This is a genomic window from Candidatus Methanoperedens nitratireducens, assembly GCF_000685155.1.
In the GTDB taxonomy this organism is placed as follows: domain Archaea; phylum Halobacteriota; class Methanosarcinia; order Methanosarcinales; family Methanoperedenaceae; genus Methanoperedens; species Methanoperedens nitratireducens.
In genome coordinates this window covers 542,402-600,072 of the sequence record NZ_JMIY01000001.1, presented here as the reverse complement: position 1 = coordinate 600,072, position 57,671 = coordinate 542,402, and the positions used below count along the sequence as shown (strand labels likewise).

The 57,671-nt window shown below is 43.5% G+C and carries 58 protein-coding genes and 1 tRNA gene (1 of these 59 cut by a window edge); 28 read left to right on the top strand and 31 right to left on the bottom strand.

The genetic code is table 11. The annotated features are described in order from the left end of the window. Positions 1-1,547, bottom strand: partial view of a COG1470 family protein gene (locus ANME2D_RS03135; RefSeq protein ID WP_157833927.1) — the 5' portion only. Its footprint begins 13 nt before the window's first position; 1,547 of the gene's 1,560 nt are visible here — the first part of the coding sequence; its start codon is at positions 1,545-1,547; its stop codon lies off the left edge, out of view. Positions 1,548-1,801: 254 nt separating this feature from the next. Between ANME2D_RS03135 and ANME2D_RS03130 the strand changes: the two genes are divergently transcribed. The 10 genes from ANME2D_RS03130 to ANME2D_RS03085 all read left to right on the top strand — a co-directional run bounded on the left by ANME2D_RS03130 (position 1,802) and on the right by ANME2D_RS03085 (position 16,494). Next, the gene (locus ANME2D_RS03130; RefSeq protein ID WP_048089069.1) at positions 1,802-2,614 is read left to right on the top strand and encodes a helix-turn-helix transcriptional regulator; all 813 of its coding nucleotides are present in this window, start codon (positions 1,802-1,804) and stop codon (positions 2,612-2,614) included. 294 nt (positions 2,615-2,908) lie between these two features. After that, on the top strand, positions 2,909-7,966 hold the full coding sequence (locus tag ANME2D_RS03125) for a cupredoxin domain-containing protein (protein WP_241763295.1): 5,058 nt from the start codon (positions 2,909-2,911) through the stop codon (positions 7,964-7,966). Positions 7,967-8,033: 67 nt separating this feature from the next. Continuing rightward, the gene (locus tag ANME2D_RS03120; RefSeq protein ID WP_157833926.1) at positions 8,034-9,911 is read left to right on the top strand and encodes a YncE family protein; all 1,878 of its coding nucleotides are present in this window, start codon (positions 8,034-8,036) and stop codon (positions 9,909-9,911) included. Between the two features lie 346 nt (positions 9,912-10,257). After that, the gene (locus ANME2D_RS03115; protein ID WP_048089067.1) at positions 10,258-11,325 is read left to right on the top strand and encodes a hypothetical protein; all 1,068 of its coding nucleotides are present in this window, start codon (positions 10,258-10,260) and stop codon (positions 11,323-11,325) included. Continuing rightward, positions 11,286-11,987, top strand: a complete 702-nt coding sequence (locus ANME2D_RS03110) for a poly(R)-hydroxyalkanoic acid synthase subunit PhaE (protein ID WP_157833925.1) — start codon at positions 11,286-11,288, stop codon at positions 11,985-11,987. The genes ANME2D_RS03115 and ANME2D_RS03110 overlap by 40 nt, the downstream gene beginning before the upstream one ends. After that, positions 11,984-13,159 carry a class III poly(R)-hydroxyalkanoic acid synthase subunit PhaC gene (gene phaC, locus ANME2D_RS03105; protein WP_081810097.1) on the top strand — a complete coding sequence of 392 codons (1,176 nt, stop codon included), beginning with the start codon at positions 11,984-11,986 and terminating at the stop codon, positions 13,157-13,159. The genes ANME2D_RS03110 and phaC overlap by 4 nt, the downstream gene beginning before the upstream one ends. Then, a complete protein-coding gene (locus ANME2D_RS03100; RefSeq protein WP_198527346.1) occupies positions 13,138-13,896 on the top strand; it encodes a 3-oxoacyl-ACP reductase FabG in 759 nt (252 codons plus the stop codon). Before phaC ends, ANME2D_RS03100 begins: the two co-directional genes overlap by 22 nt. 57 nt (positions 13,897-13,953) lie before the next feature. Then, a complete protein-coding gene (locus tag ANME2D_RS03095) occupies positions 13,954-15,132 on the top strand; it encodes an acetyl-CoA C-acetyltransferase (RefSeq protein ID WP_048089064.1) in 1,179 nt (392 codons plus the stop codon). A gap of 5 nt (positions 15,133-15,137) precedes the next feature. Next, a complete protein-coding gene (locus ANME2D_RS03090; protein WP_048089063.1) occupies positions 15,138-15,989 on the top strand; it encodes a beta-ketoacyl-ACP reductase in 852 nt (283 codons plus the stop codon). A 271-nt stretch (positions 15,990-16,260) separates the two neighbouring features. Beyond that, on the top strand, positions 16,261-16,494 hold the full coding sequence (locus tag ANME2D_RS03085) for an Lrp/AsnC ligand binding domain-containing protein (RefSeq protein ID WP_048089062.1): 234 nt from the start codon (positions 16,261-16,263) through the stop codon (positions 16,492-16,494). A gap of 7 nt (positions 16,495-16,501) precedes the next feature. On the opposite strand, the gene cas4 is transcribed toward ANME2D_RS03085, so the two are convergent. The 4 genes from cas4 to ANME2D_RS03065 all read right to left on the bottom strand — a co-directional run bounded on the left by cas4 (position 16,502) and on the right by ANME2D_RS03065 (position 19,280). Continuing rightward, positions 16,502-17,269 carry a CRISPR-associated protein Cas4 gene (gene cas4, locus ANME2D_RS16695; protein ID WP_081810096.1) on the bottom strand — a complete coding sequence of 256 codons (768 nt, stop codon included), beginning with the start codon at positions 17,267-17,269 and terminating at the stop codon, positions 16,502-16,504. 13 nt (positions 17,270-17,282) lie between these two features. Then, positions 17,283-18,176 carry a formylmethanofuran--tetrahydromethanopterin N-formyltransferase gene (fhcD, locus tag ANME2D_RS03075; RefSeq protein ID WP_048089270.1) on the bottom strand — a complete coding sequence of 298 codons (894 nt, stop codon included), beginning with the start codon at positions 18,174-18,176 and terminating at the stop codon, positions 17,283-17,285. Positions 18,177-18,318: 142 nt separating this feature from the next. Continuing rightward, the gene (locus ANME2D_RS03070; RefSeq protein WP_320408795.1) at positions 18,319-18,579 is read right to left on the bottom strand and encodes a UPF0058 family protein; all 261 of its coding nucleotides are present in this window, start codon (positions 18,577-18,579) and stop codon (positions 18,319-18,321) included. Between the two features lie 188 nt (positions 18,580-18,767). After that, positions 18,768-19,280, bottom strand: a complete 513-nt coding sequence (locus ANME2D_RS03065; RefSeq protein ID WP_157833924.1) for a cupredoxin domain-containing protein — start codon at positions 19,278-19,280, stop codon at positions 18,768-18,770. Positions 19,281-19,384: 104 nt separating this feature from the next. Here ANME2D_RS03065 and ANME2D_RS03060 point away from each other — a divergent pair, with 104 nt between their 5' ends. From ANME2D_RS03060 to ANME2D_RS03050, 3 genes are read left to right on the top strand one after another with little or no spacing between them, the layout of a single operon-like run. After that, positions 19,385-20,608: a pyridoxamine 5'-phosphate oxidase family protein gene (locus ANME2D_RS03060; protein WP_048089059.1), complete on the top strand. Its 1,224-nt coding sequence runs from the start codon at positions 19,385-19,387 to the stop codon at positions 20,606-20,608. A 6-nt stretch (positions 20,609-20,614) separates the two neighbouring features. Beyond that, entirely contained in the window at positions 20,615-21,100 is a 486-nt protein-coding gene (locus ANME2D_RS16690; RefSeq protein ID WP_052368532.1) for a pyridoxamine 5'-phosphate oxidase family protein, read from the top strand. 3 nt (positions 21,101-21,103) lie between these two features. Beyond that, positions 21,104-21,730 carry a class I SAM-dependent methyltransferase gene (locus ANME2D_RS03050; protein ID WP_048089058.1) on the top strand — a complete coding sequence of 209 codons (627 nt, stop codon included), beginning with the start codon at positions 21,104-21,106 and terminating at the stop codon, positions 21,728-21,730. Here the strand turns inward: ANME2D_RS03050 and pdo are convergent. From pdo to ANME2D_RS03030, 4 genes are all read right to left on the bottom strand, one after another. After that, positions 21,727-22,389 carry a protein disulfide oxidoreductase gene (pdo, locus tag ANME2D_RS03045; RefSeq protein WP_048089057.1) on the bottom strand — a complete coding sequence of 221 codons (663 nt, stop codon included), beginning with the start codon at positions 22,387-22,389 and terminating at the stop codon, positions 21,727-21,729. The two genes, ANME2D_RS03050 and pdo, sit on opposite strands and share 4 nt — an antisense overlap. 5 nt (positions 22,390-22,394) lie before the next feature. Beyond that, on the bottom strand, positions 22,395-22,574 hold the full coding sequence (locus ANME2D_RS03040; protein WP_048089056.1) for a hypothetical protein: 180 nt from the start codon (positions 22,572-22,574) through the stop codon (positions 22,395-22,397). An 11-nt stretch (positions 22,575-22,585) separates the two neighbouring features. Continuing rightward, entirely contained in the window at positions 22,586-22,873 is a 288-nt protein-coding gene (locus tag ANME2D_RS03035; protein WP_048089055.1) for an ArsR/SmtB family transcription factor, read from the bottom strand. 65 nt (positions 22,874-22,938) lie between these two features. Next, positions 22,939-23,766: a PepSY domain-containing protein gene (locus ANME2D_RS03030; RefSeq protein ID WP_052368531.1), complete on the bottom strand. Its 828-nt coding sequence runs from the start codon at positions 23,764-23,766 to the stop codon at positions 22,939-22,941. 285 nt (positions 23,767-24,051) lie between these two features. Here ANME2D_RS03030 and ANME2D_RS03025 point away from each other — a divergent pair, with 285 nt between their 5' ends. From ANME2D_RS03025 to prf1, 3 genes are all read left to right on the top strand, one after another. Next, on the top strand, positions 24,052-25,038 hold the full coding sequence (locus ANME2D_RS03025; protein WP_048089054.1) for an AAA family ATPase: 987 nt from the start codon (positions 24,052-24,054) through the stop codon (positions 25,036-25,038). A gap of 17 nt (positions 25,039-25,055) precedes the next feature. After that, entirely contained in the window at positions 25,056-25,943 is an 888-nt protein-coding gene (locus tag ANME2D_RS03020; RefSeq protein WP_198527336.1) for a DUF58 domain-containing protein, read from the top strand. 95 nt (positions 25,944-26,038) lie between these two features. Beyond that, on the top strand, positions 26,039-27,286 hold the full coding sequence (gene prf1 / locus ANME2D_RS03015) for a peptide chain release factor aRF-1 (protein WP_048089052.1): 1,248 nt from the start codon (positions 26,039-26,041) through the stop codon (positions 27,284-27,286). 64 nt (positions 27,287-27,350) lie between these two features. Here the strand turns inward: prf1 and ANME2D_RS03010 are convergent, their stop codons facing one another. The 4 genes from ANME2D_RS03010 to ANME2D_RS02995 form a co-directional block, all read right to left on the bottom strand. Continuing rightward, on the bottom strand, positions 27,351-27,545 hold the full coding sequence (locus ANME2D_RS03010; RefSeq protein ID WP_048089051.1) for a hypothetical protein: 195 nt from the start codon (positions 27,543-27,545) through the stop codon (positions 27,351-27,353). Between the two features lie 273 nt (positions 27,546-27,818). Beyond that, positions 27,819-32,144, bottom strand: coding sequence for an IPT/TIG domain-containing protein (locus tag ANME2D_RS03005; RefSeq protein WP_048089050.1), 4,326 nt, complete (start codon positions 32,142-32,144; stop codon positions 27,819-27,821). A 245-nt stretch (positions 32,145-32,389) separates the two neighbouring features. Further along, positions 32,390-32,737: an ArsR family transcriptional regulator gene (locus ANME2D_RS16685; protein ID WP_052368530.1), complete on the bottom strand. Its 348-nt coding sequence runs from the start codon at positions 32,735-32,737 to the stop codon at positions 32,390-32,392. Positions 32,738-32,767: 30 nt separating this feature from the next. Continuing rightward, complete coding sequence (locus ANME2D_RS02995; RefSeq protein WP_048089049.1) at positions 32,768-33,019, bottom strand: hypothetical protein; 252 nt, start codon at positions 33,017-33,019, stop codon at positions 32,768-32,770. Between the two features lie 157 nt (positions 33,020-33,176). Here ANME2D_RS02995 and ANME2D_RS02990 point away from each other — a divergent pair, with 157 nt between their 5' ends. Continuing rightward, the gene (locus tag ANME2D_RS02990; protein ID WP_157833923.1) at positions 33,177-35,234 is read left to right on the top strand and encodes a DNRLRE domain-containing protein; all 2,058 of its coding nucleotides are present in this window, start codon (positions 33,177-33,179) and stop codon (positions 35,232-35,234) included. Positions 35,235-35,281: 47 nt separating this feature from the next. Here ANME2D_RS02990 and ANME2D_RS02985 read toward each other — a convergent pair. After that, positions 35,282-35,354, bottom strand: a tRNA-Gln gene (locus ANME2D_RS02985). Between the two features lie 119 nt (positions 35,355-35,473). Between ANME2D_RS02985 and ANME2D_RS02980 the strand changes: the two genes are divergently transcribed. Next, positions 35,474-37,330 (top strand): PINc/VapC family ATPase, encoded by a 1,857-nt coding sequence (locus tag ANME2D_RS02980; RefSeq protein WP_048089047.1) that lies wholly within the window; start codon positions 35,474-35,476, stop codon positions 37,328-37,330. On the opposite strand, the gene ANME2D_RS02975 is transcribed toward ANME2D_RS02980, so the two are convergent. The 7 genes from ANME2D_RS02975 to ANME2D_RS18535 all read right to left on the bottom strand — a co-directional run bounded on the left by ANME2D_RS02975 (position 37,327) and on the right by ANME2D_RS18535 (position 41,672). Further along, positions 37,327-38,151: an energy-coupling factor ABC transporter ATP-binding protein gene (locus tag ANME2D_RS02975; protein WP_048089046.1), complete on the bottom strand. Its 825-nt coding sequence runs from the start codon at positions 38,149-38,151 to the stop codon at positions 37,327-37,329. The genes ANME2D_RS02980 and ANME2D_RS02975 overlap by 4 nt on opposite strands. A gap of 6 nt (positions 38,152-38,157) precedes the next feature. Beyond that, positions 38,158-39,096 carry a cobalt ECF transporter T component CbiQ gene (gene cbiQ / locus ANME2D_RS02970; RefSeq protein WP_048089045.1) on the bottom strand — a complete coding sequence of 313 codons (939 nt, stop codon included), beginning with the start codon at positions 39,094-39,096 and terminating at the stop codon, positions 38,158-38,160. Beyond that, complete coding sequence (locus ANME2D_RS02965; protein WP_198527335.1) at positions 39,083-39,427, bottom strand: PDGLE domain-containing protein; 345 nt, start codon at positions 39,425-39,427, stop codon at positions 39,083-39,085. The genes cbiQ and ANME2D_RS02965 overlap by 14 nt, the downstream gene beginning before the upstream one ends. Continuing rightward, on the bottom strand, positions 39,424-40,140 hold the full coding sequence (gene cbiM / locus ANME2D_RS02960; RefSeq protein WP_048089044.1) for a cobalt transporter CbiM: 717 nt from the start codon (positions 40,138-40,140) through the stop codon (positions 39,424-39,426). The genes ANME2D_RS02965 and cbiM overlap by 4 nt, the downstream gene beginning before the upstream one ends. 156 nt (positions 40,141-40,296) lie before the next feature. Continuing rightward, complete coding sequence (nikR, locus tag ANME2D_RS02955) at positions 40,297-40,719, bottom strand: nickel-responsive transcriptional regulator NikR (RefSeq protein WP_048089043.1); 423 nt, start codon at positions 40,717-40,719, stop codon at positions 40,297-40,299. A 188-nt stretch (positions 40,720-40,907) separates the two neighbouring features. After that, positions 40,908-41,486 (bottom strand): XTP/dITP diphosphatase, encoded by a 579-nt coding sequence (locus ANME2D_RS02950; protein ID WP_048089042.1) that lies wholly within the window; start codon positions 41,484-41,486, stop codon positions 40,908-40,910. A gap of 6 nt (positions 41,487-41,492) precedes the next feature. After that, positions 41,493-41,672 (bottom strand): hypothetical protein, encoded by a 180-nt coding sequence (locus tag ANME2D_RS18535; RefSeq protein WP_048089041.1) that lies wholly within the window; start codon positions 41,670-41,672, stop codon positions 41,493-41,495. Positions 41,673-41,821: 149 nt separating this feature from the next. Between ANME2D_RS18535 and ANME2D_RS02940 the strand changes: the two genes are divergently transcribed. Continuing rightward, positions 41,822-42,274 (top strand): hypothetical protein, encoded by a 453-nt coding sequence (locus tag ANME2D_RS02940; RefSeq protein WP_048089040.1) that lies wholly within the window; start codon positions 41,822-41,824, stop codon positions 42,272-42,274. On the opposite strand, the gene ANME2D_RS02935 is transcribed toward ANME2D_RS02940, so the two are convergent. Continuing rightward, positions 42,245-42,439, bottom strand: coding sequence for a hypothetical protein (locus tag ANME2D_RS02935; RefSeq protein ID WP_048089039.1), 195 nt, complete (start codon positions 42,437-42,439; stop codon positions 42,245-42,247). The two genes, ANME2D_RS02940 and ANME2D_RS02935, sit on opposite strands and share 30 nt — an antisense overlap. A 125-nt stretch (positions 42,440-42,564) precedes the next feature. Continuing rightward, positions 42,565-43,509 (bottom strand): three-Cys-motif partner protein TcmP, encoded by a 945-nt coding sequence (gene tcmP / locus ANME2D_RS02930; RefSeq protein WP_048089038.1) that lies wholly within the window; start codon positions 43,507-43,509, stop codon positions 42,565-42,567. 136 nt (positions 43,510-43,645) lie between these two features. Here tcmP and ANME2D_RS02925 point away from each other — a divergent pair, with 136 nt between their 5' ends. The 5 genes from ANME2D_RS02925 (at position 43,646) to ANME2D_RS02905 (ending at position 47,358) form a co-directional block, all read left to right on the top strand. Next, positions 43,646-44,350: a DUF5131 family protein gene (locus ANME2D_RS02925; RefSeq protein ID WP_048089037.1), complete on the top strand. Its 705-nt coding sequence runs from the start codon at positions 43,646-43,648 to the stop codon at positions 44,348-44,350. 119 nt (positions 44,351-44,469) lie between these two features. Continuing rightward, positions 44,470-45,060 carry a hypothetical protein gene (locus tag ANME2D_RS02920; RefSeq protein ID WP_048089036.1) on the top strand — a complete coding sequence of 197 codons (591 nt, stop codon included), beginning with the start codon at positions 44,470-44,472 and terminating at the stop codon, positions 45,058-45,060. Positions 45,061-45,569: 509 nt separating this feature from the next. After that, on the top strand, positions 45,570-45,749 hold the full coding sequence (locus tag ANME2D_RS02915; RefSeq protein WP_052368529.1) for an adenosine-specific kinase: 180 nt from the start codon (positions 45,570-45,572) through the stop codon (positions 45,747-45,749). Next, a complete protein-coding gene (locus tag ANME2D_RS02910; RefSeq protein ID WP_048089035.1) occupies positions 45,740-46,633 on the top strand; it encodes a homoserine kinase in 894 nt (297 codons plus the stop codon). Before ANME2D_RS02915 ends, ANME2D_RS02910 begins: the two co-directional genes overlap by 10 nt. A gap of 35 nt (positions 46,634-46,668) precedes the next feature. Continuing rightward, positions 46,669-47,358 carry a zinc metalloprotease gene (locus ANME2D_RS02905; protein WP_052368528.1) on the top strand — a complete coding sequence of 230 codons (690 nt, stop codon included), beginning with the start codon at positions 46,669-46,671 and terminating at the stop codon, positions 47,356-47,358. Between the two features lie 37 nt (positions 47,359-47,395). Here ANME2D_RS02905 and ANME2D_RS02900 read toward each other — a convergent pair whose 3' ends face one another. The 8 genes from ANME2D_RS02900 to ANME2D_RS02865 all read right to left on the bottom strand — a co-directional run bounded on the left by ANME2D_RS02900 (position 47,396) and on the right by ANME2D_RS02865 (position 54,313). Further along, a complete protein-coding gene (locus ANME2D_RS02900) occupies positions 47,396-48,013 on the bottom strand; it encodes an RNA 2'-phosphotransferase (protein WP_048089034.1) in 618 nt (205 codons plus the stop codon). A gap of 60 nt (positions 48,014-48,073) precedes the next feature. Then, positions 48,074-48,655: a HemK2/MTQ2 family protein methyltransferase gene (locus ANME2D_RS02895; protein ID WP_048089033.1), complete on the bottom strand. Its 582-nt coding sequence runs from the start codon at positions 48,653-48,655 to the stop codon at positions 48,074-48,076. A 13-nt stretch (positions 48,656-48,668) separates the two neighbouring features. Beyond that, positions 48,669-49,757, bottom strand: a complete 1,089-nt coding sequence (locus tag ANME2D_RS02890) for a cytochrome c3 family protein (RefSeq protein ID WP_048089032.1) — start codon at positions 49,755-49,757, stop codon at positions 48,669-48,671. 8 nt (positions 49,758-49,765) lie between these two features. Beyond that, a complete protein-coding gene (locus ANME2D_RS02885) occupies positions 49,766-50,743 on the bottom strand; it encodes a cytochrome c3 family protein (protein ID WP_048089031.1) in 978 nt (325 codons plus the stop codon). Between the two features lie 153 nt (positions 50,744-50,896). Continuing rightward, on the bottom strand, positions 50,897-52,066 hold the full coding sequence (nrfD, locus tag ANME2D_RS02880) for an NrfD/PsrC family molybdoenzyme membrane anchor subunit (RefSeq protein WP_048089030.1): 1,170 nt from the start codon (positions 52,064-52,066) through the stop codon (positions 50,897-50,899). Further along, a complete protein-coding gene (locus tag ANME2D_RS02875; RefSeq protein ID WP_157833922.1) occupies positions 52,063-52,884 on the bottom strand; it encodes a 4Fe-4S dicluster domain-containing protein in 822 nt (273 codons plus the stop codon). The genes nrfD and ANME2D_RS02875 overlap by 4 nt, the downstream gene beginning before the upstream one ends. Then, positions 52,881-53,330 (bottom strand): cytochrome c3 family protein, encoded by a 450-nt coding sequence (locus ANME2D_RS16680; protein ID WP_052368527.1) that lies wholly within the window; start codon positions 53,328-53,330, stop codon positions 52,881-52,883. The genes ANME2D_RS02875 and ANME2D_RS16680 overlap by 4 nt, the downstream gene beginning before the upstream one ends. A 17-nt stretch (positions 53,331-53,347) precedes the next feature. After that, complete coding sequence (locus ANME2D_RS02865) at positions 53,348-54,313, bottom strand: cytochrome c3 family protein (RefSeq protein WP_081810095.1); 966 nt, start codon at positions 54,311-54,313, stop codon at positions 53,348-53,350. A 168-nt stretch (positions 54,314-54,481) separates the two neighbouring features. Here ANME2D_RS02865 and ANME2D_RS02860 point away from each other — a divergent pair, with 168 nt between their 5' ends. Genes ANME2D_RS02860 through ruvA form a run of 4 tightly spaced genes read left to right on the top strand, consistent with a single transcriptional unit; the run spans position 54,482 to position 57,540 of the window. After that, a complete protein-coding gene (locus ANME2D_RS02860; protein WP_048089028.1) occupies positions 54,482-55,522 on the top strand; it encodes an EF-Tu/IF-2/RF-3 family GTPase in 1,041 nt (346 codons plus the stop codon). 9 nt (positions 55,523-55,531) lie between these two features. After that, entirely contained in the window at positions 55,532-56,353 is an 822-nt protein-coding gene (locus ANME2D_RS02855; protein ID WP_048089027.1) for an NAD(+)/NADH kinase, read from the top strand. A 28-nt stretch (positions 56,354-56,381) separates the two neighbouring features. Then, entirely contained in the window at positions 56,382-56,933 is a 552-nt protein-coding gene (gene ruvC / locus ANME2D_RS02850) for a crossover junction endodeoxyribonuclease RuvC (RefSeq protein ID WP_198527334.1), read from the top strand. A 4-nt stretch (positions 56,934-56,937) separates the two neighbouring features. Then, positions 56,938-57,540: a Holliday junction branch migration protein RuvA gene (gene ruvA, locus ANME2D_RS02845; protein WP_048089026.1), complete on the top strand. Its 603-nt coding sequence runs from the start codon at positions 56,938-56,940 to the stop codon at positions 57,538-57,540. Positions 57,541-57,671 lie beyond the last annotated feature (131 nt).

The following is a 57,671-nucleotide window of genomic DNA, read 5'->3' as shown; positions in this document are numbered from 1 at the left end:
TAACTCTCGTAGCTGTGTATCGCAACCCCCCTGAAGCCTTGTTTTGATGAAAAAGAACTATTAACTTGCTTAATAGCATTCTCCAGAGCTGCCGCCCCTTCCTCATAGAAAGTAGAACCAGGATTATCCAGTTTCTGTGTCTCAAATGCTATCACAGCGGATTTGTTGATTCTGGTGGCGTAATCTATTTCATATCTCGCCCAGGCGATTGCATTGTTATAATTATCTGTGTAATCCATTATCGTAGTAATATCTGTAATATCCTGAACATGGGAACTGAGCAATCTATTACTCTTATTGTAAGTGAGCTCAAATCCGTTGCCATCGAACCAGAAGGGTATATCCACACCGAATGTTACAGCCGTTCCGCTTGATGAGATAGTGTTTTTTATGCCTGAAAGTAGCTTTAGATACTGGGCTGCCAGGTTGCTATTGACAGAACTCTTAGCCAGTGGCAGGCTATCCCCATTAGAATCTTTTTCCCATGATTTTAAGACGTATGACTCAACATCCAGACAGACACCATCAAATCTCTCATTGGTTCTTGAGTTCTTGTTGTAGTTTATTACGGCTTTGACATAGTTAGTAGCGGTTTGATGGTCGGTTGTCCATGCAGGCTCACCGTTTAGCGCATGAACGGATATGTTGTTGCTGTGAGCCCTGGCAATGAAGCTCTTAAACTGTGAGGGGCTGTTAGAGAGTCTTGAAATATCTGTGTAGAAGAACAGCGTATTGATACCATGCTCCTTTGAATATTGAATCAGTGAATCGGCTTCTTGCGATCTATCCAGTACTGTACTTGCTGCACCCCATATAAAGAGGGCACGCATCTGTTTGGGGTTACCGGATACCACAGTAAAAGCATCCTTAATATTTTTGGATCCATATTTAGGTGATTTCATCAGGCTTGTATTAGAGTTATAGCCATTCCATATACTGGTTATTGCATTATAACTGCCGTATGGGGCATCGGGAGGTAGATTCCAGCTGAAGTTTAATGTCTGCTGGCTGTTCGGGGATAGAGTATTCGTCTGTTTGGCCGGGATATTATACAGCGTCCCATCAGGTTTCCTATAGCTGAGACCAACCCAGTAGGATCTCGTGTTTCTCCCTGTGTTTTTAACAGTAACCGATGAGGATAAGGTATTCCCGGGATACTTTGTGCCAGTGGGTGGATTAAAGGAAGCTATTGAGGCTGAATCGACCTGTACAGTCCACAATGCAGGAGAACTGTATGCATTTTGAGTATCAAAAACCAGTGCTTCGATTGCATACATACCCGAGGTATTGAAAGTGTAGCTCCAGCTATCCGTACCACCTGGACCAGAGAGGGCAAAACGACTGGACTGATGTTTTCCACTCAGGTACCACTCAGTCCCTCTTAAATTTCCATCAGGGTCTGTTCCCTTCACAATAAATGTCCTGGCCTGACCGGCAGCCAGGGTTAAGCTGCTGCTGTTTGGATCATACCTGGAAGCCGATGGGGCTGTATTCTGGATCGCTGTAATCGCATATACTGTCTGTGCGCTGACCAAAATTATAATCATGGCCATAGCTGCAATTCTGAGGGCACGCCCTCTGCAAACTCTATATCTAATTATTATACCACCTGTACTCTCAGTCTAACTAAGTAAATAACATTATATAATATAAATTTATCGTTGTTAAAAAATAATAGCTATTGTTGTGCCGGATGATCCGGTTGAAATCAAAAGTTTGATATAGTTAACTGGCTAATCAGTAGTTTGATAGATAGTGGATATGTATATATCACAGACCAATAGGGGAATGGGGAGGACAAATGAGTGGTGGAATATCTGTTCCAGAGAAGACCGAAGATAACGGGGTTTTGCTTAACCTCCTGGTTCTTTCCGAGAAAAGGAAGAATCTACTCCTCCTGCTGCGTGAGGGTCCGAAGACACTGGGTGAGATCAGGGAATCTCTTCTGGTTACATCTTCAGGTATTATCCCTCAGATTCGCAAAATGGAAGAGAAGAAACTGATTTACCAGAAAAACAGGGAGTATGCCCTGACAGAGATTGGAAAAATACTGGCTGAATATTTCTATCAGTTTAAAGAGATCATGAGAATCCTGGGGGAAGATTGGAAATTCTGGAGCGAGCATAAGATCTCAGGAATCCCGGAGGAGTTTCATATGAGGCTTCATGAGCTTGGGAAATATGAGATACTAAAGAGTACACCAATAGATATCCTGAAACCCCACAGGGAATACATGAAGAACCTCCTGAATGCAAGATGGATGAAAGGAGTATCCTCTGTGCTGTATCCAGGATACCCTGAATACGTTATTGATCTGGCGCAGAGAGGCATACCTGTTTCTATCATAGTAACAAGAGAATTGCTGGAGAAGATAGAGGAGGAATACAGTGAAGAACTGGAAATAGGCTTATGTCATGATAATGTCAGCATAATGGTCTGTGATGAAAGAATTGATGTTACCTTTGCTGTGACTGACTTTTTCCTCTCGATGAGGCTCTTTCTAAAGGATGGTACATACGATTTCCACCAGAATATCCTGAGCTTTGATATATCTGCAATCAGATGGGGGGAGGATTTATTCAGTTACTATGAGAGGCGCTCCAGGAGAATTTAGCAGAATCTGAATCCAGTATATTCCAGGCGCTTTGCAATATTTCAAAGGCATTAAAACATTTTCATCGGCTTAAAATCTTAAATACCATTAAAAATGTATATTTGGAGCCTCTAAGTTAATCAGGATATGGAGCCCACAATCTGGCAAAACGCTGGATAGGTTCGATATCCGTAGTATAAAAATGGGGCTGGACAGGTTGGATAAAAAGAAAGATATTGCTTCAGTTCTTTTCCAGGCTAAGCCCTATTTTAATATCAGTATATAAATAAAAATATGTTTAAAGAGGATGGGAGTATGAAAACGGAGAATGTAATCTCTAAATCAAATGAGGGGGAAAAGACGGCAGGTAGATTACCTGCAGAAACTAGAATAAAAAAATTTGCAAGATTTTTATCGTTTTCTATTATTGTGATATCAATGCTGCCTCTTTCTATTTCCGGGGCAGGGGCTTTAGCACAGTGTGAGCGAACGATTACCGCGGATGTTGTTGCTTTAGACCAGCCGTTTTTCTACAACCGTCTTGGAGCATGGAATCCTGCAGGGATGATCTATGCTCTCAGGCGGGACGTGGTGGATGCCAGCGGCGTGCCCCTGACAGATGGTGGCGCTGCAGTACCCGGTGCTGTTTCACTACGCCCTGATAAACGCCCGCGCCCCATCGTGCTGCGAATGAACGTGGGCGATTGTCTGGAGATCAATTTCACAAATCTTCTTGCCCCGGACCCGATCGGTGACCAGCCAGCCACCCGAAATGCCTCAATCCATGTTCTGGGGATGCAGCTTGTGAATAATATAAGTGATGATGGCTCAAACGTCGGCACCAATCCTGACAGCCTTGTTGCTCCCGGCGGTAATGCAAAATACACCATCTTTGCAGAGCGTGAGAATACATACCTGCTCTACAGCACAGGTGCAACAACTGGCGGGGAGGGAGATGGCGGTTCACTGGCGTTCGGACTCTTTGGGGCCATCAATGTCGAGCCCAGGGGAGCTGAGTGGTACCGCAGTCAATTGACAGCGGCTGAACTGCAGCTTGCAACAACCGGGACAACACCTGACGGACAACCGATTATAAATTATGATTCAGTGTACCCGAACACCGAACCTTTTAAAAGCGAAGGGAAAGCCGGGCTGCCTATTATCAGGATGACAAGAGACGTGGGCGGAATCGAGGAGATCGTGCACTCGGATATCAATGCCATCATCACAGGACCGAACAGGGATAATTTCCCCAAAGGGACTTATCTACCCAATCCTGTGAATGTGCCTTTAAAATCTGATGAGAAGCGAAGCCGGAATGAGCCCTTCCGTGAATTCACGGTGATATTCCATGATGAGATCTTCGCGCTTCAGGCATTCCCGCAGTTCCAGGACCCTGTATTGGAGCATACGTTACACGGTGTCAGGGATGGATTTGCAATCAATTACGGCGCAGGCGGTGCAGGTGCTGAGATTCTCGCCAACCGCCTTGGCGTCGGGCCTATGTTTGATTGTGTTGAATGCAAGTACGAGGAGTTCTTCCTCACCTCATGGGCTGTGGGTGACCCTGCAATGGTAGTGGATATTCCTGCCAATGCGGTGGATAAATCAGGAAAACTGATCCCGGGACCAAAGGCAACCAGGACTCTTTACCCTGATGACCCATCCAATGTATTTCCAAGCTATATCGGCGACCATGTTAAAATAAGGAACCTGCATGCAGGACCGAAAGAGCATCACCTCTTCCACCTCCATGCCCAGCAGTGGCTCTTTACACCTGACAGCGATAACTCAACCTACCTGGATGGACAGATGGTAGGTCCGGGAAGCGGATACACGTACGAGATCGCATACAACGGCGCTGGCAACCGTAACAAGCAGGTTGGAGATGCCATTTTCCATTGCCACTTCTATCCGCATTTTGCACAGGGAATGTGGGCACTCTGGCGCATTCAGGATGTGTTTGAATCCGGGACTGCTCTTGATGAAGATGGGAATCCCACGCCGGGTTCACGCGCTTATCCCGATGCTGAGATAAAAAACGGCACCCCTATTCCTGCGACTGTGCCAATCCCTGGCAGGCCCATGGCGCCCATGCCTGGAGCACAGGTGCAGATTATCAATGGACAGATCAATATAACCCCCCTGCCTGACAAGGGTGAGATCGGAAATCCGGGCTATCCGTTCTTCATTCCAGGCCTGGCCGGCCACCGCCCGCCAAAGCCTCCGCTCGATACCCTGGATGACGGCGGGCTGCCGCGCCATATAATCGTTAGCGGCGAGGCTGATTCAGTCCAGAACCGGCTGGACTTCAGCAAGGAACTTCGCAAAGCCACAGCAATAGCTCTCCCTGAAGAGGGAACGCCGGCTGAGCTGGCTGCCATGGCGTACCACTCCAATCGTACACATCAAAGCTTCAGGACTGATGGTACCCCGGCCTATTTCTTCACCAACGGCCGGCCGCCTGTGCCGGGCGCGCCATATGCAGACCCATGTGTTGATGACTATGGAAAGGCCGCTGGCGCTCCCCGCAACTATTCGGCAGCGGTCATCCAGCTTGACCTCGTAATGAACAAGGTGGGCTGGCACTTTCCGCAGTCCCGCATCATCACGCTGTGGGGTGATGTTAACGCTACATTGAACGGGACAAGGCCGCCTGAGCCGTTCTTTTTCCGAGCCAACACCAACGACTGCATCAACTTCAACCACACCAACCTTGTTCCCAAAGAATACGAACTGGACGATTACCAGGTGAGGACGCCCACAGACATTATCGGACAGCACATCCACCTGGTGAAGTTCGATGTCACTTCATCTGATGGATCAGCCAATGGGTGGAATTACGAAGATGGCACCTTCAGCCCGGGTGAAGTGATTGAGCGTATCGATGCCATCAAGGCAGCCGGTGGAAGCTGGATACCTGTTCAAGGAGGGCCAAATAGAGAGGATCTGGAGCCAAGGCCGCATCCCTTCTTTGGTGAAAGTATCGGAGGACTAAGCGCACTCGGAGCCCAGACAACTATCCAGCGCTGGTATGCAGATAATGTCCTGAATAACAGAGGGGAGGACAGGACGCTGCGCACCGCTTTCTCGCACGACCACTTCAGTCCCTCCACTGCCCAGCAGACAGGGCTCTACGCAAGCCTTCTGGTAGAACCTGAAAAATCCACATGGCGCAACTCTGAGACGGGTGAGATCCTCGGCACGCGCTTCGACGGAGGGCCTACAAGCTGGAGGGCTGATATTCTTACAAAGGACAAGAAAAACAGCTACCGTGAGTTCGCGTTCCAGTTCGCCGACTTCCAGCCTGCATATAAGGCTGGCGGCGGTTTAGATGAGAATGGCAACCCCATACCTGACCCGGAAAATGTGATCAACCCGCCTGCAAGAGAGGAAGTCGGTTTGCCCTTCCTGCTTGCCAGGCCAGATAAATGCCCTGGCGGTGTTCCTCTGCCCTGTCCGGAGGCCATATCTGCTGATGATATCGGCACGATGACCGTGAACTACCGGAATGAGCCTGTGGCGCTGCGCGTGCTTAATGCAGCAACCAGTACGCAGGCTTCCGGCCCTGCCGGGGATCTGTCGTTTGCCTTCCAGTCAAGAACAGACAGAGCCATACCCCAGCTCAACACGCAGTTCGGGGATACCCCGTACCCGCCGCTGACCGCAGGAGTGCAACCTGGCGACCCGTTCACGCCGATTTTACGTGCATACGAGAATGACAGTGTCCAGATCCGTATACAGGTTGGTGCCCACGAGGAGGGACACAACACCAATATACATGGAATCAGGTGGCTGCAGGAACCATCAGATCCAAATTCAGGTTACCGCAACTCGCAGGCGATGGGGATTGACGATCACTTCGAATTCGTGGTGCCCCCGCTTTCAGCCGTGAAAGGCAACACTCCCTTTGCAGACTACATGTACCAGACGGGTTCAGCATCGGATGACCTGTGGAACGGCCTGTGGGGAATTATGCGCGCATACAACGGCGGCACTGGTCTGCAACCAGATCTGCTGACCCTGCCCAGTAATCCCGGCGGCAAGGCGCCTCCGAATAGAAATCCAAGAGACTTCAGTGGCGTTTGTCCGAGGAACGCACCCAGCAGGAAATTAAGCATCACAGCAGTTACAGCACAGCAGGTCCTGCCCGGGGGCACGCTTGTGTACAACAACCGTACAGAGAACGGGGGGGCTCTCAACGATCCCACTGCTATCCTGTACATCAATACGAGAGACATTGATAAGAAGACAGGAAAACTGAAGCCTGGCGTGCCCGTCGAGCCGCTTATCCTGCGTGCAAATGCAGGAGACTGCATTGATGTTACGCTGACCAATAATCTGCCGGAAACACTTCCTGACCTGGCAGGCTTCAGCACCCTGCCCATGATCGTGGAGAACTTCAATGCCAATCAGGTTGCTCCTTCTAACCAGGTGGGACTGCACCCGCAACTGCTCGAGTATGATATAACATCGAGTGACGGCGCCAACGCGGGCTTCAATGATGTTCAGACCGTTGGACCCGGAGGTGTTGCCAAGTATCGATGGTATGCAGGCAAGATCACAGTGAATCCTGACGGCACCCGCGTCGCCACACCCGTGGAGTTCGGCGCAACCAACCTGATCTCATCAGATCCGATCAAGCACAGCAGCAAGGGCGCTATCGGGGCTCTGATCATAGAGCCACAGGGCTCGAACTGGACTGAAGATGCAGACTCCCGCGCGTCTGCAACCGTTACACTGCCCGACGGCACGGGTTTCCGCGAGTTTGTCCTGCTCTTCCAGGACGATGTGAACCTGCGCTTCGGATCGGACGTGACACTGCCTTTCAGCAAGACTATTAGCCGTATGTTCGCTGCCGGAGATGCTGTCCCGAATCTGGCAGAGGAGGAAGACCCTGAAGACTCAGGCCAGAAAGCACTCAACTACCGCACCGAGCCGATATGGAAGCGCATGGGTTTTGCGCCGGATGCCGATCTGGAATTCACACGCACCTTTGACTTTAGCAATGCGCTCTCAAATGCGCAGGTTGGCGGCGATCCTGTAACCCCTGTGTTCACGGCCAGGGCTGGAACCCAGGTCAGATTCCGCATACTTGAGCCGGGCGGACATGCACGCAACCATGTCTTCCAGGTACACGGCCATATCTGGGAGCGCGAGCCCTACACAAATAACTCCACGAAGATCGGAGACAATCCGCTTTCACAGTGGATAGGGGCCCAGGAAGGCCATGGGCCGTCTGATCACTTCGATATCGTCCTGAAGAATGGGGCGGGAGGCGCTTTCAATGTCACGGGTGACTACCTCTACAGGAACCAGGCCTCATTCGCATTTGATGGAGGACAGTGGGGCATCCTGCGCGTGACGCCATAGCCGTGTGCATGAGTGCGGCCCGATCAGGCTGCACTTAAAACTTTTTGGCTGGTAAATGGTGAAGAACATGGTTGAATATAAGCAGCGCATAAAAATAGCCATTATCATCTCAATTAGCATTCTCACCGCCATCTCTGCGCTGATATTCATCATCAGCGGGGAAGAGTCCCGGGATGGGATAGCAATCGAGTTCACAACCCGGGTACTTGATAATAATAACAGCGCACTGGAAGAGAACCATCAGAACAACCTTTCGGCAGGAAAAGAAGCGCTGCTTATATTCCGGCTCAAAAACAATAAGACAGGGGAACCCATCTCAGGCCTCACACCTGAGATCAGCTTCTATGTACCAGGTGAAGATGATGATAGCGAGCACAGACACTTAGATGATTGTGACAGAGAGCTGAATCTGGCAAAGCTCCAGCTCTTTGTCCTTAACAGTGAGCGGGGCACAATAGAGGTGCTTGATACCTTCGGTAGCCACGACTCAAGGCCCCGGCCGATACAGAACATGGGGCTCATGACCTCAAAGCTCATAGCGCTCAGGGGCTCACCCGGACAGAAGATAGGGGATATGGTGGCAGGAAGATACGGGGATTTCCTCTATGCAACGGTACCCAACGAGAATCAGGTAGCGGTAGTCAACACCATAAGCCACGAGGTGATAAAATATATCGACGTGGACGCCATGCCTGGCCTGATGTTCCTCCAGCCACGGAGCAGGTACCTATGGGTAAGCAACGAGGGCGGAAGCAGTGTCAGTATAATCGATACCGAAAATAACACCCTGGTAAAAACAATCGCAACAGGAAAGGGCTACCATGAGATAGCCTTCTCTCAGGAGAACGCCTATGTAACAAATAACCAGAGTGATACAGTTTCGGTGATCAGGCTCAACGATCTCACAAAGACAGGGTACACAAGAGTGGATGGGGAACCCTACGGGATCGACTACTCAAATGCAAGTAATGAGGTTTATGTCACAAACAGGCACTCAGGTACAGTCACTGTGATAGACCCAAAAACCCATAATATCAAAAAACTTATTCAGCTGAGCCCTGGTATAGAGACTATCAGGTTCTCGCCTGATGGGCGCCGCGGGGTGGTGCTCAACAGATACGAAGACTCAGCCTACATAATCGATGCTGAAACGGGCAGCCTTATCAAGACCGTGAAAACAGGAGAAGCACCAGACTCTGTTGTATTTATGGAGGAATACGCTCTGATACGCAACACCTACAGCAACGATGTGACCTACATCAGCATGATCGACCCTGAGATATCTAATAATGAGCTTGTTGGAGGTCAGCCTCCTTTTTATGGAAAAAAGCACAGCATTATAACCAATCCCTACGGTGATGAGGCAGTGATAACAAGCCCGGGAGATAACAGAATATACTTCATGCATAAGATGTACGGCCAGCCAATGGTCATGACATCAGCGGCCGTAGATTATGGTTCAGATACTGCAGCCATAGTCGAGAATAAAATACATGAGACAGTACCTGGTACATACCAGCAGTACATCAAACTCGATAGAGATGGCGCCTATGATATAGTATTTAGAACCCAGAGAATTAATGCCACATTCAGAATAGATGTTCTGCCTGACCAGATGACAGGGCTTAAGACTACAGCACTATTCAACAGGACATTCATACCAGGAAGCACCTCAGTCCTGCAATATCGCATAGCAGATAGAAGAACAGGGCTGCCAGAAGAGAACCTGACAGACCTGATATTCATTATTATCAAACCGTCGACAGGTAAAGGAACCTGGACAAAACGGTTTTCCTCAAAATACATAGGAAGCGGGATATATGAGGCAGAAGTAACATTACCTGAGGAAGGAATATATATGGTCACTCTGGCTTCGGGTGCTCTTGGCAATAGAGGATACGATACGGCATACGACTACATCACAGTGAGAAATACTACCATTTAGCCGTGGCATCATAATTCGCCTTGAATTTATATAAATATATTTACTGTAAAAAAGCTGGGGCAAGTATCGACCCTGCCGCAGCAAGACGATTCCGTAAAAGAGAGTGGCGGCGGGCTACCGCCGCTACCATGGCTTCATATATATAATGATTAATAAAGCAAAAAAAGTCTTATATCAGAGAATGACATTTTAAGTGTAGAGATGTGGGTTTGCAAGTATTGTCAGGAACATATAATTGCAAATTAATGTGTAAATTTATAATAAACCATTAGATTATAAATTTACACCAATCAAATATCTTTATATTAAATAAAGAACGTCTCTAAAATAGGAGGAGTTAGTTAGTATGATGAAAACAGGCGAAGTGAGAAAAGGTATTTTTGATGTATGGGCTGATAGCTATACAACTGTTGCAAAAATGTGGGAGGATACATATGTAAATCTGTATAAACCGTGGATTGAATCTACAGGGGAACTGATTGAGAAGGCTGCTGAACTCCCAAAAGAGACTAAACCTGAGGGGTACAGGGAATTTTATGATGAATGGATGAGGATGTACCAGAATACCTTTGGTAGATTATATCCGATCCCGACCAGGGTACCCGATAGAGAGGCGCTTGAGAGATTCGTGGCCAGTGCAGAGGATCTGGGTAACCTCTTCAGATCATGGGCTAACGAGCTTGAGGAGAACACCAAAAAGACCCAGGAGATGCTCATGGGTGAGCCTGATCCTGAGAAATACAGGATGTCCTACGAGACGTGGACCAGGTCATATGGAAAAATACTCGATGATTTCCTTGCAATGCCAGCCAGGGAAAGTACAAGGGAGATATTTGAGAGTTACACAGGCATGCCGAATATCTACTTAAGAAATTTCGCGCAGGTATCAAAACTCTGGAGAGATACTTATAGAAATATATACTGGCCGATGGTTGATTCCATGATGAGGCTTACCGGGCGAATGACAGAGATCTCAAGAGGAGGCGCAAGCCCTGAGGCCTACAGGGAATTTTATAATCAATGGATGGATATGTACAGGGAGACCTACAGCGGGTTATTTAATGTTCAGGCCATGAGACCCTCAAGGGAGATGCTTGATAATTTCTTGCAGAGTACAGATATCTATCTGAACATGTATAAATCCTGGATGACTGCACTTGAGAAGATGTCAGAGAGGACTATGGATCTATCAAGGCGCACCGCTGATCCAGAGGCGGTTCGAGAATTCTACAGTACATGGACGAAGATGTACGAGAGGGCTTTTGATGATTTCTTCAAGAATATGCCCATGATGGGTCCGATGAGACAGATGATGGAGCCTGTAAAGAATTCAGCCAGGATATATGCAGATACGTTTGCCACCATGGCAAACATGTGGATGAGGCCACCCCCCAGTCCAGCAAGCCGGGTCTAGATATGGATGATAGATCAAGCTTTGAATACACACATGAAGTTTTTGATCTGTGGTTAAAGACATACGAAGCTACTACTGGCAGGTTACTTGAGATACCTGCCGTGGGGCCTGCACGTGAGAGAATCGAAAAACTGGCGAAGAATGCCTCTGTCTCTGTTAACCTCTATTCAGCATGGATGGAATCTGTCATCAATTTCCAGAATGTGTTCATGGAGGCCATGCGCAGGATGGGTGAGAAGATGCTGGTAGGGGCGAAGGGAGAGATCATTCCCGATCAATATAAAGATTTTTATAGTATCTGGATTGAAACATACAGTGAAACGTTCAAAGAATTCTTTAAAACAAGTCATTTCTCTTCAGATATGGGAACGTTCATATCGTATTACATGGAATTCATGAAAAATAATCGGGAAATGCTTGAGGAGAATTATCTTAAGCCATTGAACTTTATCCCTACAAAAAGTGAGATCGATGATATAAATTATGAAGTGTATTCTCTTAAGAAGACAGAGAAGGATTTAGCCAGCCAGGTCAAAAAGCTCTCAGAGAGTACAAGGGATCTTCCTACAAAGGCTGATATCGATAGTATAAACCAGGAGCTGCAATCCCTCAGGAGAGCAGTGGATGATTTAATCAGGAGAACCGGGGGGGGAGGGAAATGAGCACACCTGCGCCTGCACCTGTAACACCTGCGTACACGTACGCAACTGACTTAATAGAAGATACCAGAAGATTCGTAAAAGGAATGGAGATATTGCTGGAGCATCCCGAGGAGATCACCGTGGCAACAACGCCTCATGAGGTAGTCTACACAGAAGATAAGATGAAACTTATGCATTATATCCCCACGGTAGAGAGAACATCTCCAGTTCCGGTATTCATAATATATGCATGTGTGAACCGCTACTATATCCTTGACCTGCAGCCTGAGAAAAGCGTTGTAAGGAAGCTGCTTGATGAGGGTCTTGATGTCTATATTATTGACTGGGGATACCCATCAGGCTCTGATCGATACCTCACGCTTAACGATTATGTGGAGGGCTACGTAAACAATGCCGTGGACAAGATCAGAGAACTGTCAGGATCTGATAAGGTTACGCTCTTTGGCGTATGCCAGGGAGGGACAATTTCTGTTATGTACGCCACACTGCATCCTGAAAAGGTGAAGAACCTGGTCACTTTAGTGACACCTATAAACTTTGATACCGATAAAGGACTTCTTCATATCTGGGCAAAAGCACTTGATGTGGACAGGGTCGTGGATTTCTATGGCATAGTGCCGGGGGACCTGTTGAACATAGGGTTCCTGTTAACAGACCCGTTCAGGCTTCTGATTGACAAATATGTAGGCATGTTTGAGCGACTTGAATGCAAAACTGATGATAAAGAATGTCAGCGCAGGAATGAAGAGATCATCAAGAATTTTCTTAGAATGGAGAAATGGATATTCGATAGCCCTGGACAGGCAGGAGAAGCATACAGGCAGTTCATGAAGGATCTATATCAGAAGAACCTCCTCATCAAGAACGAGATGATGCTCGATGGGAAGAGGATCGATCTGAGAAAGATAACCATGCCACTGCTTAATGTCATGGCCGAAACCGATCATCTGGTTCCAAATGAGGCAAGTCTACCGCTGGCTGATGCTGTATCGAGTGAGGACAAAGAGACGCTTGTCTTCCCGACCGGACACATAGGTATCTTTGTTGGCTCCAGATCCCAAAAAGAGGTCGTTCCCAGGATCGCAGAGTGGCTAAAACCCAGATCTCTTCCTGAAGGAGCACAGGAGAAAGGTAAAAGAGCAAGGGGAAAATCAAGGGGGAGAACAGGATAAGACTTAAAGACAAAGTTGCAATCATTACAGGGGCAGGAAGCGGTATTGGCAAAGAGACTGCACTGCTGTTCGCCAGGGAAGGAGCGAGTATAGCTACAATTGGAAGGACACTGGAGACGATAGAAAAAGTTTGCAATGAAATAAATGAGAGTGGAGGAAGGGCAATCTGTGTTAGAGGGGATGTCACAAGTAGAGAAGACCTGAGGAGATTTGTTAATGAGGTTATCAATAGATTCGGGAGAATTGATATTCTGATAAATAATGCAGGTATTAACCAGGATGCTCTGGTCACAAAAATGACTGAGAAGCAGTGGGACAGCGTTATCAATGTAGATCTTAAAGGGGCTTTCAATTGCATCCAGGCAGTAGTTGATATCATGATCAATCAGGGGAGTGGCGTAATTATCAATGCGTCCTCTATTACAGGAATATATGGCAATATCGGGCAGGTAAATTATACCTCAGCCAAGGCCGGGTTGATTGGACTGACAAAGACCCTGGCAAAAGAACTTGGAAGGAAAGGCATAAGGACCAATGCAGTAGCCCCTGGATTTGTAGAGACTCCTATGACCGGAAAGGTGCCTGAAAAATTTATTAAAATGACGATTGAAAAAACACCCCTCCGCAGGCTGGGAGAACCTATTGATGTTGCGTATGCATACCTGTATCTTGCCTCGGATGAGGCGGGGTTTGTCAATGGGGCAGTGCTCGGCGTGGATGGTGGACTGGTCATATAATGCAACGGTCATTGTGCTGGACATTATATCTGATATGTTAAAGTAGGTGGGAATAAAATGAATAAAGTAGTTATTGTATCTGCAACAAGAACCGCAGTAGGAAAATTTGGAGGAACTCTTAAAGACATGCCGGCTGGACAGCTCGGTTCAGTGGTATTGAAGGATGCCCTGAAACGGGTAGACCTTGATCCTGGTGAAGTGGATGAAGTCATCATGGGGAATGTGATCGCAGGCGGCCAGGGCATGAATGTAGCAAGACAATCCTCGATCTGGGCAGGGATCCCGGATAAGGTACCTGCCTATGCTGTGAACAAAGTATGCGGCTCTGGTTTGAAATCTGTTGTCCTTGGTGCCCAGTCCATAATGCTTGGTGATCAGGATATTGTCCTTGCTGGCGGGGTAGAGTCCATGTCAACATCAGTGTATGCGCTCAAGAAAGCCCGCTGGGGAATAAGGATGGGGAATGATGAAGTTACAGACACGATGGTATACGATGGGTTATGGGATATCTTCAAGAATGTCCATATGGGAATAACGGCAGAGAATATAGCAGAGAGGTACAGCATTTCCAGGGAAGAGCAGGATGAATTCTCTGCAAAAAGCCAGAGTAAAGCAGAAGCTGCGATCAAGGCAGGTAAGTTCAAAGAGGAGATTGTTCCGGTAACAGTTCCACAGCCAAAGGGCGAACCGATAGTCTTTGATACAGATGAGTTTCCCAGGTTCGGCACGACTGCAGGTATTCTATCAAGACTGAAACCAGCATTTAAAAAGAACGGTACAGTAACTGCTGGCAATTCATCAGGTGTCAATGATGGATCTGCTGCTGTTCTTTTGATGTCTGAACAGAAAGCAAAAGAAAAAGGACTTGAACCCATGGCAACTATCATAGGCTACGGGTACTGTGGCATACCTCCTGAGATAATGGGTATGGGGCCTGTTTGTGCAACCAGAGTAGCCCTTAAGCGCGCGGGTTTAACCATGGATGATATCGATCTGGTAGAGGAGAATGAGGCATTTGCAGCCCAGTCAATTGCGGTCGATAGGGAACTGGGCTGGGATGTAAATATAGCTAATGTTAACGGCGGCTCTATCGCCCTCGGACACCCAATAGGGGCCACAGGTTCAAGGATACTGGCCACACTTCTGTATGAGTTAAGAAGAAGGGACGGTACGTACGGCCTTGCAACCATGTGCATTGGCGGGGGTATGGGTATTGCCGTGGTAGTAAAGAGGTAGGTAGTATGGGGAAGAGAGCACATTTGGAAGGTAAAGTCGCCCTGGTTACAGGGGGCTCAAGGGGAATCGGAAGGGCGATTGCTTTAAGACTGGCAGAGGAGGGCGCAGATGTTGCCATTAATTACCAGTACACTAAAGAGCATGCTGAGGAGGTATCAAAGCTGATAGACCAGATAGGCACGACAGAGGAGATTATTAAAATATCCCAGATGATAGATCAGATGGATACTAAAGAGCATGCAAAGGAAGTATCAAAGCTGATAGGATCTATGGGCAGGCATTCCTTCATCTGTCAGGCGAACGTAAGTGATATTGAGCAGGTGTACAGGATGCGGGATGAGGTGATCAGGCAGTTTGGTAAAATCGATATACTGGTTAATAATGCAGGAATAACCAGGGATAAATCTTTTATCAAAATGACTCCACAGATGTGGTCAGAAGTACTATCTGTGAACCTGGATGGCACCTTCCACTGCACTAAAGCGGTTATAGATGGTATGCTTGAGAGGAAGTATGGCAGGATCGTGAATATATCCTCTGTTATCGGGAGAATGGGCAATTTCGGACAGGCGAACTATGCAGCTTCAAAGGCAGGAATAATAGGCCTCACCCAGACGCTGGCAAAGGAATTCGCTGGAAAGGGTATAACTGTAAATGCAATAGCGCCAGGGTTTATAGAAACCGATATGGTGAGATCGGTTCCTGATGAAGTAGTGAAAAAAATCCTGGAGAAAATACCTGTTGGAAGGCTTGGTAAGCCGTCAGAGGTTGCAGGGGCAGTGGCGTATCTTGCCTCAGAGGATGCTGATTACATAACAGGCCAGGTTATAGATATGAACGGAGGGCTGTATATCTGATATAGTTAATTGGAGGCGAAGGAGGAACAAATATTCGTCCTCCCACTATCCCACTCCCCAGTTGGACCTCCACCCTTGTTCACCACGCATCTTTTTGCTCTACCTGCTTTCTGTGCCTCCCAACCATCCATAGGTCTATTTTTCGTATGACTGGACTAAAAATAGACGATTCTAATTCTGTAACTGCCAGTATTTATACTTGTCCGTGACTGGAATATAATGTTTATTCATTAGAAAAGATTATATTATTTAGTATCTATATGGTAGAATAATGGCAATTGGTTTTGTATTAATAAATGTTTCACCCGGCTCTGAGAAGAAGGTTTTTGATACCATGATAAAATGGGATGAGATACAGGAGCTATATCCGCTGTTCGGTGATTATGATCTTATTGCCAAAATACAGGCGCCTGATTTTGAGGCACTGAGCGATATCGTGGTTAATAAGATAAGGGCTTTAAAAGGAGTAACTGAAACAAAAACCCTGACAGGGGCGAAATTTTAGTTAAAGGTTAAAAGAACCTGGATGCCAGGGTAGATTTTACTTCACACATCCCTTTAAACCCGCAGTACTCACATGGCGCATCTTCCGGTCTCTCAGGCATGGAGCCATTCTGGATCTTTTTTATCTTATCCCTTATCTGCAGGACTTTCCTGCGCTCGTGCCGCTTTATTGTGATCTCTCTTACCTTGCCCCATCTTGCGTATTCGACAAAACCATGCTCAACTACAGTGTTATACTTCTCCTCAACAAGCATGGCGTAAGCGGTCAGCTGGAGCCTGTCGCTCTGCCATACACCATTCTCAGGCATGCTGCCTGTTTTTATTATCGAGGGAGTGAGCATATCGCCTATTTTTACAAGCTTATCAGGGCTGCCGGCCAATCCAGATTTCTCAGAATGCAGCAGAGGCTCGATCTCAACTGGTTCACTGGCATAAAAATTATCATTTGAAGGAAGATTAGAACATATATCCCCAAGGCAGGAGCGGACATTTGATACAGAACCTGCCAGAGTATCGTCATCTATTCCAGCCAGCTCTGCCCGATAAATGATACGGATCTCGTTTGATATCCGGTTAAGGTCATCGCTCAGGATAGTTAATCTATCCTCTCTATTGAAAGCAGATCCATATACCAGAGCAAGTTCTTTAAATATTATGCGCTCCAGGTATTGTGGAGTGGCATCTTTTATCAGATTATGCCCCCTATTTGTAAAATAACACGTTCTGGGACACTTAAGGTACAGTGTGAGATCCGAGACCCTGATCATACACTGCATAATGCAATAAACATTAAAAAAGCTCCTTAAGATTAAATTTGTATGGACCCAGCGTGCCTCCGTAGTTCCCTGCGCTTATCTTCTTAACACCAGGTATTTTCACAGCAGCCTCTATCCCTGCTCTCATGGATTTGCTTATAGCCTCTGTGCTCAGGCCGTTAATTACGATCTCGTATATGGCATTCACATCAGCCGGGACATTGGTATCCTTTATTCTGTCCTTAATTGAGGGACTGTATTTCTCGTTTGTGGTCGCCTTCATGAATTTTGCATAATTTATGGAACCCACCTTTGAGCCGCTTGCAACTATGCCGCCGGGAAAAGGAGTTATCGTTCCCTCGATCTGGGCTATCGTATCCACAGCATTCTCAGCCGCAGCCAGTGCAGCCATCTGGTTATCCGCCATTATAAAGAAATTCCCGCCTGCTATGCCATCCTGCGCTCCTATACTGTGCTCGGCAATGAAATCGCCCTGCATCATGGGTATCCTGTACGCCTTTCTTCCACCTATACTTGCCTCTGATTCGAACCCATCACCAAAGAACTTGAGCTTAAACCCTGTATCGAACTGTTTTTCGGCTTTTGGGAGGCCGTTCCACATTGCAGCCGTAGGCGCTGTCAGGACGCACTGACCGAGGCGTTTCAGGAGCTGCTCCTCCAGGGCTTTGAAACCAAACGTGCATATCTGTATATATACACCAGGCCTGCCATCAGGCGTCTCATTTTTGACGATTTTTTCTATACCTGCCTCTGCCGGACACATTATAACAGACGTTCCAAATCCTGTTGCCTCCTGGGCAGCTACTAATGCCCATTTCTTGGTCGCCCCTGTAATCAATACACGTGCAATCTTTATTGGAAAAGCTTCCGCAAACGTATCTTCTATCTCTACTCCATTGAGTTCCATTGTATATCCCTCGCTTTGATGAACCTGGAAATACTCATCCTTTTCAGGCAGGCTCATCAAACAAGCTCAGTTCTTTACTGTATTACCTAATATATGCTTCGAAATGTTTTGAAGTAAAAATAAAAAATAAAAAAGCGCGTTTTTATTTTACCATCTCATCCATAGCGCGGCTTGCAAGCTCCTGCATTCGCACTGATGTTCTTCCGGCTCCGGAGAATTCATCATGGGCCATTATTGATGCAATCTCTTTGCCAAGTATGAAGATGGCGTGTTTATGTTCAGCTTTGCTACGGTGCACGTGTATAGGGCTTATTTGCAGAGAATAGTACTGGGAAAACTCTCCTTTCCCGCTTTGCTCAAAAAATTTCTTCATCTGCACCATCAGGGTGTGAATCTGAATCAATTCTTCCTTGTGTATATAACCGCCTCCTAACTATATGTCTTACTGTTTATTACGGGTACAGCAATCTCATTTGAGATTTATCAAATACTAAAACCGTTTGCACGGAAGCGGCCTTCCTACTTTATAAACTTAAAGTTTACGATTTAATTTAAATGATTCTTCATTATAATCTTAAAACCAATATTCTATTATCTGACAGTAATTTTCTGCTGTGGGCGGCGTGGATACTCTTGAATATAAAAAGTATAGATACCGGTATTATTAAATATATATTCAAATTTATCTTCCCTCCAGCGCAGGTATCCTGTTCGGTTCGTCCAGAGATCCTCATTGCTAGCAACAGTAACCGGAAAATCATAGATATCATCATTTACCCATCTGACTTTATCCCCGACATTTATAGTAAAATTAAGGATATTAAAATCAGCCGGCAGTTCGAGATAAGTAGTATCTTCAATTGCTCTTGCTTTGTAAAAACCTCGATCACTATCTATCCAGACTATATACGTGACAGCCGCCTCAGGGACAGGCTCAGGTGTCGGCGCTGGTGTGGGCGTATAAGTAGGAGTAATTGTGGGCTCTATTGTGGCTGTTGGGCTTGGTGTTGCTGTGGGCGTACCATCCGGCGACTCAACGCACCCCAGAAAGAAAGCTGATAGAGTGATAATAAAAATTATTGGAATAAATTTAATATTAGTCATACCTTTACCAGGTTTAATAATAATATTGTTCATAAATAACCTTATCGATTTTCTGTGATAATTGGGAAGGGATTTATTATTGATGCCCCATATCAGACCTTCGTATGCATAACGATAAAAAAGAGATGAAGTGGATCTACGAAGAGATCGTAGGCAGGATTCCACCTTTTTCTCTTCTCTCATACAAGTACAGCATCCTCTTGCAGTTATTTTTTCTCCTCATTCTCGGTATCACTCTTGGATTCATATTTAATCTCAAAACAATCTCCCTGTTATATGGTTCAACCGCAGTTCTTGTCGCAGTACTGTGGAGCCTGCTGATCCTGCAACTTGGGCCAACTCTTCGAAGATTCAGGGCGCCATTGAGTAAAGATGAGAATAGATTACTTGAGCGATACAAAGAAATACTGTTTCACAGGAATCATTATGAAATAATACCAGGGATTGCTATTTTTATTCTTTTTATGATATACCTTTTCTATTATGGATCGGATCTATTAGAAGAATGGCTTGGAGAGAACCCAAGCTCTATACTATTGCTGTTTATCAGTCTTCTCATCTGGGATCTATGTTACCGGATGGGACTCGGGATATGGACCTCTATTCTTGCTCTATGGAGATCTGTTGAGCTTAATAGCATTGCAGAGGAAAGAACCGAACTTGAGCATACGCCCTACACCGAACTGAGATCCTTGCGAAGACTGGATATTAATAACGTTTTCTTCGGAATAATTTCGCTTCTTCTAATACCATTATTACAGCAGGATCAATTTCTTGTCGCGATAATAATCTTATTCACAGTTTTTATAATCCTGTCATCGGTGGTTTCAGCCGATATTATCTCAAAGGTTCCCTGGCTGCCTCCAGATATATACAATCTTGTAAAAGAAGCCAGTTTTGCTTATGTAGGAACCTCCTTTCGAGGGATTCCTCATACAACCCCTGTAGTCTATGTCTTTGATGGGCAGAGTGTCTTTTTTAATACCTCAAAAGAGGCAAAAAAATTGAAAATATTACGTAACAACAATAAAATCGCATTTTTGATCGATAAGCGGGATATGAGCAACATATATGAGAACAAAGCTGTTCTATTTACAGGTGAAGTAAAGATCTATGGACTGCTGGATATTCCTCTTCTGTTTAGCCGGATGCTGCAGGCGCGCAGGCTTTTCATGAGAAAATACCCTGAGTATACCAGAAAATATTCAACTTCTCAATTGCCCAGGGTCTGGCAGCTAACTCCGCTTATAGCAAGAATACTCATTGAAGTAAAACCTACCAAAATCATATACTGGAGAGGGGCAAAACAGATCAGTGTCCCGGTATGATCGACCATGAGAATCCCTGATGAGATGCTAAATATATTATATGGAAATTATTTCGGGTATATCTGTACAAGTGACAGAATAGATCAGCCGCATGTTGTACCGGTGTTTTTCATATACGATGAGCAATCGCAGAAAATATTCTTTATCAGCAATGATAAATCAAAGAAGATCAAGAACATATTAGAGAACCCTAACGTGAGTATAACCGTTGATATAAGGGATCCGCTGAATCCATTTAACAATGAAGGAGTAATGGTTCAGGGCACGGCCATTATAACAGAGAAAGAACCTATTTATTTCCTTCCTGAGGAAACGCTTCAGCTTTATCGTGATATCTATATGGAGTTCAAGAGTAAATACCAGTCAGTAATAGAGAATAAACCGCTTGGAGAGAATGATATTATTGTCCAGATCAACATCAGGAAAATGGTCTACTGGAGAGGGCCGCACTTTAAATCTGTGAGAATAAGCAGAGACGGTGAGATAACATAGGCTATGTATATCGATACTTATACTTCACGCTGTAAAATATTCAGGCAGATACCCCGCGGCTCAAAAGTGCTTGAGATCGGCTGTGGATCGGGAAGACTTGCTAACATTTTATCACTAAAGAAAAACTGCCAGGTCTATTGTGTGGATAAAGATCCTGCAATGGCAGGCATTGCAAGGAATAAATGCGTAGAAGTGCTGAATATTGATATCGAAGAATCAAAGCTGCCTTATGAGGCTGGATTTTTTGATAGTATAATCCTTGGAAATGTCCTTGAACACATGAGAGAGCCCTCAAAGATACTGGCCGATCTTGGCATATATCTATCCCGGGACGGTTTTTTAATATACTCAGTTCCGAATATTGTCAACTGGCATTCAAGGTTGACTATTTTTTCTGGGAGATTTGAATACGCTGAGAGCGGTGTTTTTGATAAGACCCACCTGCGGTTCTATAACCTTAATTCTGCAAAGAAGATCGCCCATGATGCAGGGTACAGGGTTACCTGGCTTGATGTTACACCCAGCATCTATCTTTTCAAGGAGGATCTGAATTTCCTGTGGTACGGCATGGCCACGCTGTGGAAAAATCTTTTTGCAGATGAATTCATTATCAAAGCCATAAAGGCTTAAGAGTACATGGGGTTAAAGCTTGATCGCAGTGCCATAGTTATCTGCTCAATAAATACCTCAGGCGGCTGGGCCCCTGTGAATGATGTGTCCTCATTAATCACGATGAGAGGAGCGCTCATCACGCTGTATCTCTGCGCAAGATAGGGAAATTCGGTCATCTCAATAACATCCGCTCGTATGAACTCGTTCTCTATGGCGAATTGATGCGCCAGACGCGCTGCTTTTGGGCAGAAAGGACACGTGGGTGTTACAAATACCTGTATATGGACGGGCTTTGTTATTTCTGCCAGTTTCTTCTTGATATTGTCTGGTAAGGATGTGGTGCCCTTTGATACATCCAGGATATCATCTACAAGAGCAGGAAACTCATAACCAGCAGGAATCCCGTAGTACCTTATACCATAATCCGATTCCCCAACTATGGCAATTGCTGGAATTCTTTTGATATTGTATTTTTTCGCTTCTTCGTTATCTTTAACAAAATCATAAACTTTAATTTTTAATCTGGGAGATAGAGCTCCTAATCCAAGTATTAGCTCGCGCGTCTCCTTGCAGAACATGCATTCAAGCTCCTGCGTGAAAACAATGAGTTCCACATCTCCTGTAAGTGATTCAAACTTTTTCCTCAAGTGATTTCTCTCGGTATCAAGAACAGCCATAGATCTCACTCTATTGATTGAAGAAGTTTTTCAACTCTCTCAAAGACCGATCTCATTTGTCTCAACTCTGCCAGAGTCATACAGGTTAAATAAATGGATATAAGACCAAGAATAACTACCACTATTATAAGGGTATATATCGGCCACTGTGATGTTGAGCCGAACATCCAGTCCATCATCTGCATAAATCTTCCTCCTATTTTATAATCTCTTTAATTTTACTCAATGATAGTATTAATTCAAAGTTCTTTGCTCTATAAAATTTCTTCGTATAAGGCGGTTCTTCAAAATGTCTTATTTCGCTCTCCACAAGACCTGCATTTTCAAGTTTTTTAAGGTGCAGGTAGAGAAGCGGACGGGAAATCCCTGCTTCTTTAGCCAGTTCAGAGCCATAATGTTCACCTCTTGCAAGAACTCCCATGATGGTAAGGCTGTGCTCGTTGCCAAGTGCGTTTAATATCGCTGCCAGGAGTTTCTTATCCACCTTTTCACCATATTACTAAAAGGTGCTGAATATATTTAAAATAAAAGGAAGTTTGCAATGTAAGTTTACTCAACTTCCATCATTTTTATAAACGCCCCATGCCAGTTATGGTACCACACAGCACCGGTGTTGCTGTTGACACTGAGCATTCCATAGATCTTGCCGTCCTTTAGAACGTGTATTGTGTAGTAGCCATAGAATGCATCTACTTCATCTGCTCTTGTTCCGGGCAGTGCTTTATCAAGATACTTCTGTGCGTTCTCAAGTGCCTGTTCTTCGGTTACAGTACCCTGTGCAGGTGTATTCCAGTTCATATGCCCGTACCTGGCGTTCCACATCATGTTGGGACCCATCTCAGGGGTTATTGCGCCTGTATATCTGTTGATCAGCAATTCGAACGCATGTATGCCAGTACTTTTCTCTTTGATCTCTGCATAGAAGTGGTTATCAAACTCCATGATCTCTGTAAGCTTCAAATCCTCATTTCCAGTTGAGGCAAGATACTGCTCTACAGCTTCGCCTGCCTTCTCAATGGTTATGGGGGTGGCGTTTGCCACATAACCGCTGCCAGGAGTTCCATAGCCACCGCAGTGTCCGCTACCATTACCATAGCCGCCCATCATGTTCGGACCCATCATGTCATTCCAGAGCCCTCCTCCATAGTCTCTCATCATACCCATCATGCCACCGTAGCTACCCATCATGTCATTCCAGAGCCCTCCTCCATAGTTCTTCATCATGTTACCGTAGTTGTCACCGTAGTTGCCCATCATGCCGCCATAGTTGCCCATCATGCTGCTCCGGAGGCCATCGTTTGTGGGTCTTGCTACAGCGTAACCTGCTCCAAGCACAGCAAGGATTACTGCTATTGCCACAATTGCTTTTATGTCCATATTACTTTCACCTCATATTCATTATTTCATATGTAAGTTTTTCTTACATACGGTACTTGGTGTTACCTGGATATAAAGATTTCTATGTCGTAGAGTTATCCACTAATTCACTCAAACAATCCTTAGAAATACTACCGACGCTTTTTCATGTTCATTTATGCTCCAGCCGTTTAGATGCCGGGATTATTGGATGGGTTTCTGGAGGGAGCAAAATTTATATCAAGAAAAAGGCTCTTATTAACGAAATCTATCGCTGATGTCAGGCATTAGAATCGAGGTGATAAAATGGATGAAGATATCTCATCGCTCAACAAGCACGCTCAATTATACTCGCAGGAACTTAACGAGATAACCGATGAGATGCACAGAGTGATTGTAGGTCAGGAAGATGTGCTTGAAAAACTTATCCTTGCGCTTGTAGCCGATGGACATGTGCTGCTTGAAGGTATGCCGGGCCTGGCGAAAACGCTGATGATAAAGACGCTATCAGATACTATTGAAGCGTCATTCAAGCGAATACAGTTCACCCCCGATCTGTTACCTGCGGATATTACTGGAACGAGGATGTACAACCAGCATACCTGCCAGTTCACTACAAAGAAGGGTCCGATCTTTGCAAATTTCATTCTTGCAGATGAAATAAACAGAGCGCCGCCGAAGGTCCAGAGCGCTCTCCTTGAAGCAATGCAGGAGCGGCAGGTGACGATTTCAGACGAGAGCTATGTGCTTGAAGGGCCGTTCCTTGTAATGGCTACCCAGAATCCTGTCGAGACGCAGGGAACTTATGAATTGCCTGAGGCTCAGGTAGACAGGTTCATGTTCAAGATACTGCTTGACTATCCCACACAGAAACAGGAGCAGGAGATAATCAGGATGGTGGCAGGCGGCAGCATTCCTCATATCCGAAAAATAATAGCTCCATCAAGAATAATAAAGATTCAGAAATTTAATCACAGCATCTATATGGATGAGAAAATATCGAAATACATAACGGATATCGTGCAGACGACAAGGAAACCTGAAGAGTACGGGCTTGATATTAAAGACTTTATCGAGTACGGGGCATCGCCCCGTGCCTCAATATACCTTGCTCTGGGCGGTAAAGCACATGCAATGCTTGCAGGCAGAGGTTACGTAATACCCGAGGATATTAAAGCGATAGCAAAAGACGTGCTAAGACACAGGATTATCCTGACTTATGAAGCGATGGCTGAGGATGTAACATCAGACAGAATAATCACTTCAATCCTGGAGAGAGTTCCAGTTCCTTGAGGAATGGAGGGATGTCTTTGCAGCGCCCTGATACTAAAGAAATAATTTCTAAAGTCAGACAGATAGATATCAAGACGAACCGCCTCGTGGAGGGGATCATCAGCGGTGCGTATCTTTCAGCTTTTAAAGGCACTGGTATCGAATTCGGAGATGTGCGTGAATACAATATCGGCGATGATCCCAGGACGATTGACTGGAATGTAACCGCAAGGATGAACCATCCGTATGTAAAAGAGTTCATAGAAGAACGCGACCTCACTTTAATGATAATGTTCGATATCTCACGTTCATCCGAATTCGGCACCGCACGTTCAATTAAGAAAGATACAGGTATAGAACTGTGTGCATCCCTTGCGATGTCTGCCATGAGAAATAATGACAGAGTCGGGCTGATGCTTGCCACAGACAGGGTAGAAAAATATCTTCCACCCATGAAAGGGAAAAAACAGGCGTTTCGGATAATAAGAGAAACCATTTCTCACGAACCATTGCACAATAATACCGACCTTTCAGTACCTCTGGCTCAGCTTTCAAAGATACTTAAAAAAAGAAGCATTATATTCGTGATATCAGACTTTCAGGATGATATCCAGCGTTTTAAAAAGCCGCTTCAGATCCTTAAGAACAGGCATGATTTAATAGCCGTCAAACTCTTCGATATAAGAGAGCATGTACTTCCTGATATAGGATTGATCGAGCTTGAGGATGTAGAGACAGGAGAGCAGATACTTGTAGATACAGGGGATGCCGGATTCAGGAAAAAGTACAGAGAAAACATCGAATTGAGAAACAGAGAGCTATCTGAGGTGATGAAACATCTTGAAGTTGACATGATTGAAATATCTACATCAGAAGACTGGATTCAACCGGTTCTCCGGTTTTTCAGTATGAGGTCGGGACGATGAGTATTCTCATCAATATCTCAGAATCACTCAACATTTATCTATATTAGCAGACATATTGAACTAAATCTCCTATATTCTGGTTGGTGCTTAATCCAATGATAGAATCAGAAGCTCATAAGAAATACGAATTCAAAAGAACACTTGAAGCACTTCGCAGTAAGCATGGCAGAGGCACGGAACTCATCTCACTGTATATCCCGCATGATAAGCAAATATCAGATATCACAAGCCAGCTCAGGGAAGAATTCGGCCAGGCATCGAACATCAAATCAAGAGTGACAAGACAGAACGTGCAGGGAGCCATTGAGTCGCTACTCTCAAGACTTAAACTGATCCCAAAGGCGCCTGAGAATGGTGTTGTCATCTTTTGCGGCGCGGTTGATATAGGTGCGAACAAGACAGAGATGCAGACATACATAATCGAGCCGCCTGAGCCTATCAAATCATACAAATACCATTGTGACTCATCATTCCTTCTTACACCGCTTGAGGATATGCTCCATGAGAAAAAGACCTATGGTCTCATTGTTCTTGACAGGCGCGAGGCAACCGTAGGTCTTTTACGCGGGAAACATATCGAGCCTATGGCGCATCTCACCTCCAGTGTCCCTGGCAAACAGAGAAAAGGCGGTCAGAGTTCACACAGGTTCCAGCAACTGCGTCTTATCGCAATCAATGAGTTTTATACCCGCATAGGCGAGGTTGCAAGTGAGGTCTTTGTTGCGGTTGACCCGAAGGACTTTGAGGGCATTTTCATAGGCGGCCCATCACCCACGAAAGAAGAATTCGAGAGCGGCGAATACTTTCATCATGAAATACAGAAAAAGATACTCGGGCTCTACGATGTGGCATATACAGATGAATCAGGCCTGTATGAGCTTTTCGATAAACTGGGTGAGGCTTTGCAGGATGTTGAGGTGGTGAAGGAGAAAAAACACATGGAACGCTTCCTGAAAGAGCTTGTAAGCGATACCGGTCTTGCCTCGTATGGAGATGAGCAGGTCAGGAAGAACCTCCAGATGGGTTCTGTGGAAACACTTCTGCTATCTGATGAACTCAGAAAGGCTCGCCTCACGATAAAATGCAATAACTCTGATTTTGAGGATAAGAGAACCGTTACGAAAAAACCAGGTGAGGAGGAATACCAGCCAGGAAACTGCCCAAAGTGCGGTTCAAGCCTAAAGGTTGCAGAATCAGTGGATATCGTGGATGAGCTCTCTACTCTTGCAGATCAGATGGGTACGAACGTTGTTTTCGTTTCAAGTGATTTTGAAGAGGGAAACCAGCTCCTGACAGCGTTTGGTGGAATAGGTGCAATCCTGAGATACAAGACCGGGATATAATTGAGAAAGTTTATTGTAGCCCTTTTAGCAATTAAGACAAATGTAAGCACAGAAAATATTAACATCACTTATTGATAGAGAACTTTACTACCAGATCAATGGTAAGGCCTCTGATGGAATACTCAGAATTGCGCAATGCCTCCTGTATACTCGTACTATCTAAGAGCTGCTGAATGTTCTCTTTTATCCTGATATAGCGGACATATTCCTCAACCGTAAGATGGTTTTCATTATTTGTTTCTATGTAGATTGAACTCATTTAAGTCAAATTGTTTTTTTAAAAGAAATACATTATCACTTTCTCTCTGGAGAGAGAAGCCCATCCATTAATTAGTCCCTCCCTTCATTACGTTGCACCTTTACAAATATACTGCATCAGGCTTTGTTATTGAAATAATCCGTAATATTACGATCACAGGTGATGATAATAGCACCTTTTAATTTATTCTCTTGCATATTTTCAGAGAATCAAAAAAAAATGAAAAGAAGAGTTATTAATCTCTTCTTTTCCCACATATATATTTTGGCTTATTTATTTTTTGCCTCCACCCGATATTGATGTTGAGTCTTCACCATTCAATGCTTTGACTTCCAGCAGGTTTCCTGTGCTTGCTCCAGAGCCAGAGACTACAATCTCAGTATCAGACCAGCTGATGACCTCAGCCTTGAATGTAGTTTCTTGACCCTTCTTCGTAACGAATACGCCAAGATCGCTGAATGCTGGATCAGGCTGAACACTGAACCCTGTACCGGTAACAGTTATCTTTCCTGAGGCCAGCTTCGCTGTTACAACATCTACTGGTTCTATAACTGCCAGTGAAGACAATTTGCTCGTCACGCCGCCTTTCTCAAGCTGGATACTGTGAACGCCTGCACTCAATGCTGGAATAGTCACCTCTATTTGTGTATCTGTAACAGATACTACAGCCATAGCATTCCCGTCTACCAACACATTAGTCGTGTATCCTTCCTGCACAAAGTTGGTGCCTGTGATGGTCACTTCTGAGGCTACACCTGGAGTCAATGTATCTGGAGTCACGCTGGACATACCTGGAGCAACAGATCCTAAGAACGGATTATCCATGCCTGCATCCCAGAACGCATGGCAAACATTGCAATCTGCGTTATTGTTTATGTGACCATAACCAGCAGGTCCGCCGCCTTGTACATAGTTATACTGGATGTTGTGAAGCGATACTACACTATGACACTGTTGACATCCTGTGCCATTAACCGCATCGCCAGCATTCAATATTGTTGAATTTCTGAGTTCCATATGCAGATTAGTGGTGTCCCATCCAAGGCCGTATTCATCGGTCAGGTAAATTCTCAGCGGGCTTGCACTTCCATCAGTTCTTGGTGATGAAGGATTGCCAACGTGGCAATAGGTACATTTTCTGCCTTGCATACCGCTTGTTGCGTTATGATGCGTGTCACGGTTGTTGAGAATGTTATCTGGTCCACTATTATGGCACGCTCTACAGCCGCCCCATTCTTTTCCAGTGGTTGCGTTTTTCACCTTGTAATCAGCAAGGGGAGTTACAAGAGATGTATCGTATGATGGATAGTAATGTCCATCATTATAGTTTGCCAGTATACTACTGCCGTGACACTTATTGCACTGTCTATCTATTGCCCAATATGCAGCCTGTACCGCCAGATTTGATGCAGAGTTCTTTGTCGTGTTATGATGTGGTCTGCCAGGTGGTCTAATTTGTGCCAGGTTGACAGCAGGATTTGCCCAGAATGCTGTACCGTTGTGACAGTTCTGACAACTCCTTTCAATATACTGATATTGGCTGGGATAAGTACCCTGTGTTGGGTGACAATCCAAACAACCCAGGTTTGTATTTCCGTTAGGGCCTAACATCAAGTGATGTGTGTTTTGAGGTTGTACATGACAACCTTTGCATGTTTCACTTGGTACAAATGCTATACGGGTATCGTACAAACCCAAATTCTGATTCACTGGCGGTGGAGATGCGGTTTTCACACTTGAGTTGTGGAAAGTTACGGCAGCTAATGTCGGAACACTTGAATCTTTGTGGCATGAGTCGCACTGATTGGTCTGTGTTTCAGTATGCTGTCTCTTACTGCTCGTCGAGATATTTACTGGTGAGCCCCAGCTTGCATTCCCGGTATAAGCACCGTTATGACAGTCGATACAGTTTGAGGTATTAATTAGAGAATTAGCAGTACCGTAATGGCTTACGCTTGCATTATTACTATACTTGAATTTATTGATACTGTTGTTGTGGCACAGTGCACAGCTCGCTGTAACTGCTACGTCCTTGCTTCTGTCTGTGTGCTCGTCCACTTTCGGAGACGTTATTACTTGGTCTACATGACATGCATCGCAGTTACGGCTGAGAATACTGCTGGTTGAAGCACCATAATGACATGATTTGCAGTCTGAGCTTTTCAGGAGGCCAATACCTTCTGATTTATTGATGTCTTTATGTACGCCTGCACTTGCTGTGTCTATTGGCTTGCTGAGATTGGCTGAACTGTGACAGTTAACACAAGATTCATCAATATTCTGTAATGTTGCGAAGCTGAGCGCATGTACTCCGGTGTTCTTATTATTTTTCATCGCATTTGCATCGAACCAGTGTGACCGCAGATCGATCTTATTTGATGATTTCCTGTTTTGCGGCATGTGGCAGCTTATACACTCAGAATTAACAGTGTAATAGCCATGTTTTGGCAGTTCAAGTGCATGACAGATCGTACATGTCTGGCTGACAGCTGCTGGATAAACAGTACCATTGTTGAACTTTATCTTACCAGTTGGTCCACCTGCATACGCCTGATCTGAAATAGCATGTCCGCCATGGCAATTAGCACAACTTACAGCATTGGCAGCATGACCGCTGGCTTTCAAATCTTCCCATTGTTCATGATGTCCACCAGTTTTGGAGTAATCTACAGTTGGCATCGGGCTATCATCGGTCAGGGTTTCACTCAGAAGAGAATCGTTGACACCATAAGGGTACGGTTTGAAATCATCATATTCACCGTATTTACTGGCAAGAGGCCTGCTGTGACAGTCACCGCAGATTTGCGGAGTATTCCTGACTACCGAGGCATTCCTGATGTTCAATGTGGATGGACTGAGTACGTGATCTCCTCCATTTCCATGACAGGCTTCACAACCCACACTGTTCTCAGCCCAGTATCCCTTAAAGCCTGGTGTCAAACTGTTGTCATACACACCATCCGGGATCTGGCCCTGATTTCTCAATGTCCTGAATGGTTCTTTGATCGTATCGGTAACGTTACTGAGATACCCAGTGCCATGGCAGTGACCGCAGTTGTATTTCTTGATCGTATCCTTATTGTAGTCTGTCCATATTTGATCATCTATATTGAACTGGTTCTTGCCGCCTGTCGTGACGATATAACCAGTATCGTTAACATATCTGATCTTCCACTTGCTGCCGATAACAAAGCTTACATTTTCCCAGGAATAGCCACCCGGTGGATTGGGATATCCTCGTGCCATGGCATCATCCCGTGTAATCAATTTACTGGTATGCGTGGTATTGGCCCAGAGAGCATACTCATCTTTATGGCATACCTTACAGGTCGATGAGTCACCTGTGAAATTACCTGGTGTGGCTTTGTGACATGTATTGCATGACTGCGGTGCAAAACTCTCTAATGCGGGCAAATTTGCCGCGTGCACTCCAGCGTTCTTGTTATCCCTCAACGCTGTTATATCGAACCAGTGCGACCGCAGATCGATCTTATTTGATGATTTCCTGTTTTGCGGCATGTGGCAGCTTATACACTTAGAATTGTCATTGTATAACCCATGTTTTGGTAATTCTGATGCATGACAATCAGTACAGCTCTGTTTTACGGCTGCTGGATAAACAGTACCATTGTTGAACTTTATCTTACCAGTTGGTCCACCTGCATACGCCTGATCTGAAATAGCATGTCCGCCATGGCAATTAGCACAATTTACAGCATTGGCAGCATGACCGCTGGCTTTCAAGTCTTCCCATTGTTCATGATGCCCACCGGTTAGGGAGTAATTTACAGTTGGCATCGGGCTATTATCGGTCAGGGTTTCAATCAGAAGAGAATCGTTGACACCATAAGGGTACGGTTTGAAATCATCATATTCACCGTATTTACTGGCAAGAGGCCTGCTGTGACAGTCACCGCAGATCTGCGGAGTATTCCTGACTACCGAGGCATTCCTGATGTTCAATGTGGATGGACTGTTTACATGCTCTTCTCCAGGTCCATGGCAGGCTTCACAACCCACACTGTTCTCAGCCCAGTATCCCTTAAAGCCTGGTGTCGAACTGTTGTCATACACACCATCCGGGATCTGGCCCTGATTTCTCAATGTCCTGAATGGTTCTTTGACCGTATCGGCAACGTTACTGAGATAACCAGTGCCATGGCAGTGACCGCAGTTGTATTTCTTGATTGCGTCCTTATTGTAGTCAGTCCATATTTGATCATCTACATTGAACTGGTTCTTGCCGCCTGTCGTGATGATATAACCAGTATCGTTCACATAACGTATCTTCCATTTGCTGCCTATCACTAAGCTCACATTTTCCCAGCTATAGCCACCAGGCGGATTGGGATAACCTCTTGCAATAGCATCATCGCGTGTAATCAGTTTACTGGTATGCGTGCTATTTGCCCATAATGCATACTGGGCAGAATGGCATGTCTTACAAGTTGAAGAGTCACCGGTGTAATTACCTGGTGTAGCCTCTACTGGAACTATGGTTATAAAAATTAACGATGCAAACAATGCAAAAATTAAAAATATATGTATTAAATAGTTCTTGCTGCTATACGATTTTATAATACTTCCTATCCTACTCATTAATCCAACCTCTTTACAATAGTATATGTAGAAATGTTGTACCTTCTACATACTACCCTTATCAAAATATTAGTCACAACCCTTTGAATTATAAACAATAACAATGATTACCATAAATTGGAAATCCTTATAATGAGCATCATGATATCTAATGCCTGGCACGACGATTAAATAATCAAGATAAAATAAACAATTTTTATCAAGGGGGAGCCTTTAGTTGCAAACTTTTTTTTGATGCTCAATATTTAACCTTCTGGCTTGGAAAGCCTTTTCCAGATCCTTACAAATTTATCTTTATAGTCCAGAGTATCGAGGCTGATAGAAACCTTTCCATCATGGAACCCAACTCTAGCTTCATGGATTGTACAGCGATAATATTTCTCCACATTACCAGACAGATCTGTAATCGTCTTGACATTCTGTATAAGGTTAGCATTCTCCAGAAGTTTCAACTTTCTGTACACAGTTGAAAGAGGTATATTAAGTTCCTGGTTTAACTGTAAAGCTGAGCATTCCTTCTGTGAGGTCAGGGCCATTATTGCGCTGGAGTATTTATCTGCTAACAATTCAATGAACACTTTTCCATTATCCATTTTTCGATTTCATCTAATTAATATTTACAATTAGCTTTTTTTCACCGCTATTATCAGTAATATCAACCCGATTATGTCAAATATCTCAGAATATAACTTGTCCATATACACATTATCAATAAAATAAATATCAGAAAACAGATGTCCGAATGTAATAAAAGCAAAACCCATAGTGAGGTATAACATGGCAGTAATTCTTGTCTTCAAAAAAGACCTTATGGCCATGGTAAGAAGAATAGAACTCACGATAAAATGAATAACATCAATGATAAGGTATACCATGTCTTTCACCAAATACAGTAATTCCTATTTCAATACCTTCGCCATTAAAGAGTATTAATAGTATTAATACTTCCTATTTTCGTTATTTATATGGCATATAATATGTACGGATCCCTAGAGAGAGGCAAAATATATATTATTTCCAACGATTGGTAACTTGATTTTAAGGTATATGTATGAGAATAGATTCTGGATAATGGTTGTTTTGAGTATGGCTGTTTTACCATCTGCGTCTGCTTACATTAATGTAGATGCCATTAACAACGCGGATACCTATGTGCGCTCAGGGCAGAATACGACTAATTACGGCAGTGATGCTGCATTAGGGATATACGGTAGCGGCGCAAAAATGAACACTATAATGAACTGGACACTTCCGAGCGGTGATGAGGATATTACAGAGATTGCACTTACCCTGTATTGTCAGAATTGGGATAATTTTCCGGCAACTCCAGTAGAATTGCATGTTCTTAACGAGCCTTTCGAGCAATATAATGCTACATGGAGCAAAAGAAAATCTTCAACAGATTGGACTAATACGGGTGCAGAAGCGCCAATATCAATGAATTCAACTGTTGTGGATTCTATCCATGTTGATTCAGAGGGGTTTTACACCTGGGTATTAAGAGGGCCTGATGCGAGCAATAGACTGGATTCTCTATCGTGGGGAGATACAATCAATATCGCCCTGACACTACCTGATGAAACTGGATTTAGGGGCATCCAGTGCTATTCTAAAGAATGGTATTATAATCAGCCGTATATGGTTGTTACGAACGAAGTCCCAGCAGCACCGCATATCATAGACGTAACAACAGCCAGTGTGAGAAAAACCAGTGCATTAATCAGGACAATAACCGATACTCCGACAGTCAACGTTATAGTGAATTATGGTACAAATAGCTCTGATCTTAACTTATGGAGCTATGCTGATAGTTTATCAGACACCTCATATAATCTACTTAAATCATTAACCCCGAATACAACGTATTATTATAGGGTATATGCCTCAAATTATATTGACAATACTTATAAAATTGATTCTCCTCTCCTTAGCTTTACCACGGACCCGGACGGTTCATACATTCCACTGGTCACATTTGTTTTTGATGATGGGTGGAAGAGCACCGTTGATGCAAGCCATATTTTAAACGATTCCCTGTTCTCTGGAGTAAGCGCAATAGTTACAGATATGCCAGATATAAGCCCGGCTTATATGAACTGGACTCAAATCCAGGAACTTCAAAATACCTATGGCTGGGAGATAGCGAGCCATACTACATCTCATGCAGATATGTCGACACTTAATAAGTCCAGGCTGGAATCTGAACTTGGCGATTCAAAAACTGCCCTTACAGATAAAGGATTGGATGTCTATAATTTCATTTCACCATACGGGGCGTACAACTATCTCACAGAAGCATATGTGATGAGATACTACGATTCTGACCGGATCGTATCAGACGGGCCGATAGCCCCACCTTATGATGAATTCCCGCTTTATGCCAGACATATCCAGAACACCACAACGCTATCGGAAGTAAAGGAGTGGGTTGATTCTGCAATTATCAATAATTCCTGGCTGATACTGGTCCTGCATAGAATAGTGGACAGTAACCCCATGGCAGAGGAATGGACCGGAGACGATCTCGCCAGTCTGGCTCAGTATATAGAGTCAAAGGGCGAATTGAGGGTGGTTACAATTCGGGAAGCGCAAACCACATCGTTTGATTATAAAGGGATCTATGCCAGTACAGCCACAAGGAGAATAGTTAATACAGTATATCCTGATGGAACTGTTGATTACAGCAAAACCGCAACAGGACATCCAGGAATCAACGCTACTGTTCTCCCATCATCAGATCCTGTTGCAGTAGACATAACTTTATGGAACAAAGCAGGTGATTATAAGATCCAGTTTAATGAATCATCTACAAACGCTTCAAATGAAGTGAGATATATATTAGGTGACATAAAGGCTAACGCGAAATATTCAGTGAAGGTATACTGGAGCAACGGAACTTTATTTCAGGATCTCTATATCAATTCAAACGAATCAGGGTATCTCTCATACAACACAACAGGATTTGAGAATCCACGGTACACGGTGATCCAGCAAACAGCCCTGGTACCATCTTATATGGCTATAGCTATCGTTGCTATGGTGATCATTGGTGGTATTGCCTTCATCTTAATAGCGCGTCTGAAAATATGATTTTTTCTGACTTACAGGGCATATTCCCCTTGGATAAAAAAATTTAGTAGTCCCGGGCGGATTCGAACCGCCGTCACCGGCTCCAAAGGCCAGCAGGATTGACCACTACCCTACGGGACTGCATCTTTAAATCGCAACCAAACTACTTATTCTTTATGATATACCCAAGGGCATATATCCTTTTAAGATGTGTCAATAGCAGAACATTTTAAGCTTTAGGGAGATATATTTATACTAATATGAGTGAAGAGCTTCGATTGGTTCCTGATACCAGCGTTATCATTGATGGAAGAATTACAGCTAAGTTAAAAGCTGGAGAATACGAACAGGCCATTATAATAGTACCTGAGGCTCTTGTCTCGGAACTTGAGGCACAGGCAAACAGGGGAAGAGAGATAGGCTTCAAAGGGCTTGAGGAGTTAAAAGAACTCAATGAAATGGCAAAAAGAGGGGAGATCAGTCTTCAGTACCAGGGAAAAAGACCATCGCCTGAGCAGGTGAAACTTGCACCCGCAGGTGAGATCGATTCCATGATACGCGCAATTGCGGTTGAGAACAATGCAATTTTTATTACAAGTGATAGAGTACAGGCAGATGTCGCCCGCGCCAAAGGATTGAACGTGGAATACCTGTATCCCAAGATAGAAGAGCTCAGGCCCCTTCACATAGAGGAATTTTTCACAAAAGATACACTATCGGTTCACCTCAAAGTCAATGTGCCCCCTATGGCAAAGAGAGGCACTATCGGAAAGCAGAGGCTTGTAAAAATCAGAGATGAGGTCTGCACAGACAGCGAGCTTCATGATATTATACGCGAACTCATTGAAAGGGCAAAACGCGATCCTGATTCGTATCTTGAACTGGATTATACAGGTGCGACTGTGTTCCAGATCGGTCCGATGCGTATAGCTGCAGCCCAGCCTCCCTTCTCTGATGGGCGGGAGATTACTGCGGTGAGGCCAGTTGCTATGGTGCATCTTGAGGATTACAGGCTCAGCAATGAACTCAAAACCAGGATAATAGAAAGGCAGCGGGGTATCCTTGTGGCAGGTCCGCCTGGTGCGGGGAAATCCACATTCGTTGCAGGTGTAGCTGAGTTCCTGCACGGGAAGGGTTTTATTGTGAAAACAATGGAATCACCGCGTGATCTGCAGGTACCTGATGCCATAACCCAGTATGCTCCGTTAGAACGTGATATGGCAAAGACTGCTGATATCCTGCTGATGGTGAGGCCGGATTATACGGTGTACGATGAGGTCAGAAAGACAAAGGATTTCCATGTGTTCGCTGATATGAGGCTTGCAGGTGTCGGAATGGTCGGGGTTGTGCATGCCACAAGAGCTGTTGACGCCATCCAGAGGCTTATAGGCCGTGTTGAACTCGGTGTGATACCTCAGGTCGTGGATACTGTTGTTTTCATCGAGAAAGGTGAAGTTTCAAAGGTGTACGACATCGAATTCACAGTTAAAGTGCCGCATGGGATGCTGGAGCAGGACCTTGCAAGACCTGTTATAACCGTAGCGGATTTTGAGACAGGGGAAGTGGAGTATGAGATGTACACATACGGTGAACAGGTTGTAGTGATGCCCGTCAGTGGAATCGAGGTGAAACGTCCTGGTATGTGGAGTCTGGCCGCCGGGGTCGTGAAGAAAGAGATGCAAAAATATACACGGGGCCCTGTGGATGTAAAGGTTGTCTCAGATTCAAGCGCTACAGTGTATATGGATGAGGAGGACATACCGAGCGTCATAGGTAAAGGTGGAAAAAATATCGACCAGATCGAGAAAAAACTGGGTATCCATTTAGATATCCGTGAGAGGCAGGAAGGTAAAGATAAAGGAAAAGGTAAAAAGATCGAAAAAATCGAGATATCAAGCTTTATTCCTGCTATTGAGCGCTCAAAGAAGTATGTGGTTCTTAATGTGAAAGAATTATCTGGTGAAACTGTGGATGTATATAGCGGTGATGATTACCTTTTCACAGCGACAGTGGGACGTAAAGGGGATGTGAAGATAGGAAAAGATACAGAGGCTGCTTATCGGATAATGGAGAACCCTTCAATAGTCACAGTACGATTGAGCACTGGTATGGGTTAGTCTGAATGGTTATGATTATGTTCTGAAGAATGTGCGTGCCTGTGTCTATGTAATATTTCTTTGTGCCTGTGATAATGTTCATGAATCAGATTCACTTTTAAGAGCAGTTCTGTATCATTGAGTATCGCCTGTGCTTTGCCATCTGCAACTATTCTATGGTCTTCACTGAAAACAACAGCACGCTCAGAGACCTCTTCCACGATATCCAGGTCGTGCGTTGCTATTATAATAGTCTTCCCGGTTTTTCTAAGTTCAATTAAAAGTTCCACAAGCCATCGCTGAGTTCTCGGATCAAGCCCGTTGGTAGGTTCGTCCAGCAGGAGTATATCTGGATTTATGGATAATACCGATGCTATAGCTACTTTCTTTTTCTCTCCACCGCTAAGCGTGTAAGGGGCACGGTCTTTGAGATTTTCGATATTCAGCATCTCCATTACATCATTAACCCTTTGATTAATATCCTCTTTTGAGATATCCAGTTGCAGTGGACCGAATTTGATCTCATCTAAAACAGTCGGGCAGAAGAGCTGAGCCTCTGAGTTCTGGAATATCAATCCCACTTTTTTCCTGAAAAACTGAGGAAAATCTCCGCCATCTCCATCCAGCATATTCTCTGTAAGGATTTTACCAAATGCCTTTGCAACTCCGGAAGAAGAAAAAATCAGGCCATCGAGCAGCTTTAAAAGGGTGGATTTTCCTGAGCCGTTAGCTCCGAGTACTGCTACCTGTTCTCCCTGTTCTATTGATAGACTGATATCGTTTAGTGCAGGTATACTGTTTAAATACAGGTAATTTACATTTTTAAGTTCAAATACAGGCATGTTTCCTCATACAAGATAGTTCAGCCAGATAACTCCTGTGATAAATGCCAGTGAGAAGATGGTCCAGACGCGGTCGATGTTTCTTATTTTGAACGTTCCATGGGATTTGATTTCGCCGTGAAAACCCCGTGATACCATTGCAGAATGAATTTCGTCACTCATTTTATATGATTTCATAAGAACAGTTCCTATCCGCGAAGCTACCCAGTTCTGCTCTTTCTCTATTCCTTCTCCTGTCCTGTTCGTTCTAATTGTCCTGCTCTTTTTAGCGAGGTGCATTTCCTGGACTACTCTGATAAGGAGGAAGATGTACTGGTATGTCATACTGAGTACGAGGATAAATATCTGAGGTACTCCCAGTGTACGCAGTGACTTCATGACATCAGTCCATCGGGTTGTGAGTGTCAATAAAACTATTAATGAAACTGATGTCGCTACTCTTGAAATGAACAATAAAGCTCCAAGTACACCTGCTCTGGTAATCGATATCTCTGTGAATTCAAATATCCAGAAGTGGATAGTCCTGTTAAACTGCAGGAGTGTGATAAGCGGCTCACCGGGCGTAAATATATTAAATATGGCTGGAAAAGCTACCATCCCTGAAAAAATGGGGATAAAAAGCCAGACCCTCTTTATAAAAAAGAATAGCTCTACCTTTGAAAGGTATGCAAAGACCAGAGTCAGTGCGTATATTCCAAGGATAATCTCCGTTTTATGGATAAAACTGATTGTTATTATTAAAAGCAGTATTGTTATTAATTTGACCCTTGGATCAATACTTTGAAGAAAACCTTTGGCAGAGACATATTTTTCTGAAAATATGGAACGCTCCATCATACATGCTATCTCCACCAGTGTTTTCTCAACAAAATTTTTCTTCCCGCCCACGCTGATGGTACAGCATGTGCAGGGAGCGCTCTCTGAAAGCCAGTCAGGAATTTTCATTTCCCTTCTCTTCTTCCCTTTTTGCTATGAATTTTCCAAGGGCAATCGTCACTAAATAAATCAAACCGATTCCTATTACAGCAGATAGTATGTAGCCGATGCCTGACTGTAGAAAGCTGTCCTCAAGACCTGAGATACTATAGCCAGGGAATAAAGATTGCCAGAGGTTTTCGCCTTTATTTATACCATCGGGTACATAGCCAAGCATTTCCTGAAGCTCCTCAGAGCTCCACTCTCCCCATGCCATTCCGCTTGCTAAGAGTCCAAGAGGTGTGAGCGCAATGAGTATTGCAATTCCGATCCACAGTTTTTTCATTGTTTTGCCGTTCATGCGCTTACCCCCCCTGCTTTTTCAATTGAAACTGCTTTAGTTTGTATTCTTAATAATGATGGGTCTGTCTGCTGAAGGTATCTAACGACAGATAAAGTTACGATAGCCTCAACAAAGCCGAATAATACTAAATGTTCTATAGCCATCGCAGGTACCGAGATGCTTATGGGATACATGAAATACTGGAATTTTCCTTCCACAGCGGGATGAAGAATGGGCTGCAGTCCTAAAAGAATGCCAGCCACTACAGCCGCAGTATTTATACCTATATAGCTTCCAATGCCTGCGCCAATCCACTGCCGTGATGAACTTATATCCGCATTGGTGCTTATCAATCTATATACATAATATCCCACAAAAGGCAGAATCAACCCCAGAACAAAACTTTCCGCTGCTATTGCAGTTATTCCGCCATCTCCGAAGAAGAACGCCTGAATTATTAATACAATGGAGATCGCTATCAAGGCGGCCCATGGTCCTAAAACTATAGCTATAAGTGTGCCACCGACAGCATGTCCTGTTGAACCTCCAAGTACAGGAATGTTAAACATCATTATCACAAATGAAAATGCTGCGCCCATTGCAAGCAGAGGAACGTTTTTTGTTTTCAGATCTTTTTTGAGCTTGCGTGCTGCAATAATCCATACCGGTATCATCACCAGCCACAAGGCACCCCATGTTATCGGTCCCAGATATCCATCCGGAATATGCAAGTTTTTTACCTCCTAATATACGATTTCCCAAGATTTCTGTTGCACTTATTATATGGTATCACAATTTTATAATACTATATAACTTTAGTGCTACGAAGATTAACATTTGTAGCAAAAGTGTGAATAATCATTAAGGTTTAAATAACTTGCGGTTAATTACATTTCCTGCCCGGGCTTTATCGTAGTCAGCTTCACGTTCTTTACGCCTTTTAATGCCATGACTCTTTCGGCTATCGTTCTTACATCCTTCCCCTCTCCTTGTAGTATGAGAACTTCCATGCATTCATCGTGGCTTATGTGAACGTGTACAGCCGACCTCGTAATAACGGAGAACTCATGCTCCAAGTCCAGTAATGAGGTAACAAGCCCTCGCTGGGAATGATCATAGGTCATGGATAAAATACCAATTCTCTCGCCCTCGACCCCGCTCATCCAGTCGTAGTAGCGGATATAGCCTCTTATTGCGTCGCGTATTCCCTCAGAACGGGACGAATAGCCTCTTTTTGTTATGATTTCATCGAATTTTTCAAGCAGGTTCTCAGGAAGAGAAACGCCGATTCTTGACAGGTCTTGCTCCATATAATGTTTCCTTTATCAAGAATTGGAATAGTGGAGTATAATCTTTTGCTTTTTTGGCAGAACTGCAGGAAAAGCTTATATATAAAGTAGAAGGTCGAAACGACCTGAATAATTCTCTTATCTCCTCCATAGAGGTGGCATTTCTTAGAGGGTGAACTACCTCACGCTAAAGCTATGAAGCCAGGTAGCTATAGTGTTTTGCTGCCTGATACTATATCTCTTCCCCCAAGCCACTGAGCAAATCTGACCATTGCCCGATACCTGTGGGATAACCTATTTTTTTCAGCCTCCCTCATTTCTCCAAAGGTTGCGCCATTCACCTCAAATATAGGGTCGTACCCGAAACCCGCGCTTCCTCTGATATCCCTTGCTATCTCTCCTTCCACTTCCCCGGAGAATAGATGTGCTTCCTCACCGGGACGGCAATATCCGATCACGCACTTAAAAGTGGCACTCCTGTTTGTTTCATCTTCCATCAATTTAAGTATCCTCTTGTTTCCAAGTTTATTAAAAACATACGCTGAGTAAGGGCCGGGAAATCCACCCAGCGCCTCTATGAATAATCCTGAATCATCCACCATGACCTCCTGATTCAATTTATTCGCAGCCCATTGCGCCCCGAACACGGCTATAGCTTCAAGGTCATCTTCCTGTAGCTCAGGATACCCACAGTTGTTCTGCTCCACGGTTATGCCAAGAGGTGAGAGGATATCATTTGCTTCCCTGACCTTATGGGCATTACCTGTTACAAAGACTATCGTTCTCATGATGGGTTATTTCCGTTTTTTCCGCGCTATTGATCTTCTTATGAATTCCCTGTACTCAGGATTGTATTTCATCAGTATCAATATTATCGGGTAGCGGAAACATAAGATAAAGGATGTAATTCCAATCGAGAAACCTACAACAAGAACGATTTTTGATACCAGAGGGAGCGTGTTGAAGTCGATCATGGTAAGAGCATGTTATTATGAATTCCTCGTCATGGTGCTTTAGCCTGATATAATTATCTGTTGCTCTTATAACTACGAACCAGATTGAAATCTAAGAAAATGTTTTATAAGTAGGAGCATAAATTGATATACGTGTAGGAGAAAACTAAATGAATAAAAATATTCTCATCCTGACTGCAGTAATTGCGGGCATCGTAATTATTGGAATTATAGTAGGTGCTATGTCAAGCAAAAACTCAGGTCCTCCAGATAACCAGAACAATGACACCGGCGAATTTATTTACGGAAACGCCACTGTTGAAGATATTGAAATAATGGTTCTTGAATCCTTTCCTGTTCAGGTAAATGTCAATGTGAAAGGCTATTTACCAGATAGTTGCACTGAGATCCATAAGATCACACAGGAAAAAGACGGGAATACATTTTTAGTCAACATTACAACGGTTCGGCCTGCTGATGCGATCTGTGCACAGGTCATTGTGCCATTTGAGGAAAAAATTTCGCTTGATGTTTATGGATTAAAAGCAGGAGTATATAATGTGATTGTCAATGATGTAAAGGGAACGTTTGAATTAGAGATAGATAATATTATAAGCAAATAAAAACTGGGCAGCCCGCTCCAGTTCTCCCTGTTTCAGCGGCCCCTCATTACCCTTTACTATGAAGCCCTCCGGCGGCGCTATCAGGTGACCGCCTTTACCTTTCAAACTGTCCACAATGCGCCCGGGCGCGCCATCCCCATCATGGGATGCGGGCTTGTCCTGCACCTCTGGCAGCGCGCGCCTGGAGGCGGGGCGCTCGCGGATTGGCGCATGTACGATAATTGATCGGCAGGATTGGGAGATGGATTTTATTTTTCAGAATTGTTCCTTAAAAATTGCTGAGTTAGGGATTAGAAATCAGTTAATTGACTTTGATTTCCTTTGATAATATTATAAATCTCCTTTACTGTTCGTGCATTACTACTTTCTATTTTTGGTTTTATCCTTCGAATCGCTTTCATCCATTGAGAACCTTTTGCTGTTGCTCTACATGCAAATATTAAATGATAATAATAAGCGGTTTCTGAATTAATTTCAACGGCTTCAAAAATTGGGCGATCCTCCTTCTTTAATTGATTTTGATATAATTGTAAAGTATCTCTATAATTATCCGAGGAGATGTGTTTCCATTCATCTGTCCCCAAAAACGAAGTTAAAAGATCAGAGTTTTTATTAGTCAGAATTCTGGCTATTTGATGAGTTTGGAAATTTATTATTGTATCCCCATGAAATTTAGAAATTTTCTTAATCAGATCAAAGGGAACCTCATTAAAACCTTCATAATCTACCAAGCATAAATTTAAAACACCATTATGATTACGAACCTTATCATTCATATATTTGATTGCAGCTTGTGTAGCCGTAAAAGCATTTGGATAAATTTTACCAACAATATTCTGATAATCTAAATCTTGTTTCTGCATGACTATCTGCAATCTTTTTTCTAAAGCTTCTCTTGAGGATTCATTGCTTTCTGCAAGAAACATTTTACTAAATGGATGCCTTGCAAAATATACTGCTACCAATGGAGAACCAATGATTTTCGAATCCGTTCCGTTTATATTTACAATTCCTGAACCAGCTAATAAATCAATATAAATCATATTATCTGTATGTTTTGAAGCAATATCAGTAAAAATCGCATAATAATATGATAATAGGACTGTTTTTAATGGCGACCACATCCCTACATGATAGCAAGTTTTATCGCATGAAATTATATCTTCTTCTGGCTCTAAATATTTAATTCTATCTGAAAGCCATTCAAAATCATTTCTTTCGTCCTTAGGTGGCATACCAAACACACATCCAATTTATGGAAAGCATAATTAATTTCATATGTTATAAACATTTGCAGGTTATTACAAAAAGAAACTAAAAATAATAAATACTACAAGAACCATTATCATCATAAAGATAGGTGAACAAATAATGGGAAATATGTATCCCTGGACTTCTGGAAAAAGCGGAAAAACCATTAATCCACTTAGAGGAAAATGTCCTCATAAATGTAAATATTGCTATGTTCCGCATATGGTACAAAAATTTCATAGTATTGAAACGAAGTATTCAGGTAAAATAGAACTGGATAATAATGTACTGAAAAAAAGGATTGATGGAAAAGGCGGTACAATATTTATTTGTTCAATGAATGACCTTTTTGCTTCAGAAGTACCTAACGAGTTTATAATAAAAATTTTAAAGTGGACAAAATCAGAATCTAAGAATAATTACTTATTTCAATCTAAGAATCCAAAGAGAATGAAAGAGTATATTCCATTCTTTCCACCCAAATACATCTTAGGTACGACAATAGAGAGTAATGTTGATTATAAAATTTCAAATGCTCCATCCCCGCTTGAAAGATATCAAGGGATTAAAATTTTATCAGAACTTAAACTGCCCATTATGGTTTCAATCGAACCAGTTTTAAAATTTGATTTACAAATATTAACAAATTGGATAGAAGATATTCATCCTAACTTTGTTTCGATTGGCGCAGATAGTAAAAATTTTGATAAAAATATACCTGAACCAACTTCAGATGAGGTTAAAAAATTGGTATCATCTCTAAGGGAAATTACAGAAGTAAGAATAAAGAACAATCTTACTCGACTATGCTCAACCCTTGGCTAATTTACATGCTTCTTATAAAATAAAATTCTGATAAACATGCGTATTACAAAAACTATACGCAACTTTTCAATTATACAGGGTAAATTTTTAAATACGATAGAATTAATAATTGAATTAATATGCCATTCTCTAACAAGTTCATCAAAATAATCAAAGAATTTGATAGGCATGAGGAACATTATGTTCTATTTACTGAAATAATTGGTAAATTACAGCCCATAGCCTTTTTGATTTCAGTGTCATTGGTCTTGGCAGCTTTTTTTGATAAGAATAGCATTTCTCGAACATATGCACTATTTGCGAGCCTCTCATTGTTTTTTGCATATTTGGGATTTGCATTTTATAAAATAACTAAATATAGATTATCATTCTATTGGGGGTTGTCTTTAACCTTAATCAGTGTAACTTTAATTTATTATGCATTTGGTAATGTTTTTGGCATTATTCTCAGTGTAGAAAACAAAAGAATTACTACTTTGGCTTTTTATATTGTTTGTTCGATGTTTGCTCTATATACAAAATATACTTTAGATTCATCTAATAAAAATAATCTCAGATATAAAATAAGTAATATTGCATTTTATATTGCAGTTTTATTTATTCTAATATATGTTCCCGTAGGAATATACTTAAATCTAACAATTATCCCAATGTTTTTTGCAGTTTTACTATTATCTTTAATCCTTTTTATTTCAGCTACTAACAAATGAACAAAATATTAATCAAATTTTAAAGTTGGATAGAAGTAGCTACAATTTATTATAGACGATAGGACACGGATTGCACGGATAACACGGATGCGCACGGATTTCGTATCCGTGAAAATCCGTCAAATCCGCGTCATCCGTGTTCTGTTCCTCAAGTGCGCGAGATCTTTACAGGCATTCTCGATCCCCTGTTTGCGTTCTGGCTGAACAGGGACACGCGGCGGGGCTTTGAAGAAATGAACCAGGCTCTCAAATTGTGGGCGGAACGATGATGGCTATACCGTCAATAAAAAAGACGATTAACAACGAACTCAAAACGAACTTAAACGAACTCATAAGCCCGAGTTCGTATCGAGTTCGTACCAGTTCGGTGTTTATATTAGTAAGATGAAGCATCTGCTATCTTGTAGCTGAATTTTGTACATCTTGATATAACAGACTTTTGCGCATCGAACCAAAAGAGTAGTTGTATATAAATACCAACAGACCTATTATAAAAACGGGAGAAACATATGGAATTAATTTCTATAAAAATCGATGCGCCGCCAGACTCAAACATTGCACTCGGCCAGACGCATTTCATCAAAACCGCCGAAGACCTGTATGAATCGCTCATTACATCTGTCCCAGGAATAAAATTCGAATTGGCGTTCTGCCAGGCTTCAGGAAAGTGTCTTATCAGATGGGAATAGATCATCTCAGGATAAGGGTCCCTGCGACCTCTGCAAATCTTGGCGCAGGTTTTGATGTGTTCGGTATTGCTCTAGAGGATCCTTTCGATATAATAGAGGTTAAAAAAAGCTGGAAAGTGCAGATAAAAGTTACAGGAAGAGATTCAGAATACGTACCCGCAGACCCACAGAAGAACACCGCAGGGATTGTTGCCTCAAAACTTAATAAGCCGGTGAAAATCACAATACATAGAGGTATCCCTCTCTCAAGCGGGCTTGGAAGCAGTGCTGCACCTGCGGCAGGAGTGGCCTTCGCGCTAAATGAGATGTATGATCTCGGGCTCTCACGCGAAGAGCTTGTCCAGATCGCAGCCGAAGGAGAAAAGATCGCATCAGGAGCTGTACATGCAGATAATGTGGCGCCTGCTATATACGGTGGTTTTGTCATAGTGCATAAGAACAGAATAATTCCTCTTATGCCGGAGAACATCGGAATCGTTGCAGTTCATCCTGAGATCATCGTAAGCACACGAAAAGCCAGAGCTATCCTGCCCGGGAGAATATCACTTGATGATCTCTCCTATAATATAGGAAGCGCATCATCCATGGTTGTTGGAATGATAAGGGGTGATATAGGATTAATAGGAGAAAGCATGGAGAACAGGGTGATAGAGGACAGGCGCTCAAGACTGATCAAAGGATATGCACAGGTCAGGAGAGATGCACTTAAAGCAGGGGCTGCAGGGGTTACGATCAGCGGCTCAGGTCCGACGATGATCGCGGTCTGCAGGATGGATGAGAGGGAGAGAATAGCAAAGGCCATGACTCAAGCTTTTTCAGAGAACAGCACAAGAAGCGAGGCTTTTATCACCACGATTGGAAGAGGGGCAGAGAGATTGTATTGAGAACTGTTAAATGTGATAAGGTCTAATTCAGATATATGGAGATACCTGAGAAGGGAAGACTCGATTACGAGAAATATCACTCAGAAGTAGTTCAGACCAGGAACCTGCATCGTATCCGCACCAGTAATACAGAGATCATTCACATCGTCATAGCATGGCTTGCGGTCTCCTATGCCTTCGCTATTTTGATTCTCTGGGCAAGCCTTGGGAGAAGACCTTTCACTGAAGAATTATTCGACGGTATTGCCAATCCCTTCATCATATCCCTATCCACTGTGGGCATCTCATTCCTGATCCATGAATTGAGCCACAAGGTTATAGCGCAGAGGTATGGTGCATGGGCTGAGTTCAGGATGAACCCCTTTATGCTGATACTTATGCTTATTCTTGTATATAATTTCGGGCTATTGTTTGCTGCTCCCGGGGCGGTTATGATCTACGGCGGCAATATTGGAAAGCGCGAGAACGGCCGCATCTCACTTGCTGGACCTCTCTCAAACCTGCTACTGGCACTTGCATTTTTCCCGCTGCTGTTCGAGTCAGGGATTCTTTACGATATAGGGAGATTCGGGGTAATTATAAACATTGCATTAGCCCTCTTCAACTTGATTCCTTTTGGCATATTTGACGGGAGAAAAGTCTGGGCATGGAGCAAATCTGTATATGTTGTAGTGGCCATCACTGCTCTTATATTGCTATCCTTATCTGTTTCCAGACTGATTTGATTGCACCTATAAGATAAACACTCAGTCTTTCTAAAAATTAAAGTAATCTCAGATATTGTGGAGGTATCCACTCTGAGAGAACTATGTATTCAGTCGCAGAGAGCATTCTTATGCCGTTTCTCTGGGCTTCTGCTGCGTCTATGTGAATCAGTATTGGGTCATCGGTATGAATTCTTGCTACCTCTAACGCTTTCTCTACAGATGTACTTGTATGGACATATCTTTGCTTTACAGGCTTAATCCCTTTCTCAAGTAGAATATCCACCTCTTCCCGGCTTGCTCCATAATAGAGTTCAGGGAGCGCATTTTCAGTATAGTCAAGATCAACATCCACTGAGTGACCGTATCTCGCCCTTATCTTTCTGCCCAGAATCTCATATCTTTTCTTCTCATCAGACTCTATTATAGAAAAGAGTTTTTCTTTATTAGCCCATTTGTAGCGTGTTCTCATAGCATCGCATAGCACATCCAGATCAACCCATCCGTGCTGGTTCATGGCCAGTCCAAGATCATCCGGAAAGTGCCGCAGTGCTCCGGATATGAATCGGCCGAGTCTTTCAGTCTGCTCATTATCTAATATAAGACTTCCAGTCTCTCCGCATTTGCTACATTCCGTTCCCCTGAAAACTCCGTGATTCGGGCATTTTCTAATCATTTCTCATGCCTATATGAATCTTCAAGTTATATAATTAACGATGGGTAAAAGCATCTGCTGTTATTCCTTTTTAGCAACTATGACGATGAGCTGCTCAAACATGAGTCTCTCCTCTCTCTTATCCTCTACATTATAGCCAAGAGATCCTATCTTTGATTTTACCTCTTCTATCCCGGTCAGCGAGGATAACAGCATCACGATCCTGCCGCTCTTAGCAAGATGATCGCCAGCATCCTCCAGAAATCTGTAGATAATTCTCCTGCCGTCATGCCCGCCGTCAAGAGCGACATTAAGCCAGCCCTCCATCCTTTCCTCCTCTGTGGTCGGGAGGTAGGGAGGATTAAATAATATCATATCAAATTTCCCTTTAATACAGCTTAATAAATCCCCTCTTATTACCTCAATCCCGTTTTCTTTTGTACATTTAGCTGCATGAGGGTTGATATCAATCCCGACTATACTTGCCTTTGTATTTGCTTTTATAACCGCTGATACTATTCCGCTCCCGCAGCCGACCTCCAGGATCTTCTCACAACCTTTTATCTCGGATAATGCAGATTCTACAAGGAGAAAAGAATCCTCTGAGGGCTCATAGACCGAAGGCCTTGTCTTGATAGTGGTATTTTTATAGTTAATATTCATTGAGATTTTAATACTATTTTTCTTTCTTACCGCTTGCTACTCCTGTGGCATGGCAGTCTGAGCAGAATCTTGGTTGATGGCAGTTACTACATACTTTACCTATTAAAACCTCTTTCTTATGTGTGGTCAACCAGTCGCCGGGGTGTTCCTGACTGTGGCAGGTGGTGCATAGATTCTCTTTTATAGTCGGGATATGCTTTACATTTGAATGGCATTCGTAACATGCGATCTTATTAGTCGTGACGTGTTTTTTATGCAGGAAACTGAAGTCATCATATCTCTCTACCCTATCCCTGCTACTATGACATGAATAGCACTTGTTCTTGAGAACGATATCATTTGCACCTGTTGATATATTGGTGTGGCATGTCACGCATTCATACCCCTTGTTAACATGGCTTGTATGGTTAAAGTTTGTATAATTCTTATGTGTTTCTTTAGGCGGTCCGTGACAGGATGGACAGCCTGATATAGAGGTATTGCCCGACACATCCCTGAAATGACAGGTAAAACAGCTTGATGTGGTCACTACTATATGTCCGACATCCTGATTGACGATGTTCGGATGACACTGGTTACATGATGGATCGGTAACAGATTGATGCTCCTTCATACCGATCACAAGCATGGAATGACAGCTTGTGCATGTTACTCCAACCCCCCTTTTAGGCTGAAGTAAATGATTTTTGTGGCTGAAATTGACACCCATATAACCAATATCAGAAGAATAGATACGCTTTTCATGACAGGTAAGACAGTTCTTATCCATGACCTTTGCATACAATCGTCCTGAATATTCTTCAACTGTAGTCTGGTAATTATAGAATTGTATAAGCCCGTTTATCTTACCTTTAGCATGGCCTATCAATCCCGGCTCGTAATGGCACTCAACACATGCAACATCGTTATGTGATGAAGTTCGCCAGGAGTCATAATAAGGTCTCATAATGTGACAGTTCTTTCCGCAAAATGAAGGGTTCTCTGTGATATCAAGTGCCTTTTCAGAGACTACGAATACTGTTGAGAATAGAACGATCGATATAACCGCAATCGGTAGCTTATATGTTGAAGCAAAATTCTTAATCATTCCTATAAGTGCCATTTGATATCTCACCGCTTTCTCATTAAGTAAATCATTATAAGGATCGCGAAAGCCATGATTATCCCCGGGCCTGGCGCAGCCGGTGCAGCCGGCTCGATATCAGATGTCTTATATTGGGCTTTTTTAGCCCAGTCAATCCCATTTTGAATCTGCTCATCAAAGTCCTTTAGATTAAACCCATGCCATGTAGAGGGAATATCATTCATTACTGATATCGCTCTATCCAGATCCATCTGGGCCGAAGAGACATCCCTTCCTGCTGCTTTTACTCCAGCGACAGCATTTTTTGCTTTCAGGAGTTCTTCCTGAAATTCTTTCTGTTTCTCAAGGGCTCGTTTTGCATCCTGTGGAACGCTTGCCACTGCAATCTTATCTTTTGGATTATGGCAGACACTGCACAGAGCAGTTAGTTCTGATGACTTGAGCACCTTGAAGCTGTGAGGCTGGTGGCATGTAATACATGAAGGACCGCTGGCTGTAGATCTTAATCTCTGATAATGCATGGTATCCCTGAAATGCTCAAGCTCCTCAGCATGGCATTTTCCACAGGTATCAGGGATATTCTTGAAATAGATAGTGCTGTCTGGATCATTTACATCCTTCATTGAAGCATGGGCCTCTGCTTCTGTTTTTACATCAGGGTTCCCACCATGGCATGCATCACATGTGACATGATATTTTGAATGGTCTGAATCCGACCACTGCTGGAAATTATCAGAAGCTGTCCTTCTGATGACATCTTCATGGCATTCAAGTGAGCAGGATATATCTCTCACAGTATGGTTTAGTCTTATTTCGTTAAGCCGTCTCTGCTCATCCGTAAAAGGAGATAATGTTGTGTGGCAGTCTACGCATGAATTCTTAAGAACATCAAGATGTACCGCTCCCACTGGAGCAATAATAGCAATAAAATATAATATCACAGAAATATATACGGTTATTAAATATCGATTATACGAGTTTAATTTTTTAGTTCTTGAAAACATGTTCGTTCTCCGTCATAACTCTATTTCCAATTACCCGCCTTTTATTTTTAAATATCCTGGTATCCTATCCTGCTGCCAAGACTTAGTATCTATTTTTAGTCCGGCCGTGTTAAAATATATTGATGAACTCGATGCAATAAATACCTTACGAAATTACTCTGTAGCTTCTTCCATATCTTTCCATGGCGGCAGGATATAGGTTAAGACCAGCAGGATAATGAATGGGATTGTAAATATCACAACCGCAGGCAAAACTCCTTCCATACCGAAGAAAACCGGTACATATGTAAGAGTTCCGCTAAGACTCTTTGAAATCTCCTGTCCTCCTATAACCACGTTCCATCGCATGGCGAACACACCTATCACAACCAGAGTGGAAGAAACTGCTATCATTATTGTCTTCAGGGTATCATGGTTCTTCATAATACCCACAAGAAGGAGAAGCACGAATGGAACAAAGATACCCAGTGTCAGTTGCACGCCGTAGAAAGTAGTAGCTATTTTCTCTGATAGAAGTATGTTGATTATTTCGATCTCTTCAAGCGACTCATACTTCATACTGACAACCTCAAGAAGTTCCAGCACCACATCAAAAATCAAGAAAACCCATAGATACTGGGCCAGCGAATAAAGGCAGCTATGATCTATAGCATGTCTTCTGATCTTCATGGCCACAATATAGAGCAGGATCAAAAGCGCAATACCTGATACAATTGCGGACATAAGGAATATGATCGGCATAAGTGGTGTGGACCACCAGGGATTGGCTTTAATTCCGCCAAAGATAAAACCCACATACCCGTGCAGGAAAGCGGCAGATGGAATACCTATGATGGCAAGTCTCCTTGCGAGTTTCTCATCCTCATGTAATGCTCGCTCAGAGATATCGTATGAGAAAAGAGCAAGCCCTGAGTATAATAGCTCTTTCAATCCCCTGGAACTGAGTGCCTTTTTAACAATGTCCTCCCTGAAAGAGAGCCAGATCTCAAGCACAACAACAATAAGATAAAATGAATATATATAACCAAATCCCGACATTGCAGAAGTAAGATGGGGCGTAAACATGATCTGAACACCTCTTTCAGGATGTCCGAGATGCGCAACAAGAGGCATAGTGGCTACTAGCAGGAAAGCTAAAGCAGTAAGAAGGGCAAACCTGGCAACAGGTTTAATTTCTTTTTTTCCGAAAACATGGTACAGCGATGATGCTATAAAGGCACCGGCAACAAGTCCTGTGATATAGGGATACAGTACTATCAGTATACTCCACTGAACTTCAGCCTCATTGGGATACACATATCCCCAGATTAGACCCTCTGTCATCGTACCTCCCTGTCCAATCCAATATAATATGCTTTAGGCCTTGTTCCCAGATCGGGTTTTAGAACATTGATTCTCTCTTTATCCAGTATTTTATTAACTGCACTATCAGGGTCTTTAAGATCTCCGAATATCCTTGCTCCAGCAGGGCATGCCTGAACGCATGCAGGCAAAAGACCTTTTGTAATCCTGTGGTAGCACCATGTGCATTTATCGGCTACGCCTCCACCCAGGACGGAATGCGGTTTGTGATGCGGGGTCTCTTCTGCCAGGAAGTATCTTGCCCCATACGGGCAGCCCTGGATACAGTACCGACAGCCAATGCAGTAGTCATAATCTATCAAAACAACCCCATCCTCTGTAAGATATGTAGCCCCTACCGGACAGACCTGAACGCAGGGTGGATGATCGCAGTGGTTGCATAATTTAGGAACATAAAAAGCCTTTTTAATATCCTCTTTCGGGATATCATTAGTAAACCCATCGATACCTCCATTGGGTGAATCTATTTTTACCTCCTCCTTTTTTAGCACCCTGTATCTCTCGACCCATGTTCTATATAGGTGTTCATCAAATGGCACATGGTTCTCAAGCTTACAGGCATTTGCACACCGTCCGCAGCCTATGCATTTTGTGGTATCGACCACAAATCCCCAGTAATGCTCATTCCAGTCATACTCCCCTTTTTTGTCCTCAGATGCAAGGCTGTTTTTAACAATGGATTCGATGATAGCAGTGCCTGCTGCCGCTCCAATAATAACCCTGCATCCGATCCTGGTAAATTCTCGCCTTGATATGCTCATAGTAAGGTCTCCGTTCATACAAACCACGGTTTGTGGGGATTATGGCAGTATGCGCATCTTAGATTTTGACCATGTGTCTCTGGATCAATCTGTGAAAAATCCTCAGGTCTGGCTGTCTGTCTGAAATGGCACAGACCGCAGAAATCCCTTGATTCATTTGCAGGCTGCGGCATTATCCTGACATTACTGACATGCTTCTCAGAAGGACCATGACAGGTTTCACAATTTACAGTTTTATGTCTGGAATCTTCCCATATCGAATATAGTGTTTTATGGCAGTTCTCCTCCCCACAACTCGCTGACCCGGCATATTCTACGGGAAAGTTTCTATTATCAACAACAGAGTCGCCCCTGTACCAGCCATACTGTCCGAATGAATCCGGTACAACCAGTGATCTAATAACGATAAAAACAATTATCGCAATCGCCAGTAATGTGAATGCTCTTTTAATATGCGGCTGCATTATTGCTTTTCACCTTTTTAAAATCTTCCAATCCTTAATCTCTTTCTTATTATATACAATACAGCCAGCAATGAGACCATCACTGATAAACCTGTAAATCCTGGTGCCTGGGCAGGAGCTGGTTTAGCCGGGGTAGTATCAGGTCCTACAATATCTCCAGCTTTCTTTACTTCCCTATTGGCTGAATCCAGTTCATCCTCAAAATGTGTGAGATTGAATTCATGCCACAGAATCGCCATGTTGCCAAGCTTTTTCAGTGCGCTATCAACATACCCCTGTGCCTCTGTTACATCAGTTCCATTCTTCTTTGCCCAGAAAATATCCTGATTGGCCATATCTATCCTGAACTTCAACTTATTCACCTGTTCAAGCATATACTCGGCTCTTACAGGGATATCATAAGGTGCTACCTTTGTATACACAGAGTGGCAATTGCCGCAGAATTTTCTAAATTCTTCAGGATTCAGTACCCTGAACGTATGTGGCGCATGGCATGTTGTGCATGTCGGGGCAAGTTTCAATGCCTCAAGCTTCTGGTAATGTTTACTGCCCTCAAAATTATCCAGCTCTTTGGGATGGCAGTTACCACATGTTTCAGGTACATTGGTATAATATAGGGGGCTCTGTGGGTCTGTTATGTTCTTAAAACCTGTATGTGCCCTCTCCTTGGTAGCCTGTTTTGGATCCCCCCCATGGCAGACCTCACATGTAACTCCTTTTAGAGCATGAACCGATTCTGACCACTGCTGGTAATTGGCGGTCGCAAGCTGTCTTACCCTATCCTCATGGCATTGAAGAGAGCAGGCTACGTTTTTTTCAAGATGCTGGATTCTGATCTGGTTGAACTGTTTTTGAACCTCAATAAAAGGAGTCAATGTCTTATGGCAATCAATACATGAGTTCTCAGAAGCGCTCACTTGTGGAATCAAAAACAAAACAATTCCAGTTAATGCGAGAAGTATTATACTTGATTTTACTTGCATTTTTTCCGTCCTATCCTTCTTAAGCAGTCAGCTCTAATGCGTTTTTTGTTTGTATCATCTACTCTAACTCATTATTTTATATATAGCTTTTGGTTTTTAAATCTGCATAGCATGCCAGACGGCAATTTCATATATGAAAAAACTTATTATAACATGTAAGTTTTTATTATGGCAAATGTATCAATCATAGGAAGCGAGAAATCAGGAAGAACAAGCTTAGCAGAAAAGCTTGGGAAGAAGGGAACTGAGTCTGACATTACACTATATAATTTTGTAAAGGGGAATAATATATATTCTTTTGTAGATGCAAATGGCTATCCTGAATCATTGAAACCACTTACTAATGCAATAGATCTCTGCGATATCGCTCTTGTCTGTGTACCCTCAAGCGGCCTCAATGCTCAGGTCGGAGAATGCATTGTTGCTCTTGATCTACTTGCCAGCAAACGCGGGTTATTTGTCATCACAATGTCCGATAGATCAAACCCGATGGCGATCTCTGAGTTATCAGAGAAAATAAAGGCAATCACTAAAGGCACTAGCCTTGAGAGATGGGAATCGATTGCAGTTTCCACTACAACGTTTGAAGGGATAGATACCCTGAAGGAGAGGATCTTTGCACTGGGAGAAGAGGCCAGAAGCGATAACTCTGCCAGAGAGGAACTTCCTCCGCGTGTGGTGGTTGATCATTTTTTCAATGTTACAGGCATAGGATGCGTGGTATTGGGCATTGTAGCACAGGGCACTATCAAGGTACATGATAACCTTACGGTTTTTCCGATAGGCAGGCCAGCACAGATACGTTCTATCCAGAGCAACGATGTGGATATGAAAACAGCGCCAGCAGGTACGAGGGTAGGGCTTGCTCTAAGAGGAGTGCAATCAAAGGAATTCGACCGCGGGTATATCATATCACAGAAAGAAGAGGTAGCATCAAAATTCAACCTCAAATGCCGCCTGACAAAATTCACGCAGGGACTGGGTGTGGGCGATGCTGTTCACCTGTTCGCCGGGCTTCAATCAATACCTGCAACAATCGGGGGTATCTCAATAGATGGCAAAGATATAACACAGGCACCTGCAGGTTCTGAATGCAATGTTGTTCTTACCACGCAGAAGGAGATCGCATACAGTAAAAACGACCGTTTCCTGATCGCCAGGCTTAACAATCCAAAACAGAGGTTTGTTGCCGGATGTACGGCAGTGTAGAATTGATTTATGAGAAAACTAGGGATAATATCAAGATGCGATAGGGATGATGTGATAGCTCTTGTAAACGATATCGTAAGTCACCTCAGATCCAGGGCCGAAGTGCTGATCGATTTTAAAACCGCTGAAAAAATCCATCAGAAAGGCACTCCCATGGCAGAGATGAGAAAGAGAGGTGCAGAATTCATAGTATCCATTGGAGGCGATGGGACCGTGCTGCGCGGGATCCAGAAAATGGATGATCCGCTTCCCGTGCTTGGCATTAATATGGGCACTTTCGGCTTCCTTGTGGATGTGAACCCTGAGGATGCTTTAATGGCTATCGATAAGGCACTATCGGGTTTTGAAGTGGAGGAGCGCTCCCGCCTTGCAGTCATGGTCAATGATGAACAGTCGCCTCCTGCCACCAACGAGGTGGTAATTATCACGGCAAATCCTGCCAAGATACTGCACTACAGGATCTTCGTGGATAAAAATCAGCTTGAGGATCTGCGGGCTGATGGTATGGTCTTTGCCACACCCACAGGCTCAACCGCATATGCCATGAGCGCAGGAGGACCTATCGTTGATCCCAGGGTGGATGGTACAGTGATCGTACCCCTGGCACCGTTTAAACTATCTGCACGGCCGTGGGTTGTTCCTGCACAGAACGAGATAAGGGTAGAACTGGTCATCCCGAAGAAGGAAGCTGTGATCGTAATAGATGGACAGTACACAAGAAAGATAAGCGAGAATGACAGGATACTTATTACGAAAGCGGATAAGCCCGCAAGGTTTGTTATGACGAGGAAGGACGGTTTTTATGAGAAAGTAAGAAGCAAGCTTTCTTGAGCGGGTCAATTCAGGAGGATATCAATTTATGGCATCTGCTACTAGAAAAAATACGAATATTAAGCAGGTGAGAAAAAAGTGCGTAAACACTGGTCAATCCACAGATAGTATGATCGTTATCGGGATTGATCCAGGTCTTGCAACAGTCGGCTTTGGCATAATACGGATAGAGGAAAGCAGTATTATCCCTGTAAGCTACGGGTGTATAAGTACCTCTGCTGAGAAACAAACACCACAGCGGCTTCTGGAAATCTATAAACAGATCAATTCACTTTTTAAAAAATATGCACCCGGGGCTGTTGCAATCGAAAAACTCTTTTTCACAAAGAATGTCACAAATGCAATGAGTGTTAGCGAAGCAATGGGAGTTATACTTCTTGCAGCACAGCAAAAGAATATATCTGTCTTTGAATATACCCCGAACCAGATAAAGCAGGCTATAACAGGCTCTGGAAGGGCCAATAAGAAGCAGATGCAGGAAATGATTAAGAGGTTGTTGAAATTAAACGAGCTGCCCCAGCCGGATGACGCTGCCGATGGTCTTTCGATTGCTTTATGTCATATACATGTAATGAGATAGTACGATGATTTCACACATATACGGCGAGATAGCACACATTAGCGAAGGTTCTGTTGTAATCGATGTCAATGGCCTTGGATATCAGATCAACACCACACAGCCAACACTACAGGAACTCAGAGATAGAAAAGAGAAAGTAAAATTATATACATACCTGCATGTCAGGGAGGATGCAATGGTACTCTATGGCTTCAGGAATGGAAGCGAGCTTGAGATGTTCAAGCTCCTCATTAGCGTGACAAGGGTAGGACCTCAGATCGCGTTGAATATTCTCTCCCAGGTAAAGGTAGAAGAGCTTGCTGCTGCGATAATCAATGAAGATGAGAGAGTTCTGACCCGCATCCCTGGAGTGGGTCCCAAAAATGCCAAAAGACTGATACTTGAGATCAGGGATAAGATGAAAAAGAAAATGGAAGGTCTTGTACCTGCCAGCGCAGGCGCAGGCAATATTAACAATATTAATTATGATGCGGTTAATGCCCTCATTTCCCTTGGATTTTCACAGCGCGAGGCCAGGGAGGCCGTCGATGCTGTATCCTCTGGATTAAAAGAGCCTACTGCTCAGGCGGTAATTAAAGCAGCGCTTTTAAAATTAAAAGAGCGATAAAGCCCTTGTTGTCAGTTCATCATCGATCAATATTTTTCAGACAGGATAACAGGATGACCAGGATTATAACCTATTTTCCGCACTTTTCCACTTTGCAGCATGCTATTTTATGATTTTATTTATCGTCCAGT

What these genes read in the sequence shown, in the direction of transcription:
- ANME2D_RS02925 (WP_048089037.1), top strand. Translation starts at nt 43,646, where the DNA reads ATGGGAAATATGTATCCCTGGACTTCTGGAAAAAGCGGAAAAACCATT.
- ANME2D_RS02910 (WP_048089035.1), top strand. Translation starts at nt 45,740, where the DNA reads ATGGGAATAGATCATCTCAGGATAAGGGTCCCTGCGACCTCTGCAAAT.
- ANME2D_RS16685 (WP_052368530.1), bottom strand. Translation starts at nt 32,737, where the DNA reads ATGGATAATGGAAAAGTGTTCATTGAATTGTTAGCAGATAAATACTCC.
- ANME2D_RS02885 (WP_048089031.1), bottom strand. Translation starts at nt 50,743, where the DNA reads ATGTTTTCAAGAACTAAAAAATTAAACTCGTATAATCGATATTTAATA.
- ANME2D_RS02995 (WP_048089049.1), bottom strand. Translation starts at nt 33,019, where the DNA reads ATGGTATACCTTATCATTGATGTTATTCATTTTATCGTGAGTTCTATT.
- pdo (WP_048089057.1), bottom strand. Translation starts at nt 22,389, where the DNA reads ATGGCTGTTCTTGATACCGAGAGAAATCACTTGAGGAAAAAGTTTGAA.
- ANME2D_RS03010 (WP_048089051.1), bottom strand. Translation starts at nt 27,545, where the DNA reads ATGAGTTCAATCTACATAGAAACAAATAATGAAAACCATCTTACGGTT.
- ANME2D_RS03115 (WP_048089067.1), top strand. Translation starts at nt 10,258, where the DNA reads ATGATGAAAACAGGCGAAGTGAGAAAAGGTATTTTTGATGTATGGGCT.
- ANME2D_RS03040 (WP_048089056.1), bottom strand. Translation starts at nt 22,574, where the DNA reads ATGCAGATGATGGACTGGATGTTCGGCTCAACATCACAGTGGCCGATA.
- phaC (WP_081810097.1), top strand. Translation starts at nt 11,984, where the DNA reads ATGAGCACACCTGCGCCTGCACCTGTAACACCTGCGTACACGTACGCA.
- ruvA (WP_048089026.1), top strand. Translation starts at nt 56,938, where the DNA reads ATGATTTCACACATATACGGCGAGATAGCACACATTAGCGAAGGTTCT.
- ANME2D_RS02950 (WP_048089042.1), bottom strand. Translation starts at nt 41,486, where the DNA reads ATGAGAACGATAGTCTTTGTAACAGGTAATGCCCATAAGGTCAGGGAA.
- ANME2D_RS18535 (WP_048089041.1), bottom strand. Translation starts at nt 41,672, where the DNA reads ATGATCGACTTCAACACGCTCCCTCTGGTATCAAAAATCGTTCTTGTT.
- ANME2D_RS03050 (WP_048089058.1), top strand. Translation starts at nt 21,104, where the DNA reads ATGTATATCGATACTTATACTTCACGCTGTAAAATATTCAGGCAGATA.
- ANME2D_RS03030 (WP_052368531.1), bottom strand. Translation starts at nt 23,766, where the DNA reads ATGGACATAAAAGCAATTGTGGCAATAGCAGTAATCCTTGCTGTGCTT.
- ANME2D_RS03130 (WP_048089069.1), top strand. Translation starts at nt 1,802, where the DNA reads ATGAGTGGTGGAATATCTGTTCCAGAGAAGACCGAAGATAACGGGGTT.
- ANME2D_RS02865 (WP_081810095.1), bottom strand. Translation starts at nt 54,313, where the DNA reads ATGCAAGTAAAATCAAGTATAATACTTCTCGCATTAACTGGAATTGTT.
- ANME2D_RS03085 (WP_048089062.1), top strand. Translation starts at nt 16,261, where the DNA reads ATGGCAATTGGTTTTGTATTAATAAATGTTTCACCCGGCTCTGAGAAG.
- prf1 (WP_048089052.1), top strand. Translation starts at nt 26,039, where the DNA reads ATGATAGAATCAGAAGCTCATAAGAAATACGAATTCAAAAGAACACTT.
- ANME2D_RS03025 (WP_048089054.1), top strand. Translation starts at nt 24,052, where the DNA reads ATGGATGAAGATATCTCATCGCTCAACAAGCACGCTCAATTATACTCG.
- ANME2D_RS02920 (WP_048089036.1), top strand. Translation starts at nt 44,470, where the DNA reads ATGCCATTCTCTAACAAGTTCATCAAAATAATCAAAGAATTTGATAGG.
- ANME2D_RS02875 (WP_157833922.1), bottom strand. Translation starts at nt 52,884, where the DNA reads ATGAACGGAGACCTTACTATGAGCATATCAAGGCGAGAATTTACCAGG.
- ANME2D_RS03120 (WP_157833926.1), top strand. Translation starts at nt 8,034, where the DNA reads ATGGTTGAATATAAGCAGCGCATAAAAATAGCCATTATCATCTCAATT.
- tcmP (WP_048089038.1), bottom strand. Translation starts at nt 43,509, where the DNA reads ATGCCACCTAAGGACGAAAGAAATGATTTTGAATGGCTTTCAGATAGA.
- ANME2D_RS03060 (WP_048089059.1), top strand. Translation starts at nt 19,385, where the DNA reads ATGCATAACGATAAAAAAGAGATGAAGTGGATCTACGAAGAGATCGTA.
- ANME2D_RS02915 (WP_052368529.1), top strand. Translation starts at nt 45,570, where the DNA reads ATGGAATTAATTTCTATAAAAATCGATGCGCCGCCAGACTCAAACATT.
- ANME2D_RS03005 (WP_048089050.1), bottom strand. Translation starts at nt 32,144, where the DNA reads ATGAGTAGGATAGGAAGTATTATAAAATCGTATAGCAGCAAGAACTAT.
- ANME2D_RS16690 (WP_052368532.1), top strand. Translation starts at nt 20,615, where the DNA reads ATGAGAATCCCTGATGAGATGCTAAATATATTATATGGAAATTATTTC.
- ANME2D_RS02905 (WP_052368528.1), top strand. Translation starts at nt 46,669, where the DNA reads ATGGAGATACCTGAGAAGGGAAGACTCGATTACGAGAAATATCACTCA.
- nikR (WP_048089043.1), bottom strand. Translation starts at nt 40,719, where the DNA reads ATGGAGCAAGACCTGTCAAGAATCGGCGTTTCTCTTCCTGAGAACCTG.
- ANME2D_RS02965 (WP_198527335.1), bottom strand. Translation starts at nt 39,427, where the DNA reads ATGAACGGCAAAACAATGAAAAAACTGTGGATCGGAATTGCAATACTC.
- ANME2D_RS03125 (WP_241763295.1), top strand. Translation starts at nt 2,909, where the DNA reads ATGAAAACGGAGAATGTAATCTCTAAATCAAATGAGGGGGAAAAGACG.
- ANME2D_RS02860 (WP_048089028.1), top strand. Translation starts at nt 54,482, where the DNA reads ATGGCAAATGTATCAATCATAGGAAGCGAGAAATCAGGAAGAACAAGC.
- ANME2D_RS02895 (WP_048089033.1), bottom strand. Translation starts at nt 48,655, where the DNA reads ATGAATATTAACTATAAAAATACCACTATCAAGACAAGGCCTTCGGTC.
- ANME2D_RS03065 (WP_157833924.1), bottom strand. Translation starts at nt 19,280, where the DNA reads ATGACTAATATTAAATTTATTCCAATAATTTTTATTATCACTCTATCA.
- ANME2D_RS16680 (WP_052368527.1), bottom strand. Translation starts at nt 53,330, where the DNA reads ATGCAGCCGCATATTAAAAGAGCATTCACATTACTGGCGATTGCGATA.
- ANME2D_RS03095 (WP_048089064.1), top strand. Translation starts at nt 13,954, where the DNA reads ATGAATAAAGTAGTTATTGTATCTGCAACAAGAACCGCAGTAGGAAAA.
- ANME2D_RS02975 (WP_048089046.1), bottom strand. Translation starts at nt 38,151, where the DNA reads ATGCCTGTATTTGAACTTAAAAATGTAAATTACCTGTATTTAAACAGT.
- ANME2D_RS02855 (WP_048089027.1), top strand. Translation starts at nt 55,532, where the DNA reads ATGAGAAAACTAGGGATAATATCAAGATGCGATAGGGATGATGTGATA.
- fhcD (WP_048089270.1), bottom strand. Translation starts at nt 18,176, where the DNA reads ATGGAACTCAATGGAGTAGAGATAGAAGATACGTTTGCGGAAGCTTTT.
- cbiQ (WP_048089045.1), bottom strand. Translation starts at nt 39,096, where the DNA reads ATGAAAATTCCTGACTGGCTTTCAGAGAGCGCTCCCTGCACATGCTGT.
- ANME2D_RS02900 (WP_048089034.1), bottom strand. Translation starts at nt 48,013, where the DNA reads ATGATTAGAAAATGCCCGAATCACGGAGTTTTCAGGGGAACGGAATGT.
- ANME2D_RS02940 (WP_048089040.1), top strand. Translation starts at nt 41,822, where the DNA reads ATGAATAAAAATATTCTCATCCTGACTGCAGTAATTGCGGGCATCGTA.
- cas4 (WP_081810096.1), bottom strand. Translation starts at nt 17,269, where the DNA reads ATGCAGTGTATGATCAGGGTCTCGGATCTCACACTGTACCTTAAGTGT.
- ruvC (WP_198527334.1), top strand. Translation starts at nt 56,382, where the DNA reads ATGGCATCTGCTACTAGAAAAAATACGAATATTAAGCAGGTGAGAAAA.
- nrfD (WP_048089030.1), bottom strand. Translation starts at nt 52,066, where the DNA reads ATGACAGAGGGTCTAATCTGGGGATATGTGTATCCCAATGAGGCTGAA.
- ANME2D_RS03090 (WP_048089063.1), top strand. Translation starts at nt 15,138, where the DNA reads ATGGGGAAGAGAGCACATTTGGAAGGTAAAGTCGCCCTGGTTACAGGG.
- ANME2D_RS02890 (WP_048089032.1), bottom strand. Translation starts at nt 49,757, where the DNA reads ATGGCACTTATAGGAATGATTAAGAATTTTGCTTCAACATATAAGCTA.
- ANME2D_RS02980 (WP_048089047.1), top strand. Translation starts at nt 35,474, where the DNA reads ATGAGTGAAGAGCTTCGATTGGTTCCTGATACCAGCGTTATCATTGAT.